Raw genomic sequence first — 57,392 nt, 5'->3', positions numbered from 1 at the left:
TTTTTCTATGTAAAATAAAAAAGCAGCGTATTCGCTACTTACACAAATCGCTAAATGAATCTTACTTAAAAATATTTCTCATTTATTTGTTACAAACTCCCTTCTGAATTGTATATACCCATGTAAAAACTAAATATAAAGGAGTAGAAACATGAAACTAAAAATCAAGAGACCAAACGGATCTAAATCAGATTTTTACATTTCTCCAGAGTTTATTAGCGCTATTGGAATGTTAGTCACATCTCTTCAACTAGCAGGAATCATTTGATTCTTGCTTTTTCTATTCATTATGTTCGTTTGTTTTGTAAAATATTAAATCAAATTGAAACTGTATTCTTCGAATTAATAAGTACTAATTAAAAAACATAATAAAAAAGAGTGCTATGAAGATATGCACTCTTTTTAAAGACTTTACCAATCCCGACGATCATCATGGTCATGATCACGGTCATGATTGCGTCTGCGACGACACTCATCACAATCACAGTCGCGTCTACAATGACAGTCGTTAAAATCGTTTCTTCTGCGTCTACGACCGCATCCGCAAAATACTAAATCATCCCAAAATCTATTACAATCTCGAGAATGTCCAAAATTATTATTCCATCCCATAGATATGATTTCCTCCTCTAAAAATAGATTTCATCATATTCTATGAATAAAAGGTGAAAATGGCTTGTTTACTAGTCTATGTTTTTTGTTTTAGACTAATAATATTTCAATTTGCCATTCCCCTCACCCCTTATCTTTCCTTAACAACAAACAAGACGCCATCCAGATCACGGTAGCACCTACGGTAATTGATATACACATGTTTGTTCTATCTACATAGTAAAATAAAACACCCATAATGGACACATCATAAGATTAGTAACCCTATTTTCTGTCCGTTGATTATTATGTTTATAGACCTAAATTGTGCACATCTATATTCAGTAAGCGCATACCCTATTACATGAATACTACTTTAGGAGTGATTATATTATGAATCCTTTCCCGATGAGGATTGTTGTAGCTCCAGCTGCTACTTGGCAACATTTACTTCAATATCCTTCATACGGTCAATATGGTATGCAACCTGGGTACATTCCCTTTCCCCCTACAATTCCGCCTTCTCCCGTAATATACCAATATCATTATCCTTTCCCAGCATTGTATTTCCAAGAGTTTCACGGTACATTTAACATCTAATCTAAATAGAAAAATATCCGTTATCTGTATCATTGTATGAGTTAATTCACGTTATACCTAAAACAGTATTTAAATACATTTAATGTGTAATTTATATATAACAAAGAAAAAAACATCTATTTAGATACTTTTACTTTATTTTCATTAAAAAGTTTGCTATATTTTCCATAATTTATTCTTTCCGCCATGTTAATGCAAAATCCCTCTTTCTTTACTCTTGACACAAATCATTATATTACATTTGTGTATAGAGATATAAAAACATAACCTTTAAAGACCAATTTCTAAAAGGGGACTATTTATACTTCTTATTAAACCTAACATCCAAATACTAAACTTAATAAGAAACATACAAGCCACGACACTCACGCACCGTGGCTGAATATATACAATTGGTCTTTTCATCCTTATTGCGGATTCTTACCGCCCTTGCCCGTTCTTCGGTAACGTTTTGATAAAGGGGCTATGATCATTAATTATGAGCGCATAGATACGCTATCCCCACACTATTCTTTTTTCAAAGAACTGTATAGGTATAGCGTAATATTTATTCCATTTTGAGAAATCCCCGGAAACGTCCCCTTTTTCATCCCCCTTTTTATCGAAAAAAAAGACCTGCATTTATGCAGATCAAATATAAATTAGTGAATTTACCTAGATAAAATTACTGACGAGATTTCATATCACTTATTCTTTGGGAGACGGGAATCTTGCAGCTTCAAAATGCGTACTATTTTCTACAGTAGAAATAACTCCAGCTACGCTACTTTGTGCAAAAACCTCGACTACATCCCCTGCATTCAATTGAATTATTGATGAAACAGCTACAACATTAGCAAAGTTTATTGGACCAAAAAAATCATTATCTATTGCAATTGCCGGATTTCCATTAACTCGAATTTCTACCCGCGCTCTATAGTTTGCGTTTAGATTATTGGGAATGAACGCAATTGTTCCAATAACAGAGTAAACACCTCTTGTCTTTGGTATAAAAATGGATGTTGCAGGGTTATATTCATTTGCTAAATCAAATTGTTCATTTTGGAATAAAACTTTAACAAATGTATTTGCTGGCACATTCTGATTAACTGTGCTCACAGCTCTAAAAGCAGACGCTCTTACAAGGTTGTATTGATTATCATCAGAACAACAATTCACTTTTACATTAACCCAAGGTTTTTCCTCATGTTTTTTATCACATTTGTCATAACTCTTACTGCTTTTATGACAATCATGATATTTCTTTTTGTAATCCTTACAATAATCATCGTAGTAATAAGACATACTAGTTTCCCCCTTTTAAATTTATTACTACATACTATGTAAGATAGATTAGATAAGTTTGGACGAACTGTTACTATTTTTAATAGAATAAAAAAAGCAGAGCAACCTCATCTTAACCTATCTATATCAACACCACAAAATGCTAGAATTCCATTTCTGTTGCTTCAAAAGCAAGTTTTATATAATCCCTAAAGCCGTGGCTATCAACTGAATAGCACTTTTTTTCTTTTCATAAAACGGATCACGCTTTATCATTAATTCATTGTACACAAACGAATCTTTAACCTTCCGATTCCCCAAGTACTTCATTTCAATTATCTTGCGTTCATCTTCATCAAGAGCATATTTTAATGTCCGTTCAATTTGTTTAAAGCGTATCTCATGATTCTTATCGTCACCTTTCATTTTAGGAAAAAGAACTATACCTCCCGCTTGAGCCTGTTCTTCTTGATTCTTCATCCGGACGCACAACGCTTTGTAGTTTTTCAGTTCCCTCACCACAAGTCTTCGCATCTCCTTTTCATCGATGTCTTCAAAAAATGACAATTGATTCATACGATACGCTTCCCCTCCGTTCGATCTACTCTATTGAACTTTTACTTCATTTCCTTTTTACATCCTTCTAGAAAATCGATAGCCTCTTGAACCTGTTCTTTTGTTAAAAGTAATTCCATCACATTACCTTCTGTGTTATAAACACGAATCGTTCTTTCCTTAAACTCCATCCCTAACATTCCGTCGTCACCTAAAAGCTTTACGTTACCTTCCATTCCTTTAACCTCGTTTTCTATTCAAAGGATTATTTTATTGCGTTTTCAATCAAACTTCATTTTAAAATTCTCAGTTTCAGATGAACCACTAGACGCATACACCATATACTAATTTATATACGTTCTAGGAAAGCAGGTGTATACTATGCCTTCTGTCGTTGGAAATCTTGTCGTTCAAAACAGTAATGGTGCTTTTAATTTAGGGGATTTTTATAACGTATCTCCAAAAGAGAATACAAAATCTTATAATGGTTCAGGGGCATCAAATGTTTCTTTTGTTGTTAATACCTTTAACGGTGTTAGTGCAACGAATACATTTGATTCTGATGTTGCTGATCAAGATCAAGTTGTATCAAGTTAAAATTATTTTTTCCCTCTCCCCCTTGAATAAAACTCGATATTCCGTCAATACTGTGCATAGGCGATAGTCAAAACTCATATTAATGAACCTCTATCAGCAGTAGTTCCCTGACCCGAGCAGTTAGCTTTTGCTAGCTGTTTTTTTTATTAGAACGAATAAAATTCGATATTCAAACAATACTAATCACAATACAACTTGCTTCTTACCCAGGTTGCACTTCACATCATAGAGCAGTTATTATAAATAACTGTTCTTTTTTATTTTTTTACTTAAACTTGAAGTTTCTGTCCATACTATACATAACTCACGAAAAATTTATACTCCTTAAATTCGTGGATGTAATGTTCTTATGGCAGTTAACTTGTGCTAGCTGCCATTTATATGGGCTCTATTAAGTAATTCAACTTTTCATTTCACCGAATAAAATCCGATATTCCGGTAACACTAAGAACAAACTGCTTTCCCCAAAGTAGTTCCTTTTAGCAGTGCTTGTGAGAGCGGTTAGCTTTTGCTAACTGCTTTTTTATGTTAGTGACGAATCAAATAGTAATGTTGTATTTTTACTTGAATGAAAATCACAAGCTGCTTCAAAATATTTTTTACCACCATGTTTTAGAGCCGATGTTATATATTTACCAAAAGCTATATTCTTTTTAACTTCTTCCGCTCTTCCCTCTGCCATAACACCTGCAATCGTATTACCTGCAACTTCAGTTTGATAAATTTCATACACCTTTTCCTCGCTTTCTGCTGCAACCATAGCCCAATATTCATGCTTATTAAACTCGAAGTATTTCATATTCATTCCTCCTCGAATAAATTTCTAAACCTTGTCCATACTATAAATGCACTTGAGTTCTGAACTTCCTTCTTAATGCTTTTCTGGAGAGCAGTTAGCTTTTGCTAGCTGCTCTTTTGTTTTTTTATCACTTTTTCAATTTAAAGCTCATATATTATTTTGAAGCAAAAAATCACTGCTTCTCAAATGAAAAAAGGTATTCTTTTTACATTCATTTAACTAACTTAATTAGCTCCTCTCTGAAGAGCACTGTTCAAAGGTGCTCTTTTTATTCATCCGAATAATCCTCACAATTCTATACATACTACCTGTAAGCAGCTTTTTTAACAGTGATTGCAGCTTGGAACCTTTCGGCAGTTAGCTTTTGCTAGCTGCTCTTTGTCTGTAAAAAGCACTCAATTAACTGAACACGCAAATAATATTCTGAGTTCCTTTCTATATAAAATAGTCGTTACAAAATGAATCTCGTCACGAGAGCACTTTATTAAGTGCTCTTTTTTGATTTTTGAATACTTATCAATTGAAATTTTTGTTTAATTTATAAAATAAAACTGCTTGTCCACTTCACCCCATTCACCATCGTATATCATCCAACCACTTTGATCGTATAATTCTTCTTGCATTTTCCTGTCACTTCGTTTCTCACTTTCGATACATTCTTTAATTCCCCTTAATAATCCTTACGCTTTTATATAATTGCTTTCCGATTTCATAATTTATTTTTTGCTAACTTCACCTCCTACGACGAGCAATCATAGGAGGTGAAGTTATGAATAAAGAAAATATTATTTTACATGGAACTACTGTTGAAGCAAGTTTAATTATTTCAACACTCCTACCTATTTTTCTTCATTCACTTTACCAACAGAAGCAACAGGAGCAACAGGTTCAACGGTATTGATTTAGGAAGTGGACTCCCTTATATATATTAAAAGCTTTTTGGAGTGAACCCATGTTCCTTATATATTATGGAATGGGTTTATATTTGTGACATAAGGGCTTATTTTTTTATTTATTTTAATTTTCAAGGGCCTTTTTCTTATACTTGTGTGTTAACCAATTCATAAGTTGTAGTGTGTAAGTGGGTGAATGAATGATAAGGATGGTGTAAAAATGAGTGAATTTAAAAAGAAATTTCATATTCCATGTGAGTGTTTCCTCCCCCCTGTACCCCCACCTCAAGTTGGACCAACAGGGCCTACTGGACCGACTGGGCCTACTGGACCGACTGGGCCTACTGGACCTACTGGACCTACTGGGCCTACTGGGCCTACTGCTGTAGGATGTTGTCCATGTACTAATGTTCTTGACAATCCAGGTTTTGACGAACCACCATTAGTGGGCGATCCAGTTCCAGGTTGGAATCAAATTGGGGATGTTACAGAAGTAGGTCCTCCAAACGCTCATAGTGGTCGCGTTCTTTCAAATGGGACACTTAGTCTCTTAGCTGCTTCAATTGGACCAGGCGGTAGTATTAATCAATTGGTTGATGTTGGCGAAGGTTGTTGTTTTACGCTTTCTTTTGCTGCGGATGTAAGGGATAATGCTCTTCTTATAGCTTCTGTATCTTTCCCAGAACTTGGGCAGGGATGTCCTCCTCTCGCTGCAGATCTTGGACCATTAAATATTCCACATATTATACCTGTTATGAATCAACCGCAATCTCTTTTCCAACATTATATTCTTGTTGTGTGTATACCTCCTGGTGTGACTACAGCATGTGTTGCTTTCCAAAATATTGCTACAGGTGGGGAAGGCGCAACAGCTTTTGTTGATAATGTTGTATTTCAACCTACTGGTGGACCTTGTACTTCATGTTCACAAAATTTTTAATATATTGATGTATTTGAAGCTTTTCGTTTACTGGCCCAATCCAATAACTATTAAAGAGGGCCTTCTGGCTCTCTTTTCATATCAGAAATCACCATAATCCTGTCCCTCAACCATGACCCGGCTCACTATATATATTCATTAATAAACATTGGTTACTCTTCATTTCATTCAAATAACGCTTTTGTTTAATTTAATACGTGTTCTTTTCGATGCAGTATTCTATTACAATTAATTTTTATGTTATAATTATCTACAGCATATATATTAATAGGCACAACAAATCTCATACATATAGGAGGACCTTAATGATCCTAACTCAAGAAAAGAACATAAAATTAATTATGCATTTTCTTACCCTATTATCTTTTTTTATTCTTATTTTCTTTAGCGTCACAATTTTTTATATACCATTGATTTTTTATTTCATATGCAAATCACAAGACATTCGAAAAAATATCCTTGAAGCTGTTTTTTACCAACTATTCATTTGGATGATTACAATGATTTGGAATCTATTCATAATAAGAATCTTAATGTTATCTTTGTCTAATTTAGACTTAACTTCAAATAACGCTTTGATTATTTTCGGGATAGCTCCTTTATATCTAATACTGTTTCTTTTGTTAATTTTCGGACCTATAAAAGGAATTTTATATGTGCTACAGGCAAAAGACTTTCATTATCCTATTATTTCTAAATGGATTAAAAAATAAAAATACATGTAGAAGAATTCAGAGTTTTACTGAATTCTTTTTTTATGGACCTTTCAAAGTCTTTTACATATTCCTCCGTTCCTTCTTTTTAATAAAATTCAAAATTGGTACTACTTTGCCACCCCCTGCGCTTTCCCGAAAGCTGTGGCTCTTCGATTGATTCGTTTTAGAATTCGACTAATTTGAGTCTGAGTAACCCCTACACGTTCACCAATACTTTCTTGTGACATATGATTTGAATACATATCCCAGATCATTAACTCTCTATCTGGTAGTGTATTTATAAAAGAACGCATTACTATCTTTTCATCAATTTCTTCCGTTTTACGTGTTGAGCTTTCATCTACAAGCATTTGCTCTAGGGTTAAATCAGTATCTCCACTTCCTGATGAAAATGTTACGTCATGTAAAGAACTTGGAATTTGCTGATATCGCAAAGCTTCTTCTACATCCTCAACAGTTACGCCTAATAACTGACTAATGACCTCTGGTTTTTCTTCCGCTAATTTTTCTCTAATAATTCTGCCTTTTAAGTAGAATATTTCTCGCGTCACTTTAACTTTTTGATTATTTATAATCGCTCTAGTAGTTTCCCCATGCATTTTAGGAATCGCTAAAGTGGAGAACTTGCACCCATATGCAGGATCAAAGTCTTTTCTTGCCTTAAGTAATCCGATCATGCCGCATTGAATTAGATCCTCTATTTCTAAACCTGTATTACTTTTAATAGACTCCAAATTTGATCCGTACTTTTCCCATACAAACTTATAAACTAGCTTTTTATATTTTTTAAAAAACTCATCATCCGTCAAGGTTTTCACATCAACTATTTCAGGCATTCGCTCCACCCCTTTTAATTTCTCTCATATCTGTCGGACCTTTCCAAATACCCGCTCGTTTCCAATGTTTCTTCTTTTTCCCGACATATGAGGGGCTAAGATCATACATAATACCAATATCTTTATCCGATATACCTTGTATATTTAAATTCCTGACAACTTCAGGCGTTAAACCACTCGACTTTTCCATTCTTGGTCCGCCGTTCTTTTTAGGCTGTGTATCAAAATATCTACCCAACTGGCGTAATTCATCACCAGTCGGGCATGCCTTACATTCATTGATACTGAAACATTCGTCTGATGTACGATTGTAATAACAGCGTCTGCATTTCTGTTCAATAATGTCACCAATCTGGAATGTAAGCTCTTTTCTTTCTTCCTTTGTCAGTTTCATACCATCCACCTATAAAACTGCTTTCAGCGCTATACCAAGTGCCTGTGATCTACCTTGTAGCTCAAGACGGTGTTCACGTTCTTTTGCAGCCGTTTCTTCTGCAGCACGTATGTTGATATGCATTTTTTGAAGGTCATGATGTAATTCATGATTCTTTTCCGTAATCGCATTAAATTCATTTAGTAATGTGTTGTAATCCTCATCACGAGATTGTAGCTGATCTTGCATTAGTTTGAGTGCATCTTCCGCTTCCAGTCGAGCTTTTGTTTCTGTGATGAAATCTTGTGCTAGTTTTTCTTTTAAACCTTTTAATCCCTCATACATTTCCGATACTTCACTTAACTCTTTTCGAAGTGTATCTTTTTCACCAAGAATGTCATTTAATCGCTCTTTCCAAGAAACATCTAGCGTTTCTGCTTTCTCAATATGTTCAGCCACTATAGAATTTAATTTTGGTAGTTCAGATTTCGTTTTCTCAACGTTTTGAGGTTGCAGTAATGGTTTTGTATTCTGTGGATTCTTTGATGCGCCTACGCGTTTGATAGACGGTTGTTTTTCTTCTCTTCTTTTTGAAATATGGTGGTACAAAGTTTTTTCATTTACACCTAAGTGTTCAGAAAGTCTTCCCCAAGTCCATTTTTTCACATCTGCAGCACGTAACTTTTCAGCAGTCGTACATAATTGATCCCAATTTCTTTGTTCAGCCATATGTTCCGTTCTCCCCTCGAGTAGGCTCTCACCTAAGCTTTTTAGATTTTTACCGATTTCACAATTTTCAGCGCACCATGAAGTTTTATGGTTTTTGCAAGTGTTACTATATTTGGGAACCTTCGTACAGCCTTTACACTGATCATCTTGTATATTTAAAATCCTAAGTCGGATCTGCCGTTTCTCTTTTTTGTTCAATCCATCACCCCATATGAGATTGAAAGGCAGGTAGTACAACGAAATTGCCATACTACCAACCTGTATTTATTAGTCTTCTAATTTTTCATTGAAAGGCTTATCCTCATCAGTGACTTCATTTCCTTCAGAAGATTTTGATTCTTCAACTTGCACTTGCTCTTCTTCTGGTACAACCGTTTCTTCTGTCTCTGTTTCTTCCTTCGGTTTCTCTTCTGCTTTTGGCAGCTCTGCAACATCAGGCTGCTTCTCTTTCCATTCGTGCCATTTGATTGCTAACGGAGCAACACGTTTGCGGTATTCATCTATTACTTCGATAATTTGCCCGGATGACATATTCAGTTCGCTTGCAAGTTTCAAGTAAGACTCACCTTCCTGACGGCGCTTCACAATGTCAGGCATCTTATTAGGCATTCCGTCAAAGCTTGGTGCTAAACCACTAATGATAAACGCATCAACAATTTCACGATCCGTCTGCTCTTTTTCTTCACGCGTTTGAACCTTTTCTTCTGGAATATCAAAGTCTGCCTCTAATTGCTCATGCGATGCTTTCACTTCTTGTACGATGCCTTTATCATCTACTTCGTATTCCGTTAACGGTTTATTTGTCTTCACGTTTAATTTCACATTGTAATTCACCACAAGAGATTCGATTGAAACATCCACTTTGATATCAATCATTTCAGATAGTGCTTCCATACTTCCATTTAACGAATCATCCGTTACTTCCAAAACGATTTCCTTTTTACCACCTGGCTTAAGATTTACTTTCTTTAAGGTTGGTTTGAATTCGATATATGACATATGATCCGCTCCCTTTATCTCGCTTTTTTAAGTTTTTTCTCTTCACGTTTTAACTTGTCGTACTCATCCAATGCGATAAATCCGCCATACTTGATAACATGCTTTAAAAGAATGAGTTGTAAGTGTGGATATTTATATTCGAACACCTTCTTTTTCACCGCGAATGTTTCCGTCACCATACCCTTTATGTCTACGACTTCCACATCACCATTTGGCAAATAGACCATGAAGTCTGCACTATATGTAATTGCCTTAAATTTCTTACCGTTCTTTGTAAATGCCGGTTGCAATGTAAATCTCGGCTGTAATTCAAAGCTCGTAATTTCACCTGCAGCTTTGCGAACTTTTAAACCCGTGTAATAATCCGCTTCTGCTTTACTATCGAATACATGGCTATCAAGTTTAACTTTCTTGTTATTGTACTTACTCAATAGTTTTCATCCTGACGTTGATGATTTACTTTGTTCTTTTCCAAGTATGATTGTTCTATGTCTTCATGAGTAAAGCCGAGGTGTTTTGTTCCTAATTCCATAAACAAGTTAAAAATTGTTTCCACATCATCCGCTAATTGCAATTTACTACTTGGATAATTGTGTGCTGTATCCCACATATCTCCTACGTAATAAAATAGCTTGTTAAATGTTCCAACGATTGTTTTTTCTGTTTCATCCTCGCACCGAAACTCTATTTTCACATCTAACTGATTGCTGATACTTAAAATAAAATGCAGTCCATCCACAAACTCTGTCAGAATGGTTTCTCTTTCACTTGGGCCTTTATTACTCCAATGTTTAAAACAACCTGTTTCGTTTGCTAATTCAGCAATTTCAACCTGTAGCGCTAAGATTAAATTACTAACTAAGTTTTGACCTTCCAAACCATGTTGTTTAATAATCCGATTATCAAGTATCTTTTGTAATCCACGTAATTTTGCGATGTTCATTATCGTTTTTCCCCTTTCGCTTCACTAATTAACTGAGTGATTTCATATACAGCATTTTGTGCACATTCCATGTTTCTTCACCCCTTGAATATTTTTCAAAAATCAATACATACTATTTTCAAGCCGCTTAATCCACGGCTGGTACTTCCTTCTTTTACAGTAAGAGGCAGATTGGTTCATCACTTTTCTAATTCTTACTGTATATTTTTAAAAATATCGAAAATAATACCAACAAGCTGTTTGAACTAGCAGCTTCACTCTTCTCGCAATGGGAATGCAATTTATCACAATTAGCTAACTCATTCGACTAACTGGCAGACAACCGAAAATGTTGTCTGCTTTTTGTATGGAATTTTTCATTTTACATATACTACTTTTGAGCCTGTTGCCAATGCAAGCCATTTGGTGTTTTGAATTCCGACTAAGCTTTTTGTTGCATAGATTATTACATCTTTGACAACACTGTTTTAAAGCGCGTTTTCTGGTTATTCGTAGTTCTAATCCAGAATAATTTTTCTCCTATAAAGGACGGCAGGTACGACTGCTCGTCCTTTTTTACTTATACCGCATACTCTCCTTTTTGGGAGTTTTGCACCACTTTCCCCTCATCATCGTAGTAAGCAATTTCCCAAAAAGGATGACAGTTGTGCTTCTCAATTTCTCCATCGAACAAAACGAACAAATGAGTTTTCCAGTTTCCGACGATCGTACCCCACATGCCAGCTATATTTACTCGCATACCCATGTAAGCGAAATGCAGGTTGCGATAATTCTGCATTTTCTTGAAAGCTTTCTCTGCGCTGTACATGCGCTTGATATCAAAAACGCCTTCATTCTCGCACTTTACAAACTTCATAAATTCAACCATTGGCATTGTTAGAAATCTTGTTCTGAACTTCTGCCAGTACAGGAATCTTGCTTTTCCTTCCGTTTCCGCTACTACAAATTTTTCATTTGGCCAATGTTCGAAAATAGTTGTGAGTTTGAATTTGTAAAGGACCACCATTCTTCCACCTCTCCCTTAATTCGCAATCAACTTACGGAACAATTCTTCGTTTCTTGTGTCTAGTGCATGATCGATAAGTTGTGCTTTGGCGAGTTTTTCTAAATCATTAACTACCTGTGCTAGTTCCAATCTTTCAGTAAAAGGTATATCTGTTTCATCAGATACTTCACCTTCTAATACCTCAATGAATAACGGATATCTGGATTTATCAGCGAAGTTTAATTCAATAAAAATTGTTTCTTTTTGATTAAAACGGATCTGATCAAAAGCTTTGTCTGGATCATCAGAAACTAAATTGTTTTTATAAAATTTAAATGGTACTGTTTTTGTGCATTGCGTAGACATAAACAATGAAATTGGTTTATCGAATTTAACTCGTTCTACAAAATGAACCCTTTTTAATGCCCCTTCATTTTTCAGTAAATATTCCAAAATCCAAAGGCACTCTCTCCATTTCATTTTGTAATGCTCTTTGAACCATTCAATAAACTCACGCTTTTTCTCAACCGACACGATGCTCATGCAGTAACCCCCTTTTCCATCCTTCAAATTTTTCTATCCAAGCATTCCAATTTTCTTTTTGCGTTGCTGCTTATTTGTCCCATTATTGATCCACTCCTTTTTTCTCCGTTTGTTTTTGTTTCCCATCTAAAATTTCAACCGTATTAGTTAAAGCTGATGGTAAAGGGATTCCGATACGACCTGCATTTTCTAAAAGTGAAAGTAATTCATTCCCAATGAAGAAGAAAATCGTCGCTTCACGAATTGCACTGTTTGTTCCCATAACTGCATCAGCTTGTGTGGCTGCTGCGACCAAAAGAAAAAGCACCACCTTTTTGGCGATGCCTTTAAAACCAACTTTACTTTTTAGCTCTCCATTAATTCCTGCTGCGAATACACCGGTAATATAGTCAATTGCTGCCATAATAACAAGAACTTTCAACGTTGTATCCCGTCCTCCCAAAAAGTATCCGCAGAAGCCACCGAATAAAACTATAAATGCTTTCAGTAATACATCCATACGATCCATCTTTTCACTCCTTATTTATAATAAAAAAAGAGAGACGCTTGTCCCTCTCTTAATAAGTACTTTTATTTTTATATTTTAAATCATCCCTTTTAATATTAAACCCAAAACTGACATAGTGATTGCGCTAATAATAATTCGCAAAATCCAAGTTGTATTCATGCTAATCTTTTCTAATTGCTTATTAATTGTTGCTATGTCTTTCTCATTAATTGTTGTGCGGGTTTCTAAATTACGAATATCTCGCATGATTTCTTTTTGTTCTGCTTTTAAACTATCAATTTTCACATAAACATCTTCCAATACGTTCACATCCTTTTATCATCTTAATAAAGCAATCTTTACATGATATGAGACAACCTTATTCATGGTGAATTTATCGCAGGAAATCCCATACAAAATCCGTATTTTGTGCAAAATAAAAACAGCTTACGGCTGCTCTGATTTCTCATTTATTAATTTTCGAACTAACTCTTCTAACGTTGCTATCTTGTTGTTTATTAATGTAATCTCTTATAAATAAATTATGAATCGCCTTTAAATAAGGCGATTTTTTATTTTTTAAAATCAATAACAATCACATAAAAACGTTACTATTAATCGGAAACAATAAATTTCTTAACTTGATGGTAATGGATCATTATGTTCCTTTGACGAATTACGCTTCTTTTTATGCCGTTTCTTCACTTACTCATATCTTCTATTTTATGTAACTAAGCCAAATACTTTATCACGGTCTGGACTACGCTGTCTCGCCATCTACATTTCACCTGTCACCTCACGTTCAAGTTTTTATATTTTCATGAGTTCACTACTTATGCTGATTGCTAAATAAATTTTATTTAAAAATATTTCTCGTTTATTTGTTACGAACTTCCTTTTGGTTTGTATATAGCAATGTAAGATAAAAAAGAGCTAAGGGAGTCGGGACATGAACCTTAAAATCAAAACACCAAACGGATTTAAATCAGATTTTTACATTTCACCAGAATTTATTAGCACTATCGGATTATCCATCTTATATCTCCACCTAGCAGGAATCATTTGATTCTTACTTTTCTTTTTCGTTCGTTTGTTTTGTTAAACGCTAAATCCAATTGAGACTGCGCCTTTCAAATTATTAAGTATTAAAAATCTTAATAAAAAAGAGTGCTATAAAGATATGCACTCTTTTAAAAGGCTTTACCAATCTCGACGATCATCACGATCACGGTCATGATTACGTCTGCGACGACACTCATCACAATCGCAGTCACGTCTACAATGACAGTCGTTAAAATCGTTTCTTCTGCGTCTACGACCGCATCCGCAAAATACTAAATCATCCCAAAATCTATTGCAATCTCGAGAATGTCCAAAATTATTGTTGCATCCCATAGATATGATTCCCTCCTCTAAAAATAGAATTCATCATATTCTATGAATAAAAGTTGAAAACAGCTTGTTTACTAGCCTATGTTTTTTGTTTTACACTAATAATATTCCAATTTGCAAGTCTGCCTCGCCCCTTATCTTTCCTTAACAACAAACAAGACACCAACCAGATCATGGCAGCGTCTACGATAATTGATATTGGTCTTATCATTCGGCATCATTCCTATTTCTTAAATAAAACAGAATCAACGATTGTTAAAACTACCCAAGCTATTCCGAGAAACACTGCAATTATTGGCGTCAACCAGAAGTAGTGATACCATTTTGTGTAACTACTCATCTTCCACCATTCATGGAGTGGATTAAGCCCTATCATTTATAACAACCCTCCCCCATTTTGTTCAATAAAAAGAGAGCACCTGCGCCAGTAGATGCTCTTAATGTGATAAAGAGTTTCTTATGAGTATTGAAATAAGGTAGATACAAGCGAGTGAGCCTGTCCTACACTCTTCAATATATGTAAAGGGGCAAACGAAAAAGAGCAATCCCCTATATATAATTAAAGCACCTGTATATCAAACGTTTATATCACCAATCAACCCAGCAAATATACCAGGCTCAATAAGAAACACAAAAGCCACGACACTCACACATCGTGGCTGACTATATAAATTCAATTGGTCTTTTCGTCCTTCTTGCGGATTCTTACCGCCCTTGCCCGTTCTCCGGTAACGTTTTGATAAAGGGGCTACGCTATCCCCACACTATTCTTCTTTCAAAGAACTGTATAGATATAGAGTAATATTGATTCTGTTTTGAGAAATCCCCGGAAACGTTCCCTTTTTATCGAAAAAAAGCCCTGCATTTATGCAGGTCAAATATAAATTAGTGACTTTACTTAGATAAGATTACTGATGGATTTCATATCACTTATTCTGTTGGAGACGGAAATCTTGCAGCTTCAAAATGCGTACTATTTTCTACAGTAGAGATAACTCCAGCTACGCTACTTTGTGCAAAAACCTCGACTACATCCCCAGCATTCAATTGAATTATTGATGAAACGGCAACAACATTAGCAAAGTTTATTGGACCAAAAAAATCATTATCTATTGCAATTGCTGGATTTCCATTAACTCGAATTTCTACCCGCGCTCTATAGTTTACGTTTAGATTATTGGGAATGAACGCAATTGTTCCAATAACAGAATAAACACCCCTTGTCTTTGGTATAAAAATGGATGTTGCAGGGTTATATTCATTTGCTAAATCAAATTGTTCATTTTGGAATAAGACTTTTACAAAAGTATTTGCTGGCACAATCTGATTAACTGTGCTCACAGCTCTAAAAGCAGACGCTCTTACAAGATTGTATTGGTTATCATCAGAACAACAATTCACTTTTACATTAACCCAAGGCTTTTCATCATGTTTTTTATCACATTTGTCATAACTCTTACTACTTTTATGACAATCATGATATTTCTTTTTGTTATCCTTACAATGATCATAGTAGGAATAAGACATACTAGTTTCCCCCTTTTAAATTTATTACTACATACTATGTAAGATAGATTTAAAAGGTTTGGACGAGCTATTATTATTTTTAATAGAATGAAAAAAACCTACCAATTGGCAGGGCAGGGAAATAATATAACATGTAAAGCAGAACAACCTCATCTTAACCAATCTATACAACATTACAAAATACTAGAATCCCATTTCCGATACCTCAAAACTAAGTTTATATAATCCCCACAGCTGTAGCTATCAACTGAATATCACTTTTTTCTTTATGATAAAACGGATCACGCTTTATCATAAATTCGTTGTACACAAACGAATCTTTAACCTTTCGATTCCCTATTATCCTACGTTCCTCTTCATCAAGAGATGTTACAACGTCCGTTCAATTTGTTTAACACGTATCTCATGATTCTTTTCGTCACCTTTCATTTTAGGAAAAAGAACGATGCCCCCCGCTCGAGCCTGTTCTTCTTGATTTTTCATCCGGACGCACAATGCTTTGTAGTTTTTCAGCTCCTTCACCACAAGTCTATGCATCTCCTTTTCATCGATGTCTTTAAAAAATGACAATTGATTCATACGATACGGTTCCCCTCCGTTCGATCTACTCACTTATAAACGAATTATTTTGTTTAAATTTATACAGCATCTATTAAACACATAATAATTATAATTTTTTACTAGTATACAAGCCGTATCTTTTAAAAGAAGCACAACATAGAATAAAATACAGGACAAGACTTTCAAAAAACTTGTCTGAGTTTATTCTCAAAAAAGAGGTGAACATAAATGCCTATCGTTAAGCCCTTTATAGCTGGAAGACGATTTGTAAGTACAGCAGCAACAGGGACTGTCGCTGGAGCAGATTTAACTTTTGCTAACACAGACTTCACTGATGACACTGGTGCTGTAACAACATTCCCTGCTTCTTATGCTTTTTTAACACTTTATATTAATGGCGTTATTCAAACAGGGGATACTATTACTGGTGTGACTACTACAGCTGCTACTATTGTAGGAGGAGCTGTCCTAGATGGAGGAACTCCTATCGCAATCGAATTTACAATAACGTAAATTTAGTTATCTTTTTAGAGGTTTCATTAAAAGAAACCTCTAATTTTAAAAAATGAAGTTAATTTTAGTAGCAACTACATAATGCGGTGCATATACTATTATAGGATGATTGGTATTTATACTCACTCTTGAAAAGAGCACTTATATGGTGCTCTTTTTTAGTTTTAAACTAATACAAAATGAAATTTTTACCACATAGCTAATTGTTAAATATTTTACGCTTATACATTATAATGGAATAGTTATTGTATATTGGCATTAAGAGGAGCGTCTTGATTAAGCGCTTCTCTTTTTTTATAAAATAGCGTTTTTGTTCAAAATGATGACCTTATCTATTCGGACACATTTACAAAAAAACTCATGATATGGTTAATTAGTCGATTACCTCATTACTTGACGATTACCCTTAGAAACCCCGCAAACAATCGGGGTTTCTTTTATTAAAATAACTATTTTGTTGCATTTCCCAAGGGTTGAATTCCGAATCCTCTTTCTTTATTAAACTCCTTCATCTTTATAAAATTCTTGTAAACTCCCATATGAGATTATAGTCATTTTCTCACTCGCCATTGGTAAAGCTGCACTAACGCTAATAGAAATACTTATAGGTAATGCAATTTGCATTTGTTTCACCTTTTGGCTACATTTCACACAGAACTTGTCATTTGTTCCATCTTCCATGTCAATCCACTTATGTTTGCATTTCATTCTGTCCCTCTCGCCTTTAGATAATTTTCTGCGAATCGTAATTTCTGACCAATATACGAATCATTTTCTTCTCCACCACTTGCCAACCAATCTCTTACATGATTATGAATATCTTGAAGAACTACTAAAGGTAATTGTGAAGAAAGCTTATTTATTTGCTCTAAATATGTCATTTCTTTCTCTCTCCTGAATAAAACTCAAAATTCCGTCAATACTTTAGACACATGGTTATCTTTCTCCGATTTTCTTATAAAAGCAGTTAGCTTTTGCTAGCTGCTCTTTTATTTGTGACCAAGTGAAATCTTTACTAAAAATAATGAACTTTCAAAGCTACTGAATTGTAAATATAAATACACTACTATATATCTATAAAGGGGCGTTTTTATATAAATCCATATCAAAGAATATCTTTTATAATGATTATTTTAGTACCACTCCTTTTCTTAACTGTCACCCTAGTAACTGGTCGATAGGGGTTCTTCTTTTGGAGCCCACTGCCTAGTTTTATAAGTGGGATAATAGCTTTCAACTCTATAAAAAAACACGACAGTAGAAAAAAACTTTACAAAGTGTGCCTTTACAAGGCGCTCTTTTTTACATGTACTTACCAAATAGTATTTTTATTGAATTTTCATTGACTTTACGTTGACCTTTTGTTGACTTTTTCTTCACATTTAAAAGAAACGAACATACGATATTGTATGTAGTCTCTCCGCTCATAGGGATCTACCTTTCTTATCGAAGAGCATGCTTATATGTGTGCTCTTTTTACTTACAATGAAATAACAATTTTATTTAATATCCATTTCCTCTTGCATAAGAACTACAGTTTTAAACATTACTTGCTCAAAATCTTTTTCATCCATGTATGGCTTTACAATCTCTAGAATCGCAATAACCCATTCAAATTTGTTCACATTCTCACTTATATAACTACATATAAATATTAAGTTTCTCATTTAATTAACCTAGTGTTATAATGCAAGAGATTGATAATCATATTTATCTATTAAAGAAGGGTTCTCAAATTTCAGCACCTTGACGCATACCGTTAGGGGCTGAACTACTTTGTTGCGATAAGAATGATGTAATATTTATCATTTACAATAAAACTAAAAAAGAACACCTTAAGTCGGTGCCCTTCTTGCAAATATCAACCTTTATGTAATTGAACATACAGATAAAACTAATCCCCCAAATGTAATTGCACCTAGTAATCCTAATACAAATCCAGTTATGCAAATACAATCAGCAAGACAAATGGAAGACTGCGATAATGGAACAAATGACCTACTTGTACTCGATCCATATTGTTTTATTTTCTCATAATTCATATCTAACATTAATTGTAGACATGCTATACCTTCCTCAATAGAATGAAGAGATTCTTTTTCTAATCGATCCAATAATTTACTATTAAAAGTAATTGGAAGAGGATACCGTTTATCTAATTTCATATGTTGATAAATTAATTGTAAACGAGATAATATATTATTTTTCTTTTTTTCACATGTTACTGTGTGTTTCATTTTATTAAATTCATTTAATAACAGTGTCAATTCATCTCTGTTTCCGTATAAATCCCTTGCTATTTTTCTCTTTAGTTTGTACGAATGGATAATAGATTTAAGTTCAATCATTTTAATACACTTCCTAATAGAATTTTACTTACCTCAATATTTTAAAAATAAACAGTACTTTTAAATCTTATTTAAAATACACTCAAGTATCTTCATTTACTATCGATTAACATTACATTAATCTTACATAGTTGTAATAATTGCTTTCGCTACCCACTAACTAGAAGCAACAGATTCCTTATTTGATGGTAAAAATATAAAAAAGCAATGATTAGGTTTTAAGTCTAGTCATTGCTTTATATATCTTATCTTGATTTACAACTAAAAATCTAAATATCATTCTTTCACTTGAATGCTACATGTGTTTTTATTAAATTCTTTAATAAAAATTATATAATACTTCACTATTGGATTCCTTTTTTCTCTTATCAATATTCATATGTTACAATAGTACCAGTTGTATCAGTAGTACCATTAAAACCACTAAAACAATTAGAACAACTACCACAGCCGCCACAACCTCCACAACCTCCACAACCAAAACAACCGAAGCAACCAATACAACGGAATCCACCACAACGAAATCCACCACAGCGACCTGCACAACCTCCACAACGACCACAACCGCCACAGCGACGAGCAGCATCTTCAATATAGTAATATGGATATTGGTTTTGTTGGTCCCAATACACAATATTTCCAGATTGGTAATCATTAAGGCTTAACGCTTGTAGTTCTTGTTGAAACTTATTCATTTTCATTACCTCCGTTTATAAACTTCAACTTTTCCAATGCTTTCTTATATTTCTGTTCGTTAAATCTAAGTAGAAATAGCGCTATAAACTAAGTTCAATACGTACCCCTACAAAATATGACCTATCACTAGATAATGCACCTTGTTCATATACCTATTTTTAGGTTATTTTTTCCATAGGCTCATTTTTATAAATTGAAAAAAGACGCACTTAGATTGATGCGTCTTTTTGCGATACTTCTTTTGTGAAATCATATACATAAGTATTATCCATACCCCTACTCATTATCCAATGACATCTTCTACTTCTGTATTCACTGGCCACTTTTCTAAAGTATAAGCCATTTCCCAAAATGAATATTCATATTGACTACTAATAATAAAATGCTGTTTCATTCGCTTCCGGTCAGACTTTGTCACTTTTTCAGCGATAGTATCTAACCGTGTAATTTGCTCTTCAACTAATGTACGGAACCAATCAGATCCATAAGCAGAAATCCATTCGTTATAAATTGGCTCTTCTGGCTGACATTCTTTTAAACGCTCCCCAATTTCATAATACAACCAATAGCAAGGTAAAATTGCTGCAATGATATCGCCTAAATGTCCTTCATACGCAGCACGATACATATGTGAAGTATAAGCGTATGCAGTTGGAGCAGGGATAAAATTATCTTTCTCTTCTTGTGTTATCCCTAGTTTCTTCGCAAAGTTCTCATGTAAAGATAATTCCGCCTCGTATGTATTTTGAGCATGGTGTGCCATACGAGCTGTCGTTTCTAATTCCAGTGCTTTTGCAGCTCCTAAAGTTTGTACTCTAGCGAAGTGACTCAAATAATATGAATCTTGAAGTACGTAATAGCGAAAACTAGCTAAATCTAACGTTCCTTCACCAAGTTGTTTTACAAAAGGGTGATGAAAACTAGCTTCCCAAATTGAATCTACTTCTTGACGTAATGATTGTGAAAATGTCATTTAAATCCCTCCAATAAAGTATAAAATTTAAGTATTTACCCACAGTTATTAAATCTGTAAAATAAAAAAACTTTCTTTACAAACGTAAAGAAAGTGAAATTGACAGTATTTATTCATAAAATAGTAATGTCTTCCCACTTCCCTACGCTAGTATTAACCAGATCAGGTACTAAGAGTCTCAAATTCTCATTTGATCTCAGCCTATAATAGGCCCCCCTAGTGGATAAATATTTAATTTTCGTATTGTATTCATCATAACATACTTCATGTTACTGTCAAAAGTATTCATGATAGCGCTTCTTAAAATCCTTCTTCTTTTCTTGCTTTTAATGAAGTTTCAATAATCATATCTAATAGTTTACTATAATGAATACCAGCTGCATCTGCACTTTTCGGTAGTAAACTTGCTTGTGTCATCCCTGGTAATGTATTAACCTCCATTACATATGGAATTCCGTCCTTTACCATCATATCCACCCTTGCATAAACGCTGCATTTCAATGCTTTATAACAAGCCAGTGACGCTTTGTTTACACGTTCCTTCAATTCTCCTGGAAGTTCGATAACTTCTTCAATTGTACTAACATCATCATATTTTGCATTGTAATCAAAGAACTCAGCTGCATGTCGGATTGAAATAATAGGTAACTGTTTTCCATCAAAAATTGAACATGTAATCTCATCACCTTTTATATACTTCTCTATTACTACTTCAGAATCCCATTCAAACACAGTTTCCAGCATTGAAATTAATTCATCTTTATCATATACAATCTTTACCCCAACACTTGATCCACCAGAGTTTGGTTTTACCACTAACGGAAATCCTAACTTCTCTAATTCATCAAGATTTAGATCCGCCATTTTTGTAAGTTCAATCCAATCGGGTGTTTCTATACCTTCATAGCGTAAAATCTTTTTCGAAATATTTTTGTCCATACATATACCGCTAGATAACATATTGCTCCCGCTATATGGAATACCTAAACTTTCAAGCGTGCCTTGAACCGTCCCATCTTCTCCATATTTTCCGTGTAATGCAAGCAGCGCAAAATCAATGTCTTTCGCTTTTTCGATTAAATCCATTTTTTCATTTAACGTAATTGGTACGATTTCATATTTATTTTTATCTAAATTTGCAATCATTTCATTTCCAGTCATAATTGATACTTGTTTTTCAGAGGATACTCCCCCCATAATAACGCCAATTCTCATTTCCTCAACTCCAAATTTCAGTTTTTATTGTATCACCGATTATTTTGATTCCACGAACTATTTCTTCTTCTTTCAGACGTGAAAATCCTAATCGAAAAGTAGTCGCTCCTCCTCCATCAGAATAAAAAACATCTCCTGGAGAAAATGTAACCCCTTGCTCATAACACTTTTGTAAAAGTGTGCGGGCATGAATTTTTTCTTCTAACTCTATAAATAAATGAAGTCCACCATCACCGGTCATTCTTTGAAACGGAATGTACTCGTTACACGCCCCAACAGCTAATTCATATTTCTTCTTATAAACTGATCTTGCCTTTTTTAAATATTTTTCAAAATATCCTTCATGTAAATATTGAAATAGAACAGCTTGATCTAACGTAGATGTGTGAATCGTTCTTGCTCTTTTTACACTTTCTAAATGATGAATCAGTTCTTTATCGGCGATGATCCAGCCTACACGTAAACCAGGGAAAAGTACCTTTGAAAAGCTACTAATATAAATTACATTATTACCAGCGCCAGCAAAAGTTAATAATGGTGCTAAGTGTGAACCTGAATAACGTAGCTCTTCATTAAATCCATCTTCTATAATAGGAACCTTATATTTGGAGAATAATCTCATCAGTTCCGTTCTTTTCTCCGAACTCGTAACAATACCGGTTGGATTATGATAGGAAGGAATTAAATATGCGAAATCAAACTCTTTTTCACGCAAACTTTTTTCTACTTCGTTCGTATCGATGCCATCTTCATTCATATTAATTCCGTGAACTTCAAGTCCATGTAAACGGAAAAGCTTCAATGCAGCATGGTGAGTTGGATTCTCACAAATAACCCGCCCTGATTTCTTCGATAACGAGGATAGCACGATGTCTAATCCTTCTGTAAATCCATTTGTAATTAAAATATCTTTGTTCGAAATATCTACACCTTTCATTTCCATATAATGAAGTAGATAATTCATTAAAGGTCTATAACCTTTTGCGTATCCGTAGTTTAATACGACATCCCCTTCAATGGACATACGAGTAAGAAAAGCTCTTTTGAAATTTTCCACATCAAATAGCTTTTCGTCCGGAGCAATGCTATTAAAAACAATCATTCCTTTTTCCCAGCGAACACCATGTTTCATTAAATCTAATTCATCCGCTAATAAGGTAACTGTATTAAGTTTATGTTTCCAATCTATTTCAACAGACGAAGTGTTCGATATATCAACCTTCGCTACAAAATTCCCTTTCCCTTTAACTGCATAAATGAGTCCTTCTTGCTCTAAATCCGCATAAGCAGCGAGTACAGTATTTCTGCTCACACTTAGTAATTCACTTAGTTCCCTAGTTGAAGGGATTTTTTGATCCCCGAGCAAATGACCTTTCATAATCATCTTTTTCAAATAATCTTTCAATTGAATATAAACGGGACGATCTTTCACAACTTTAAAATCTTTAAACAATTCCTTACCCCCTGCAATCATTTTTGCATATTTATTTCATTCTCAAAAGGTCCACTACATATGTATTTTTTATAAAGGGCGGTACGGTCTTATAAAGTGGAACTTTAATCAATGGGGCTGATTATCACCCACTGATTATTATCCCTTAGTAACAGGCATTTTACTGCCTATTACTAAGGGATAAATCTTTGCGGTATAAGTTAATTACATCTTTTAAAGCTGCTGCTGCGGCTCCACGTGGATTGGAAGCACCACCAATTGTAGTAACTTGCCCCATCGTATCTGTAAAGAACGTAATTCCTTTTTCTGTTCCATTTACTTTTGCTAGTGGATGATCTTTATCTATTTCGTACGGTTCCACATGAAGAGCCACTTTACCATCCTTATCCTTATATGCTGAAGCTATTAATTTAATATATTTATTTTGTTCTTTAGCATTTCGAATTTGTTGTTTTGTAACATGTTCAATACCCTTTATATGTATATCAGTAAGCGTATTTTCTGTTCCCATTAAACTGTTTGTCAAAAGTAACAATTTACACGCACTATCAGAACCACTTACATCTAATATTGGGTTCGTTTCAGCAATTCCTTTACTTTGCGCTTCTTTCAGTGCTTCTTCAAACGTAATATCTTCCTCATTCATTTTCGAAAGGATATAATTTGTAGTCCCGTTTAATATTCCTTCTATTTTTTCAATATGGCAACCAGCTAAACTAAATTGACCAATATCAAGTGTCGGTAATGCCGCCGCAGTTGCACCACTATATCGAATTCGTACATTTGCGATTTTTGCTGCTTCATTTATTTCTCTCCAGTTTGTAACGAGTGCGCCTTTTGAAATTGCTACAATATCCATATGGTTCTCAATCGCTTGTTTTATATATTGTTTTCCTGGATTTCCATCTTTAAGGTTTGTAACTGTTGATTCTACTAATACAGTTCCACTTATGCTAGTTGTTGCTCGTTCCTCTGGATGATGTTCAATGTATTCTTCAATTGCAGCGCTACCGCCACCATACATTAATAAGTGATGAATAGATAATCCATCCTCATTATGTATTGCAACATTTCTACCTAATACAGCGCTTACCACTAAATCTATTCCATATGATTCATTTATATATAAATATTTTTCATTTAATAATTTTATAAACTCTCTTCCTACTGTCCCATATCCAGATAATACAACTTGAACTTTCATAATATCCCCCCATATTTTTCTACCATATCCCTCTTTCAATATAATATAAAGCGCCCTCGAATTCCATCGAGAGCGCTTTATTATTACCTATTTCGGTAATCTTGATAATTTTTCTGCAATTGTTCTATAAAACTCTTGAATGCTAGAAAAACCTAACGTATCTGAAACACTAAGTCCTACCATATCGAGATGGTCCCAATTTACTTTTGTTTCAATATGATTCCATTTCCCAATCTGTAAATGCTCATTACTATTTACAATAGCATTAGATGAGGGCGCGACCATAGAATTTGTATTTACTACACCGTCATTTTGCCACCAAGAAGTATCAATTAATGGTCGATTTTCTTCATATCTTGCATAGGAACCTAAGAAAAACGCATTACCCATTAACACCTTATTCATCGTTATATGAGGTAGATGTAAACCTGTTATAGGTGCCGCTTGTGATGCATGACCACTATATGATAAGTAATACACATCTGATTGCGTTTTTACCCAATTATTAAGCTCCTTTGCACCATCTGTACTTAAATCCCATTGACTTATATCTTTTGTATCTTCCCAAAGTGAACTATTTACAATACGATCAGTATATTGGAAAAAAGACTCTCCAGTATTCTTTTTTATACCCCATTGATCCAATTTAAAATCATATAACGATAAATTATTATTCCCTCCAAAACTTGCAGCTGTAATGAGTAAATCTTTAACGAACGGTAGTAGAAGACTACCATCCGCAAGTGTCGTGCCATTGTGAGGAGTTGCTAATGTTGTCACACTATGAACATATGATTTCTTGCCCTCAAATAGTGGTGATATATTCGTGTTCGGATGATTTTTCACATGATTTTTTTCTTCAAAACTACCTTCTTTTAATAGCTGTACTAATGTTCTAATTGTTTGTCCGCCCATGCTATGCCCAACTAAATGAACTTTATTTGTTTCACTCCAATTCGGTGCAAAACCACTATAAGTTCTACCAAAACGATTATGTCCATGTTTCTCAGCATGTGCGGCACCGTAGTCTACTGTACCTCCATTAATTTGCGCATATAATTCACATGCACGATCCCAGTTACTAGAAACTGGTCCAACAGCAGCAGTATGTACTGTATAGCCACTTCTTTTTAAATCTTCTTGTATATCATGAACACCACCCCAATATTTAACCCCTAACATTTCCTCTCTACCCCACCCAGCAAATCCATTCACTAATATGATAGGATAATCATTTTGTTGTTTCTCTTCAGCGTAAGTTATTTTTGCTGCGAATAAAAACACAGTCCCTATTGCGAATAAACATATTTTTAAAAATAATTTCCCCATGCTTCCTCCCCCTAATAAAACGTTTACATTTCCCTATTAAAAATGAGTTCTTAACTTAAACATAATGTAAAGTATTTTATATACATTGTATATAGAGAAAACATACACAAATGTTGATAAATATTAATTCAAGTGAGGAATTACTTTTTACAATATAACTTGTAAATCTAATTATTTAAATTTATAATTAAATATAGGTTCCTTATATTAAATAGCTTTAATAATTATAAGAAAACTAATTTTATTACTTAAGGAGGAGGAAAAGGCATGCAAATCGGATTAAATATTCATACGTTATCTCAACCTACTAAAATAACTCCATCTAATCTTGAGCATAATACTATCTCTTCTACTAAACTTGAAGATAAAAAATCAAATGATCCCATCAAATTTGATATTCGTTCATCTGAAAAAGAAATGAAACAACCTGAGCATAAATTTAACGAATTAGATTTATGGAAGATGTTAAAAGATAAAGGTGTTCCTTTATGGATCATACTTGAAATGCTACAAAGGTCTCGTAAGGAAAAAGAATCTCAAAATAATTCAGTTCAAAATTCAAATGCGATTGAAGAACCGAGCGAGACGCGATTAAATGAAGTAATGTAAACTATGTTATCTAAATGGTCTAAAATTAAAAAGAGTTCAGGGCTGATAAAATTCCTATCAACCTTGAACTCTTTTTTATGATTTTTCTCCAATCGTGACAAATTGAACTGATACTTCTTCCTCAAAATCTTTAATTAACTTTCTTACTTTTACATATTCATTAGTCAATGTATTATCTGTCGACATTTTAGGTTTTTCGTCACCTAAAGATTCTTTCAGATGAAGAAGTTGCATTTTTGTTTCATTTGCCTGTATTTCTTTATATACACTATTGCTCGCCACAATTACATACCATAGTGTTCCATAATTTCGATTATTACCAAGCCAAGCATCACTATCATATGTAACTGGTATCACTTTTCCTTCTATTTCAATACTTTTTATATTCTTTTCTTCTTCATTTATAAATAATAGTGAACTTTCTTTTGGAAAACTCGGTAACGTATCTAAAGGTTTAGAATGAGATGAATGATCTCTTTTACGAAAAATTTTTGCTTTAATCATCGCTTTTGCAGTAGATTCATTTAATATCAAAACCCTTTTTTGGTCAAATCTACCTGTTTTCACCGAAAAAACTTCATGTTCTTTCGTATTTTCCTTATAACGATTCATAATTGTTGAAGTATGATTCTCATCTCCAATGATTAATACGCCGTTAGCTGGAAATCTGTTTTCATTTTTAGAGCATGCACTTAAACTTATTAAAATTAATATACTTAATATGAAAATAGAGAGTGGTTTTTTCATCACAGTTCCTTTCATAACTCAAATTGTTTTTTTACATGCTTTTCTACAATCTTACTTGCTGATATTCTCTACTGTTCCATAGTTTTATAAAGCTTTTGTAAGTAACGCCAACGAGTTATAAAGAAATATAAAACTTGTATACATATAAATGAAATTAAAATTATGATAGAGCTATTCATAATAGAAAAATCGACTAATTGTTGTAATGCCATATAAGCGACCACAGTATGAATCACTGCAACTATAATCGGTAAGAAGAACATTAATACTAATTGTCTTGTTACAACTTTTTTCAACTCTCGTTTACTTAATCCCATTTTCGAAATCATCTTATATTGCTGCTGATCGCGGTCCAAATCAGTATATAACCGGAAATAAATAAAACTAGCAGCGAAAGTAAAGAAGACGATTCCAACTAAAACACTTGCCATAAGTAATAGCCCATTCGTTTGTTTTGCACTTAACAACTCTATAGTTAGTGCTCTAAATTCAAAATGTATGTCTCTAGGATCTTGATCGAATATGTCACTTAATTGGTTTGAAATCTCTTTCGTTTTTATCCAATCATCTACAACAAATCCATAAGTTCGATATTGAATAATATTTTCAAAATCTAGATTACTATTAAGCGGAATTTCATCATACACATGATCTTGAATCGCAATATTAATCCCTTCCGTATCGTGTGGCAAAACTAAATTATCTACAGTTTTTTTCACATGAAATGTCTTTGTCCAATCGCCTTGAATGACTTCAATATTCTTTTTATAATCACCATTTTTAAACTCTTGTTTTTGTGATACGACTCCAGGGATTAATAACATTTCATCTTCTTTTTCAATCGTTTCTTGTTGGTACCCGAGTGCTCTCGCAAGTTCGTTATATTCACTTAACTTCATTACATTTACATTACTTTCTGTATAAATATCTGAAGTGGAAGCCATTCGATATGGAATATTAGAATCAGCAAGATGTTTTTTTATAATCGAGAGATGTTTATCCGTTATTTTATTTTTATCAGGAGCTGTATACAGAAATGTATACGGGTTTGTCATCCTTACCAAATCTTTGTTTCCAAGAGCTGCTGTCGTGCCAATTGCTGTAAAAGCAACTGCTGAAATAATAGATACTATAAAAAACATTGTTGCATTATCTTTCATACGGTATATTAATTCTGAAAATGTTAATATATTGGTTCTCTTTAAAAAGAAAGATTCACTCCTTTTCACAAGATGCAATATATAAACGCTACACTGTGTATATAAAAAGTACGTTCCAATAATTACTAGGAGAACACCCATTCCGAGCGTAATAAAACTATAACTTGGGATAAAGCGAAATACTAAAATATAGCCATATCCTATACTAAATAAAGAAAAAATTGATAATAAAATTGACGATTTCGGTTCAGGCTTTGGCTTTTCCCCTGCTTGAATAAGTTCCACAAGTTCTGTTACTTTTATCATTTTAAAAGTAACTAGCGAAACAATTAAAAATAAGAATAGAAACGTGATGCCAGTTAATAATACCGCCTTTACTGGCATATAAAAAGGTAAGCCGTTACTAATCATTAATACACTGGCACTTATTAATAAAACTAGTTTAGAAAATATAAGTCCAATAAGAACCCCTATACAAATTGAACCAAGTCCAATTAACATATTTTCAATTAACAATAACTTCTTAAGCTGTCTCATTGACATACCTTGCATCATTAAAATGCCAAATTCTTTCTTACGCGTTTTTAAAAACGAACTCACTGAATATAGAATGAAGAAGAATGAAAAGACAAAAATCAAACCTTGAGAAACTTCAAATCCCAATGTACCAAATGTACTTATTGTTTTACTTGTCGATTTCAACTCCCCCTGTAAATCAGGATGGAATAATAAAAGAGCATACGTAAAGAAAATCATTATAGAAAATGCACTACTTAAAAAATGGGCAGCATATGTACGCTTATTACGAAAAATATTATTAAATGCGAATTGACGAAAAGTCATGCCTTTTCCCTCCTAACAAAGAAAGGACATCCATAATCTTTTGATAAAATGCTTGCCTGCTTTCACCACGATAAATTTCGTTATATAGTTGACCATCTTTAATAAAAATTACTCGGCTGCAAAAACTCGCTGCATACGGATCATGAGTCACTAACATCATCGTAGCTTTTTCTTCCTTATTTAGAGTATCTAACATCTCCATTACATCATTTGAAGATTTAGAATCTAAATTCCCTGTTGGTTCGTCTGCAAGTAATAATTGCGGCTTATGAACAATTGCACGAGCAATTGCTGTTCTTTGAGCTTGGCCTCCTGATATTTCAAACGTTCTTTTATTCAATATATCTGTAATATTTAATTTCTCTGCGATTTCTTGTACGCATTTGTTCATTTCTTGCACAGAAACGCCATCTAATGTCATCGGCAATACGATATTTTCCTTCACTGTAAGCGTGCTAAGTAAATTAAATGATTGGAAAACAAATCCTAATTGTTTCCTACGGAATAAAGCTAAATCTTCTGATGATAAGTGGAAAGGATTTGTACCATTTATTACTATTTCTCCCGATGTCGGAGAGTCGATAGTAGATACCATATTTAATAACGTTGTTTTCCCGCTACCGGATGGCCCCATAATCCCTATAAATTCACCTTTTTGAATTGATAAATCAATATCTACTAATGCTTTAAAAGGTATTTTCCCTTTATATACTTTACTAATATTTTTCGCATGTAAAATTTCCATTTCTATTCTCCCTTCATTTGCACTTCTCACAATAGAGTGTAAATGAATTCTCTTATAGCTCATATTGATTCATCTTTCATTTATCTTACACGCTTGTAAGATTTCTAAAAAAACTGCTAATAATACTATATACAAATTAAAATTAACACATAACTATCTTATAATAATTGTATAGTGATAGGAAATACAATTGTATATCAAACCTTTATTATAAAAATGAGAAAAGACCGATTGCTTTATCGGTCTTTTCCTTCCCAAAATTATATTTTTAACTAACGCTTTTAATTGAAATGTTTTTGCGTCACCATTTTAATTCTTTTTCACTTTATAATACCCTCTACAAAAAATTGATTGCTTCGGTTTGATCGCAATTAACAAAGAATTGTATATGTCTGAAGCAGAAATTATTGCGTTTATCCAACATACAAATAATAAGATTGACTTAAAATTGCCTGATACAAAAGATGATATAATGCCAGGAATGACCGATAGTACAATAATAGGTAAACTCATAAAGATCCAAAAACGCGTTTTGGATAGAATTGCATTTGTATTTAACCAAAAAAATATTCCGCTGCAAGTTAAGCTAATATCCCCCATTTTATTTATAACAATAACGTGTAGATATTCATGAATGATGAAGACTAAAATACCTAAAATGATAAGATAAAATATATTAATATGAGTGAAACTTGCTCCAAAATAATACGGTATTAGAAAAATAATGATTTGAAGTACATATACAAACTTCATATAATATTTTCGGTGCCAATCATTTTGTATAAAAGGAGTCCATTCTGACAAATCCATACTTATTTGTGGTAAGTCACGAAACCAAAGTATAATAAGCTTTCTCCTCCCTCGTTTAAACTATTTCATACTTTTAAAAAATGTAATCCACTAACACTTAACCGTTAATTTTAGATACAAACTCCTTGTTCCCTTTATGCTTTTATTAAAGCTTAAGGTAATTCATTTACAGAATTATTAGAGTGAAAATTTAGTGTTTTCACAAATAAACACTTTCGACAAAATATTCCAAATCCCTTTTCAAATATGTTGTTTATAAAATGGTTCTTGCATGTACAACTTAATACATCTGTTTTCGGTGAAAAGCACACAATGCAAAAAAGCTTAGAACTTTAGCTCTAAGCTTTTTAATGATTTCATTACATTTTCGCTCCTTTTAAAGAGCGCTATTTTTTATCCATTCGGATTTACTCAATACATAATGATTATAAATTTGATTTTCTATCATCTGTTGACCCAAATAAGTAAATCTACATTTTTCAATGACCTTATTTGATGGTGCGTTGTTTATTAATGCAATTGCGTTAAGGACATCCACATTTGTATTTTTAAACAAATAGTCAATCAGTCCTTTAGTTGCTTTCGTTGCATATCCATTATTATGATATTCACTTGAAACAGCATACATAATTTCTCTATTCGGTGCAGGAAGCTCATCTTTCATACTTGTGCAGCACCATCCAACAAATTCATTTGTCGTTTTCTTAAATATTCCTAGTCTTAATATGTGATCATCTATGTTAGTCGTAGTTCTCACTGCATTAAGAAATGCTTTATTTTCTGGTATTTCATAATTTGTAACCCAATTAACTCGTTGTTCTTTCGTTGATTTCCAGTCCGGTAAAAACTTTTCTATGTCCGGTTGATTTGCTATTTTATAAATACTTTCTGCATCTTTGACCGTAAACTCTTGTAGGTATATATCACCACAATCTATTTTAAATAGCTTAGTCAAACCCTCTTCTCCCATGTCTAATCCCCCTTACTTACGTTAAAGCGCCTTAATCTGCTTCGTAAGTTCCATAAACCGTTCATCTAGTTCTTTATATTCTTTGTCTTTAGGAGTTAAAAAGCTTAATTTCCCTAATACTTCTTGTCTTTCTGTTTCTAACGTTAAACGTAGCTCTTCAATTTCATCTCTTGTTTTCGTAGGTTCTTCGAGCTGCTTTTGTATCGTATTGTTTACAAACACAAGTTTTGCCGTAGTTGTTTTCTCCAAAAAATATCGATCGTGAGAAACGATAACAAGTGTTCCATTATACTCAGCTAATGTGTTTTCAAGCTGTTCACGTGATGGCAGATCAAGGTGATTCGTCGGTTCATCTAAAATAAGTACATCTTTTTCATCTAAAATATAAGCCATAAGCTTACATTTTACTCGTTCCCCCATACTCATATACTCAATCGGCTCTTTCCATTGAGAAGCTTGAAAACCTAAATGTTTCATTAAATTTTGAACTTTCCCTCTTTCTTCAAATGACTCTTTATAAAATAAATCTTCTGGTGTTTTATCAAGTGGTAAATCAAATACTTCTTGTGTTAAATAACCAATGTTTGCTGATGGTGAAATCCATACTTCTCCTTCAGCAGTTTCTGTTCCCATAATCATCTTTAGTAACGTTGTTTTCCCACTACCATTCGGTCCAATAATCGCAACCTTCTCACCGTGCTGAATTGTAAAATTAACGTTTTCAAATAATGTTCGTTTATTAAATTCTTTCCGCAATTGTTTTACTTCTAAGAAACGTTTTCCTACTTTTTTACTCGCTTGAATAGAAAATTCAACTGAATAATCTTCTTTCACACGTTCTACTTTCGTTTTCTCTAGCTCTTTTTCAAGACGTTTTCGTTTCGATTTAACTTGCGCGTCCATTCGCTTCGCCTTTACACGATAAAATTCTTTAACACCTTCTTGTTTTGTAGACTGCGCATGTGCCTTTTGTGACCATGAACTTAATTCTTTTATATGTGTTTCTACTTGTTCTATTTTCTTTTGTTGTTTTTCATATTCACGCTGTTGCGTCATTCTTTTATGTTCACGTGCTTTCATATAACTCGTATAATTCCCGCTATGATCAATTAATTTCTTATCCTCAATTGACCATATTCTAGTCGCAACAACATCTAAAAAATATCGATCATGTGATACGACGATAACTGTACCTTTCATATTTTTTATTTGTTTAATAAGAAATTCCGTACTCATCTCATCTAGATGATTTGTCGGTTCGTCTAATATTAAGACATTAGGATTTTGGGCAAACCCTTTTGCTAATCGAACTTTTAGCTTTTCACCACCACTTAAAGTAAGGAAATCATTCGTTGGCACGCCCCATTTCGCAAGTAGTTCTGCTTCTTTTGCAATCATATCCTTGCTAACGAAAGATTCTTTTTCTTGTTCAACATATGCAGTTGTCATATTCATTTGAAGCCATTCAACTGTACCTTTTGACGGTTCAATCTTCCCATTTATTAATTGAAGTAATGTTGATTTACCAGCCCCGTTTTTACCAATTAATCCGATAACATCCCCTTGTTTTACTGTCACATTCATTTTCTCTAACAAAGTATTTTCCTTTATTTCAACATAAACATCATTTAATTTTAATAGTTCTTTCATAATACCGATCCCTTTCATTAAGGGAGAATAAAAAAATCCTCCCAAATAAATTTGGCAGGATTAGTCGTTAAAATATTTATACCCAAATAAGCTATTACACAACATAAATAGCAATACCGTTGTATGGAAATTGGGCAGACTAATCCTATTTTTTAGAAATTGAAATTTATTGAATTTCAACATTTAAAAATAAGATTAGTTAATCATCGTCCACCCATCATTCCTTTCCGTCGTTAGTAACCATATTGTACCATGATAGTACTGTATGAGTAAATGCAATTATATGTGCTATTATAAAGTTTGCTTTCTTCAAGGGCTATTTATCATTTCTTAAATTCATTTTGAACAAACAGCATTTATTGTACTACTTGCTTTATATTTCCCCAAAAAGTAAAACCCTAAGTACCCCCTCTTATATAATTTTTATATAAATTTATGATTAATTATATGTTATTCGTTATCCAATAATATCTTATTGTTTTTCGATAAATTTTTATTGATTACTCTCCTATAATAAGATATTATATGTTTACAGAAAATATTAATATAAGGATTGAATTTATGGACAAAACATTAAAAATTACAAAATCAAATATTATTTTAAGGATCGTTCTCATCCCGATTATAGTAGGAGTAATTGTTGGTATACTAACTAAATTGGGGCAAGGTATACTTCCAGGAAATTGGAATTCATTAGTTAACCTAGGAAGCGTTTGGTTAGTTCCATCCTTTTTCGTGGCTAGCTTGAGTTATTCTAAACGTACAGCTATACTTTCTGGCATCCTTGCGCTACTCGGCATGATATTAGGCTACTATGGTTATGCAATAGTTATTAAAAATGTAGCTCACTCTATTTATTTTATATCTGTATGGATTGTATGTGCATGTATAGGAGGAACTATCTTTGGAATTGCAGGTTTTCTATGGAAAGATACTACAAATCCACTTCATAAATTCGGAAGCGCGCTTATTAGTGGAGTTTTTGTAACAGATGGACTTCACATTCTTTTACATTTTGAAGACTATAGTCACATGTTACCTGTTGGATATACCGAAGTGATAGTCGGGATTATCTTGATTCTTGTATTAGAACGCTCTAATGCTAATCGAATTTCTTCTTTCTTAATGATGGTTCCTATCACTATTTTAGGATTAATTGGATATAAATTATTAAGTTTGTTTGCTTAATATCATGGAAAAACAAAAGACTCATTCTATTATAATCCATAATACATATCACGAATTCAAACATTATACTTATTAATGTTGATACACTTATTCATAGGATGGATTCATGAAGCTGTCTCTTTCAAAGAGATGGCTTTTTTCTTACAAAAACTATTCATCAGCTTTATATTAAATCCTTCTAATTTAACAATCGTATTTATTAGTGTGTCATTATACATACTAATATGATCTTTTACCATTTCATATACTCGATATAAAGTGAAACCTTAATAGATAGTTAATCCCCCACCTAACTTCTTTGCTTTCGCTGAATTTTGAAGTGGGGTCTTACTGCCCATTAAAGCGGGATAAAATAAGGCTAAAAAACTTATCTTCAAAGTTCTTTAGCCTAAATCACTTATTTACACATTAAAAAATATAATTCGTACAACCGTACCTTTACCAACTTCTGAATGGATTTCTACACTATGTCCTAATTGTTTTGTAATTTCATATACAAGATATAGCCCCATTCCAGTTGACTCTTTAAAATCTCTACCATTTTCCCCTGTAAAGAAAGGTTTAAATACTCTAGGTAAATCTTGCTTCGGTATCCCTACGCCATTATCGGCAATTTCAAGTATAACGTTATTATCTTCCTTACAAGCTTTCACTTTAATCTTTTCTCTACTACCTGAAGAATATTTAATTGCATTCGATAGTATTTGTCCAATTAAAAATTGTAACCATTTCGCATCACTTTCTACAATAATGTCTTTATCGATTTTAAGCTCTGGATACACAAAATTTCGGATAAAGAAGCGTTTATGTTCATGAACAGAATCATTCACTATTTTATGTAGTTGTACTCTTTCTACATAAAAATCTTGCGTAAATGCTTCTAAACGTGCGACATATAGAGCCATCTCTAATCCCTTTTTTAGCCTATCTGTTTCCTCATTAATACTTTCAAACCGCGGATCGACTTCATCTTGTGTAATTAATTCTATTACAGATAAAGGTGTTTTCATTTGATGTATCCACTGGTTCATAAAGGTTAAATGATCATTATTTTTTCTCTCTTGTATTTGCAGCTGATTTTGATAATGTCGATATTGCACCTCAAGTAAGTCCTGAAGTGCAGTAGATAAAACTGCAAAATCTGATTTTTGAACAGAATCATCCAAAGAATGCATCGGATTTGCTAATCTTTCATAGAACGTACGATGAGTAAAGTAACGAAATACTAAATAACCTACCATAAAAAAGACGCCTAAAAACATTGCATATAATGCCGTTGCAATATGTTTATGCCCGTCAAACCAATATACAAGAAATATGACTAGTAGCTGAATTATTGTAAAACAAATGAGCGGTATATGATCACGAATAAATAATTTTATCATTTCTCTATACCATTATCCCAAGTAATATGTAATCTATAACCGACACTACGAATCGTTTCAATTGCATCTTCAATCTGTAATGTTTTTAACTTTTTACGCACACGAGTTGTATTTACACTCAATGTATTATCATCAACATAAGATTCACTATCCCATAATTTATTTAATAACACTTCTCTACCCACAACACGCGGATAATTTTTCATTAACATTTCTAATAAAATAGCTTCATTTCTCGTTATATCAATTTCTTGATTCTTAAGCTTCAATACAAGCCTTTCGGGATATAAACAAAGACCTTGTTGCTCAACCATCCGTTCTTCTACTTTTGGTGCATAATCTCCGTAAGCACGTCTTAAATGACTACGAATTTTAGCCATTACAACTTCGTAATGGAATGGCTTTGAAATGAAATCATCGCCACCGTTTTCTAGCGCCATAACTTGATCCATTGTGCCTTCACGAGCCGAAATAAATAATATCGGACATGTAGAAACTCCTCGAATTTGACGACACCAATAGTACCCATCAAAACTTGGTAAATTAATATCTAATAAAACTAACTCTGGTTGTTCTTCTAAAAAAATGTTTAATACATTTTGAAAATCCGATACAATAATTCCTTCATACCCGTATTTCGCGACATGTGTTGATAATAGTTCTGCAATTTTCATATCGTCTTCTACAATCATAATTTTAACCATGTGTTTACTCCTTTTTCGATCCACAATCTTATATTCAATTATATAAAATAAATACTACCTTTTTTTATATAATCCGTAAATCAAAAAAGGATACTTTTATACAAAAGCATCCTTCTGTTATTATTCTTATTTAATATGAAATTCACTCAAAGTAAACCCCAGTTTCTCCACATAATTCATACCTAATTCCATCCGAGCAGTCTTCAGCGGATCCACAACTTGGCATACTTTTAAATCACCGGCAGCTGATAATAAAAGTGTTGCATCAGCTTTAGACATTTCTAATTCTTCATGTAAAAATGTCACCATATTACGTACAGCGCGATTCGCTGCATCATCTAACAATTTCTCTGAAGCAATCGTCATAAGTTTTTCTTTTTGGATCGCCATTGGTAGTGGCCATTTCTTTCCTTTTATAATCTGAACAGTTACCGTCACCTCACCAGCAACCTCTACTCCACTAACACCAATTTCACCATCCCCCATCGCTGCGTGTAAATCGCCTAATGCTAATAGAGCACCAGGAACATTTACAGGTAATAATAATGTTGTCCCTTCTTTTATTTCTTTACAATCCATATTCCCGCCGTGATCATGCGGTGTGCCACATGAAATGCTCTCTTCTTTCGGCGCAGTACCAATTACACCAATCATTGGATTAATCGGGATTTGCAGTTCATTTGAAAATAAAACATGTTCATTATGTATCGGGACAATTTTCACGGTATTTTCATTTAGCTCTTCACCCATTACACCAAGATTCGTACCTGTAGTTAAAACACCTTGCTCTGCAATTTTTATCTTTTCAATCTTAACAACTAATATATCACCAGGTTCTGCACCAATGATATATACAGGTCCAGTCGCTGGATTAATTCGGTTCCAATCTAATTCTTGAAACGCAACATCTTCAGAATCAATTTGATTTTCAAAGCAATCATATGTTTCAAATACAAGACGACTCCCAATTTCTACTTCCATACATGGTTTGTTTTCTGGTGACATTGCGTAAATAATATGGTCTTTATGAATTCGATACATTTTATCTCTCCCCTTTTATATTAGTCTACAATTACTAATTAGCTTTTTTCACAAAAGCTCCTTTGAAAAATTAATAAATTTACATATAGAAAAGCACCTAGCTTATTTTCATACATACACTCTTTACTATAACAGGTAAAGAAAGGTGGTAGCACTATGCCCCTTATTCCATATAACGAAAGCGATGTTGATTTACTAGCTCGTTTAATTCGTGCTGAAGCTGAAGGAGAAGGTCGACAAGGTGAACAACTTGTTGGTTGCGTAGTAGTAAATCGTGTATTTTGTGATTGCTTAGATTTTAAACAACTTCGAACTGTACGTGATGCAGTATATCAAAGCCCTGGCGGATTTGAAGCAGTGCAATACGGATATTTTTATCAACGCGCGCGTGATTCAGAAAAAGACATCGCAAGAAAAGTTTTACAAGGTGAATGGCGCTGGCCAGCACGTTGGGCTCTTTGGTATTTCCGTCCAGTTGGTGTTTGTCCACCTGAATGGTATAACCAGCCATTTGTCGGGCAATTTAAAAGCCATTGTTTTTATGAACCACGTGGTGATGAATGTCCGAAAATGTATTCACGGTAGCAAAATATGAAACGCAAGTACTTAGCTTAGATCTCTGAGTACTTGCGTTTCCTTTATTTTTTAGAAATCTAATAATGTGATGAATTTTTCAATGCCTACTACATGTATTAATAACGGTATACGTGGGCCGCTAGACTGATTTATAATGAGCCTATATATAATAATAAATAATTGTTTTTGATTTTCTTTCATTATTTTTTTATTTTCATGATGACAAATCGAATACAATTGTTCCATTAAGTTAGAGTAATCTTTGTTAGAACGAAGAAGTATGGTGCAAGCTTCTACTAGCCACTCTTTCTGCTTTTCATCTAATGTGTTGTAAAACTCTATATTTCTCTCTTGATTTACAGCAATTAATTTTTCAGTTTGAAAGTTTCTAACCCAATACTCTGCACGTTTGCTTATCGCTATCATATCCTCTAATGCATAATTCCTATCTATTTTTTCTAATATACCTTGTAAAATAGATGAATCAAAATTTAATAGCGGTAACGTTCCTGCTACTTGATTAAATTTCGGATATTCTTTAATTCTGCTATCAACTCTAGAAAGTTTAATTGCATCAAATAAATCTTCATTTTTGAGCGTTTTATTCTCATAACTTTCTTTCAATCGTTCATATTCTGTATAATTGCGAATCACATCTTCATCAAGACCGATATGAAAAGCTGCGTTTGGTCTATATTTAGCAAACATAAAAAGAATCACTTCTGGTAAATATACTTTTAACAAATCATTAGGTGTAATACTATTCCCTGAAGAACTTGACATTTTTTCATGATTCCCTTTAATTCTAATGAAATCATAAGCAACATAATGAGGAGCTTCACGATTAAATATTTTCATTGCAATTTCCTTTGATACATTATAACTACCCGTTTCCGAAGAATGATCTCTTCCGCCCGGTTCAAAAATAACATCCTCTATCATCCATCTCATCGGCCAATCGATTTTCCAATTCAGTTTCATTTTATTTGTATTTAATACCGATAATTCAGTTTGATTTCCGCATTCACATTTATATCGTACTGTTTTTAATACTTCATCAAAATGTGTAATCGTTGTTGCATCTTTCCCGCATTTCTCACAATATAATGTGACTGGATAAAAGCTCTCTCGCTCTTCTTCACTACACTCTCCTATTTTAAAACTCATTAAAATATCATATATTTCTTTTCTTTTATATAAAGCCTCTAATATGTTTTTGTTATATCTTCCACTTCTATATTCAGCATGTTGATATATGAATTCCACTTCAACCCCAAATACTTGAAGCGATTTCTCAAACTCTTTTTCAAAATGCTCTGCATAGGAGTTATGACAGCCATATGGATCTGGAATATCACAGTATGGCATACCAATATATTTTGCAAAAGATGGATCAATATTTTTAGGAACTTTTCTAAACCTATCATAATCATCCCATGAAAATATAAAACGAGTCTTTTTCCCTAAATCTTGAAGTGCTCTTACAACGAAATAAGTCGTTATTATTTCGCGAAAGTTCCCGATATGAATAGAACCAGATGGACTTATTCCAGATGCGCAAACAAAAGTTTCTTTATTTGGATGTTTTCTTATTAATTCATGTGCTACTTCATACGCCCAATACATATATTACTCACCTCAATTGATTTTTTATTTTCACACTTTCAGTTTTATGCAATAAAAAAACTCCCACCCCCAAGATTATTCATCTTGAGGACGAGAGTTATTAGCTTCGCGGTACCACCTCAGTTTGTTAATATGTCGCCATATTAACCTCTTCAGGTACGGCAAAATATGCGTATACCCTATCTCTATAACGGGAGAATCCGTCGCACCATCCCTAAACAAATTAGTTCCTTGCGCAGCTCCAAGCCTTTTTTCGTCAAGCTGTATACCGCTCTTTCTCAGCTACCAGAGCTCTCTGTACGTATTCTTTCTTAACTACTCTTCTCTTCCATGCCATTTTAAATATTAGTTTTTTCATATGATAATTTATAACACCTTTATTGTCAAACTTTTTCGAATAAAAACTCTATCTAAATAAATGCTTTATCGCTTCTAATTGAATTTTGTGGCTACACTCATCGCAACAATATGTTCCTTTCGGTTTCTCTTTAAATCGGTTATATTTTTCACTACCTTCGTAAACACGAAATACATTTTTGCAAGAAAAGCAAACAATTTCATAAAACATCATATGCATTTTCCTCTCCATGTTTATACATTTTTTTAATCACTTAAGAAAATCAGTTTTCTATAGTACAAATCTTAATATCCTCTGACTAAAAGGTTTACCTTCATTCTTATCGAATTATATAAATATCTTATAAGTTGAGGTGAACATCTTGATCAGTAATATAGAATTGGTTTTAGATGCTAAAGCAAGTTTAGCTGAAGGACCATGTTGGAATGAAAATATTGGAGCTGAAACTATATGAACCGTATCGATTACATAAGAAACGAAGAAAGGAAATATCATGACCTTTGCTATGAACAATACAAACTATTTGAAACTGGTTCTTGGCTTTATAAACCGGTTAAAACAGTTCTGGACTTGATGGATTACTTTGAAGGACAAACTAACTTACAAGTACTTGACCTCGGCTCTGGCGTTGGTAGAAATAGTATTCCAATTGCACAAAAAATAAAAAATGCTAGCGGCACTGTTACATGTGTGGACTTACTTGATTCCGCTTTAACAAAATTACAAACTTACAGCAAAGAACATGATGTATTTGAAGTCATAAAAACAGAACAAGCAGCTATTGAAAACTACTATATTGCCCCTAACACTTATAATTATATCGTTGCAGTATCAAGTTTAGAGCATGTTCAATCAGAAGAAGATTTTAAAAAAGTGCTCCATTCTATGAAAAAAGGTACAAAGATTGGTGGTATCAATTGTTTCATTATTAACTCGAACATACAAGAAATTGACTTACATACGAATGAAGAATTAGTTGCTTTAATTGAAATTAATCTTCCCACTGAAGATATGCTACATCTATTAAAAAGCATTTATAAAGAATGGCAAGAAATAGAAATTGAAATAAAAGAATTAGCTTATAATATAGTCCGAAACGAAAGACACATTCAATTAAAAACAAATGCTATAACATTTGTTTTTCAGAAATAAAACTATAAAAGGTAAGGTTTTTTCCTCATATATTCATAGAAACACCCTTACCTTTCAATTGTAAATCCTTGGAAAATTGCTTCGTTATTAGTTTTAACTTCATTTAAAACATTATTTTTATTAGAAATACTATTTAGCTATTAATTGAATTCATTCATTTATTAATAATTGCTTGTCGAGCTTTTTCTTTATCATCAAAATGAATAGTTGAATCTTTTAAAATTTGATACGTTTCATGCCCCTTCCCTGCAATCAAAACAATATCATTAGTAGATGCCATGTGTATTGCATGATTTATAGCTAGTTCACGATCTACTTCTATTTTATAATTCAAATTATTATTCTGTGAAAATCCTTTTTCAATATCTTTAATTATTGCCTTCGGGTCTTCCGAACGTGGATTGTCAGAAGTAATAAAAACAAAATCGCTATAACTTCCAGCAATTCCACCCATTATAGATCGTTTTTTTGCGTCTCTATCTCCACCGCAACCGAAAACAGTAATGATTTTACCTTTTGAAAACTCGCTAATTGTAGAGAGGACATTTTCTAACGCATCCGGTGTATGAGCGTAGTCCACTATTACAAGGAAATCTTGGTTTTCGTCTATAATTTCCATTCTACCTTCAATGCTCTTTAAGTTACATAAGCTGTCACTAATGTTTGTAAGCGGAATACCTTCAACCAATGCAGCTGTTATTGCTGCTAATGCATTATAGACATTAAAGCGGCCTACTAGATTTAGATTGATTTCTATTTCTCCATTAAAGGAAGAAACTAAAAACTGAATTCCTTTTGAACTTAAAGTTATGCTCTTCGCTTGAACATCTGCTCCATTATGTATCCCATATGTGATCACTTCAGCAGAAGTAACTTTTTTAAAGTATTCTACCGATGGATCATCTGCATTCAAAATAGCAATTTTTTGATCTATAGTAGAAAAATCATTTCCTAATCTTGAAAAAAGAAGACCTTTTACGTGCTTATATTCCTGAAATGTTCCGTGATAATCCAAATGATCTTGCGTTAAATTTGTGAAAACAGCAGTTTTAAAGTTACATCCTTTAACTCTCTCCATATGTAACCCTTGTGAAGTAACTTCCATAACACAATAATCTACATTTTGATTTTTCATCATTTGCAAATTCCGTTGAAGCGTTGGAGGTTCTTGTGTATTAATATCAGTAGGATACCATTTCGAACCAACTTTCACTCCGTTATTCCCCATAAGCCCTGTTTGAAATCCATAATCAGTTAAAATTTTTTCAAGTAAATAGGAAGTGGTTGTTTTACCATTTGTTCCTGTAATTCCAATTAGCTTCATTTTATTAGACGGGTAACCATAGAAATGTGACGCAATAACTGCCATAGCGTATCGTGCATCATTAACAATTATTTTAGGTATTTCAATATTTACATCTCTTTCTACAATTAACGCCACAGCGCCATTTTTTACTGCATCTTCAACAAATTGATGCCGATCTTCAAGAAAACCATCAATACCTGATACACATATAAATAGATTTCCACTAGTTATTTTTCTAGAATCCATTTCTAAGCCCGTAATTTCTACATCCATATCCCCAACGATTTCTTTAATCAAAAATAAATTCGCCAGTTCTTTAAGTTTCAAATCCCCGTCCCCCTTTATACATCCTCCTATTAATTTTACCATTTTATTCAAAGTTTATGGTTTTAAATTCCATATTAGTTGAACGCAATATAATCATCTTTAATAAACAAAAAAATAAAAGAGCACTTGTTTCCGCAAGTACTCTTTTTGGGGATTTTGAGATACCCTATTAAAGAAAGTTAAGGTTACTTAAAATTAATAGGTAATTATATTATATGCTTGTCCTTTTTATTTGTGCATAATCAATATATAAACATCTTTAGTAATTGTTAATAACTTTTATCCCGCTTTAATGGGCAGTAAGACCCCCACCTCAAAATTCAGCGAAAGCAAAGAAGTTAGGTGGGGGATCAACTGCCCATAAAAGTCCGATTGGTTCAACTAATAATCAGTGGGGGATGGAGAACCCCCCCACTGATTAAAGTTTCACTTTATTTATAGTTCTTTCTTGCATTTTATCATTAAGAAATTGATTGAAGGTTTATTTGTCATGTTCTTGTTTGGTTCATCAATTTCCGAAACTTGTACTAATCCATATTTATTAAAATCTTGTTTTATAGATTCAGAATCATAGAAGAACATGTTTACGCCTTCCATTATCTCATAATAGTCTTGCTCCAACTGTTTTCCTTTTCCATACATTGGAGCTTTTTTTGAAACTGTTGTAAAAACCATATATCTGCCTGGTTTTAACTGATTATAACAATCTTTAATAAATTTCTCTCTTTCCTGCTCATTCAACAAATGAAGAAGTGCATGACTAAATATCCCATCATATAGTTTATTATCAAAAGGCATTTTGTTTACCGAACCGTGATACATACTAACATCTTCTAGTCCGTTTTCTCTTGCTAAATCGATCGCTGTTTTCGAAATTTCAATGCCTGTTACATTTATACCATTTTCGATAAATACCTTTGCGTTTCTCCCATATCCAATACCCGGAACTAATATGTCTTTAACATTGTTTTCCACAAAAAAATCTTTTGTCAAAATTGCAGATTCTGTAGGTTCAAACCCCCACATCGTTTGCTTCTCAATAAAGCTTGATTCCCAAAATTCCATTATATTTCTATCTCCTTATTCTTATCTCATGTTTAATATCAGATGAAAGCCATATTCATTTTAAAGCTGCTTTTTTCACCACAGTCACTATAGCTCCATTGAATATAGCATAATAATAAGCCTATATCTATTTTAAAGATTGGTGTAAAACTCACTCTTTTTTATCAACCCATATGTTTTTGTAGAAAAATAAAAAAGCCAATACTTTTGTTGTGGTATTAGCTTTTCTCAGGAGAAATTATCTTTTTGTATTGTGCTGATCTAATATTTTTTCTAACATTTCTAAAGTTATCGGTTGAGCTTTCTCTATTAATTGATAACCAATACGTCCATTCGGCTCAGCTGTAACTTGCTGCAAACTCTTTAAATCATGAATTCCTTTTTCTCTTAATTGCATATAAAGTTGTTGTTCAGACATTTTTGCCTTCATCAAGTTCGCTTTAATAATCTCTCCGTTTTCAACAATTACAAAGCTACTGCCATTTAGGAATTGTTCCGCCTTCCTTGATTTCAGTTCAAAGAAATGAATGATAAGAAGTACGCTTGCAAATATTACAGCTGCAAATATAGATGGGACTACTTTCCTACTTAATACAGGCTCTACAATAATACGTGCTATTGATACTACTATAATGATTTCAGCTCTCGTCATTTGGCTAACAGATTTACTACCCGTCATTTTTAATGCAAGAATCCCAGTAAAAATTAAAATAATACTTTCAAAAATAATATGCATAATAGCCCAATCCTTTAATGGTAAATGTTATTAGCATTCCCATTTTATATAGCATTCTAAATGAACTTTAATTAAACTTTTTTGTGAAAATTAAAAGTTACATATATAAAAAATGGATCTATTTAGATCAATCTTTTTTCAATAAGGATTTGATAATCCATCTTCTATTGTCAAAAAAAACAAAAGCACCCAAATGGATGCGTATAGATTAAACTTATTCATTATTACTTTCTCCACTTTCATCATCAACTGATTTCAAGTCTAACATGCTGCCTATATCGGGCGGTAAAGCTAACTCTATACCAGCTACTGGTTGATTATCTTCATTAAACCATTGTTTCTTAAATTTAATCAATTCTTCATTTTTCTTATTTTCATCCATATTACCCCGCCTTTTATGTACATGATATTAAATACTTTACTTAATATGTACATTAAGAAAGATAATATACTTTTTATACATAATGAAAAAGCAAAACCCCTGCCTGGTTTACATACCCGATGTACCTATAAAAAAATTCTCGTACATGTTACTCCGCGCTCTGTTATCATATTAGTGTCGAAACATATGTAGGCTATGTGACAAGTATCTGTTCGTTTTGTTCATTATTCATATGAGACAAATACTTTTAAAGGAGTAATTATTCCTTGACTTAATTCCTTAAAACATTGAATGCGTCCTGTCTATAAATGTTAAAAATGAAGAGTTATCTAACGAAGAGCTTCTAAGCTTATTTTGTGTACGGTACCACTATGAAAGAATCCCAAAGTTACTACGAGAATACATCATGAGCGATGTTGTCATTGATTTAGATACGGACTATATTTATATTCCTAATAGATAACAGTAAACTAGTTGAAATGAATAGAAATTACGATTCAGCTAAGTGTTTAATAAAATAAGTGAATGCCCAAATTAATGTCGCAAATTGAGTGACAAAATACATTGTCCATTCAAAACCAGTCAATTTCCTCTCTCGTTTCACTTTCTTTAAGTATCTGTAAAATATAAATGTACTTAAAAACATAAGTAACAATGATAATTGCTGTAAATCATCCACTATACGTACCCCCATAGACTCCATCAACCTCCTATTCAAAGTAAATACTATACCTTAAGGATATCACCTATTGGTAGTTTATTTCCATTTAAAACAATTATGTCCTAAACAAAATGAGCACTCAACAATTGAGTGCTCTAAAAAGTATTAACGTAACAATTTTCTTCTAGTTTTTATAACTCAGTTCTATCACTTCCAATATAAGATTACTATCATATTTCCTTTTATAGAGATAACGTCAGGAAAATACGAATTTTCAACGTTAAGGAATTTTCATTACTCCATAACCATTTTTAAGTTATATTCAAAAACCATGCTTTGACATTGTCTAGAGCATGGTAATTATTTAAACAAATATAAATCTGCTAAGTTAATTTTTTAGCTCATCTATTTATTGAATTCATTAACTGGAAGAAGTATTCAGGTTTATGAGTCTTATTTAGGTTATACCATGCATGTAATGTATCTGGTGCAAATACATCTAATTTTTTCAGTACTTCCATCGCAAATTCCAGAGGAGCTATTCCTGATGCAGTAACTAAATTCGCATCAGATACCGCAGATCCCAACTCATAGAACTTTTCTCCTTTATAGTTAGGACATACCATTTTAGTGTATTCTAAATTATTACTTGTATGCTTTCTAGTATCTAAGTATCCCATATTGGCAAGGGCCTCAGTTGCACCACAAATTGCAGCAACAATAGTGCCAAACTTTAAAGCTTGGCCAATTCTTTCCAAGATAGGCTGATGAATTTCTTCACTCCAAGTAGTCCCTCCTGGTAAAATTAAAAGATCTTTACTCTCAAAAGTACATTCATCAAGGGAAATATCTGGTTTTATGCTCAGTCCCCCCATAGTAGTAATCATTTCTTTATTAGCTCCTACTGTAATTACTTTTAAAGGTACTAAATCTTTTTTAAAATATCTTCCTGAGTTTAGTTCGGTAATTAAATATCCATATTCCCAGTCCGACATTGTATTAAATACATATAGAAAAACTTTTTTTGTTTGCATCCCATATCACTCCAATCACAATTGATATGGATATTATAATATAACTTCCCTGACAGTTAACGTCAGGGAAGTTATATTACTTCATGAAATTTTATTAATTCCGACAGTACTTCAATAAGTCTTTTCTTAAGACTTATTGGCTCAATAACTTTAATAGATTTATTGTACGGTAAAAGTAAATAAGGTACATATGTATGTATCATATCTTTTTCAAGAAGAAAAACTGCTTGATTTGAAGTCCGCTCTTGTAAATAATGTCCTAAAAACCAATGTTGGCAAATATCAGCCAATACACTTTTATCCCCACTAATAACCAAAGAAATAATTCCTTCTTTATCTTCTATAGTTGGAAGAAGATTTTTTATAAAAAAGTCACGTGCTGAAAAATTTTCTGGCCGGTTAAACTTATTTTCGGTTAGCATTAAACTTTCAATTCGATCTACTCTAAAACTACGGATATCATTCCTAAGATGACAAAATCCAATCACATACCACTTATTATTCCAATAGATAATTCTGTACGGATCGACCAATCTATAATTTAATTGCTTTTTGCCACTTTTATAGTAAAGGATTTTTATTGAGTACCCGTCAGTTACGGCCTGCTCCAATTCCTTCAAAAAATGTTCCATAGAGAGTGAACTAAATCGACTGATTACTTCTAGACTACTTAAATGTTGGTTTATCTTTGCTTCCTGCTCTTGATTTGAGTATTTACTTAGTTTTGAAATGGCCCTATTTAATGCTTTACCTCCATAATATCCGGCTTCTTCTGCAAAAACAGCAGCGTGAAATAGTGAAGTTTGCTCTTCAAAATCAAAAAAAAGAGGAGCCTCAATAAAATTGTTCAATAAAGTGTATCCACCGTTATGTCCTGGTTCTGAAATTATAGGTACACCACTTGTTGAAATTGTATCAATATAACGATACACAGTCCTTATATTCATCTCTAACTTTTCTGAAATTTGTTTCGCAGTAATTTTTTTACCTGAGCGAAGCATCCATAGAATCGCTAACATATTATCAATTTTAGGCATGTAATTCCACCTCTCTATGGAATTTATCCCCTATTATATATTTCTGATTTTTAGTATAACTCATCAACTGTTCCTTTCCGATAGCTTTCTATATAATGAGGCCATAAACACATTTGTAATTTCACAAATTTGATTTACAGTCATATCTACCTCTTTATAAAGCTTTACTGCATAATTCATTCCTGCATGATTTTTATGGTACTTCTTTAACCGACCTTTAAACTTTCCTTCTTTCTTAGCCAGTTCAATCCCTTCACGCTGCCGCATACGGATAAGATCACGTTCTAATTGGTTTACACCCGCCATAACCGTAATTAAGAATTGGCTGTAGGGATTATCTTCTGATAAATCTAGCCATGTATCTTTGAAGGATTTTAATTATCATCTTTATTATAATATTTAGTAACAACAATAGCTTCAATTATTATAGCGATACACACAAACAAGAGAATTATTTTGCGCCTCACAACAAACCTCCTTTTTCATTTTTTTCTTTTTTAAATTGAAAGGTTATACGTTCCACTTGTTTGATTTCCTCAATTACTTTACGAATTCCTACTTCAATCCTATCTTCCTTTACATTCGATACGTTTAACTTTAATAGTCTTTCTTTCGGAAAACCTCTCATATAATTTTTATCAATAGTATCAATACTTATTTGCATTTCATTTAATCTTTGGAAAAACATTTCGGAAATACTCGTTTTTTGTAATTCTAAACAAGTATGGATTCCAATTGTATTATGCTTTTTATATATGAATAAAAGCGGGTTTTCACTATGAGTTCTTTCTAATGTTTCTGCTAGTTTTTTAGATCTATCGTGATAGGAAGATTTAATTTTATTTTTATGACGTTCAAACATGCCACTCTTTATATAAATTTCTAAAGCAGCTTGAGATATCATTGGGCTATCAATATCTAAAATCTTTTTATATTTATGGAAATCATTTGCAATGGATGGCGGAATGACCGCAACTCCAACCCGTAAACCTGGAAAAATAATCTTCGAATAACTTTTTAAATATATTACATGATTACAATTATCCAAGTTATATAACGGATCTGCTTTTGAATCCATTTCTAAATCTGCTAAATAATCATCTTCCACTATAAATACATTATATTTCTTAGCCAGTAGCACGATTTTTTCTTTCTCATCTTTAGAGTAAGAAGTTCCAAGCGGATGATGATATCTTGGTATTGTATAAAAGAATTTTATTTTACCTGTTCGAAAAATGCGTTCCAATTCATTTAAGTCAATACCTTCATTCGTACGTTTAATACCGATTACAGGAATTTTGTTTATTTCTAGATATTCAATATATAGATGATATGTTGGTTGTTCAATTAATATCGTTTCACTTTCATTTGGAAATGGTATAGAAGTTAATATTGCTAGCGCCTGCTGTACACCTGACGTTATAAAAATATTCTCTTCTTTAGTGAAGACTTGATAGTTTGCCAGTTGTTTTTGAATAACCGGAATTAAAGATGGTAAACCTTTCGGCGTCCCATATACAAACAAGTCATTTTTATATGTATCAATGGCTTTATTAATACAACGTTGAAAATCTAAATATGGAAAAACATCTGGATCTGGTGCTGAGGAAGCAAAATCAATTATCTCGTCATTTTCTACCAAACTCCCTGATTTTCGAACAACGTAGTATCCACTTTGAGGGATGGAATAAATAATATGACGCTTTTCTAATTCATGTAGTGCCCGTATTACTGTCGCCTTATTGCATTCATATTGCGTAACAAGCGATCGTATAGACGGTAATTTCTTTCCTTCTTTTATCACTCCATGTTGAATCATGTTTTCTATATCGTTAAAAATATGTAAATACTTATACATTATTTCACTCCCTTATGCAAGGACTTAAAAAGTTTCCTCATTCTTAAGCAAACAGAAATACATTCCATCTATTACTTTAAATTTTAACATTATTTCACATTTCCTTCTTTTAACAAGGAAATTACAATTAATAAATAGAATATCTCCATGAATAAATAAAAAGTGAGGGATATGTCATGCAGCGCTTAAATACAATTGATATTAGTAACGTTCTAGAATTAGAAAAGACTCTTTCTACTTTATTAAATGAAGAGATTTCTTCAAAACTAGAGCTTGAAAACTGGTTAAAAAAACAATCTACAGTCATTTGGGAAATTGAAGAACAATTAAGATCGCACTATATCGCCTTTCAATGTAATACAGATAATAAAAAAATAAAAGATACTTTTGAATATGATCAACAATATGTACGACCTCTTTTGAAACGTTATCAAAATTCATTTGATAATAAATATTTAGAGTCTCCTTTTCGAATGGAACTTGATTCAAAAACGTATAGCTTACTAGATAAAAAAATAAAGAATGCGCAGACTTTATTTTTTGAAAAGAACATTGATTTAGAAGTAAGAGAAGACAAACTAGTAACCGAATACTTCGAAATTACCGGTGGTTTAACCGCGCTATGGGACGGTGAAGAAAAAACAATTACTGAACTACAGTCTTACTTACAAGATCCGGATCGTCATATACGAAAAAAAGCAAAAACGCTCATTTCTGAAACATTTTTATCTGTTGAAGATACATTACAAAATATATTAAATGAATTAATCGCAATCCGTCATCAAAAGGCGCAAAACATTCAATTACATAATTATCGTGATTATATGTTTAAAAAACATGAACGTTTTGATTATACAGCAGAAGATTGCTATGAGCTTGCTGAATCTATTCGTAAATACGTAGTACCACTTATCGATAAAATATTTAATGAGAAAAAATCTGAACTTCAAGTGGATAGTCTTCGTCCATGGGATCTAAAAGCAACCGCACCAAATCAAAAAGCATTAAAACCAATCGAAGACGCGAGTGATTTAATCGAAAAAAGTTCTCATGTTTTACACAAACTAGACCCTGAATTTGCAACATTACTGGACCGTATGCATAAAAATAATTGCTTAGATTTAGAAAGTCGTAAAGGAAAAGGACCTGGAGGATTTTGCGAACACTTACCTGCTTCGCAACTATCTTTTATCTTCATGAATCTCAATCATACACATTATGACGTTACTACTTTCCTCCATGAAATGGGCCATAGTATTCATAATGAATGTATGAAGCAACTAGAGCTACAAAAATATTTAGAAATCCCTTCCGAATCAGCTGAGCTTGCTAGCATGACAATGGAATTATTTTCGATGGAGTATTGGGATACATTTTATAAGAATACAGAAGAATTTATAAAAGCAAAATTAGATTTCTTTAAAGATATTGTTAAGTACTTACCACAAATGCTTATCGTTGATCAATTTCAACATTGGATGTATGAAAATCCTAATCATACTGCTAAAGAAAGAAATGAAAAGTATTTAGAATTACATAAAACATACCAATCGAACGTCGTAAATATTGAAGGGTATGAAAATTGGATTGCAACTAGCTGGTTACCTGTACTACACATATTTGAATTACCATTCTATTACATCGAATACGCTATCGCACAACTTGGTGCACTACAAATGTATAAACAATATAAAGAAAACCCTAAACAAGCAATAGAAAATTATAAAAAAGCTTTATCATTAGGTAGCTCTAAATCTTTACCGGAAATATATGAAGCGGCTGGCATTCGTTTTGATTTTTCTGGCGAAACAATTAAAGAACTAATGTTATTTGTAGAGGGCGAATTAGAGTCACTTAAACAATTATAAGAAGGAAGCTGTTCCTATATTTTAGGTTCAGCTTTCTTCTTTATTTTATTTATTAATTCTATGTACTGAGAATCACCATATCCGATTGTTGGAAAAATTTGAAACAACTTTATTAATAATTCATGATTTGATAAACCTTGATTTTTAGAGATGAATTTCATTACGATATTATCTTCTTTTAGCATTTCTAAATATAAGTCTATAGCCTGATACATTACAGGTGGTACTTTATAGGATGTTTTTTTATGGTTTACTAATACTTCATTGTATATAGAAGAATAATTCCCCAATTCAAGTTCAATTTGATTTACTTTAAATTCATCTTCTCTGAAGTTATTTAAGTATACTTTCCCTTCATAGCAAGACTGTTCAAGGTATGAAAGTAAAGTAAGTAGATTCATTTGGCAAAACATATCTTCACCGAACCATAAAACAATACATTTATACTTTTTTGTAAAAAGATTTTCTAACGGATCTATAACCTTTTTTGTATAACTTTCTACTGAACTGTTGTGTCCTTCTGCTCTTATATTAATAAACTCTTCATTAAAAACTCGTGTAGTAGCCGTGTTTACACACATTGCTTCGTTAAATGGAGCGTAATCAGACTCACCCATTAGCTTTTCAGCTTTAAATTCTTCATACATCATTTGACCATTTAATATGTTTAATACATCTTTATCAAACAACTCATTATTATTGCTACGTAACTGCTCAACCTCAAATTTTCTAGAAATATTCATTTTAAACTCCCCTTCTTTATTTATATTGAGTTTAACAAATGATTGAATAGGCATGTTGTTAAGTTGATATTCTCTTGGATTCATTCCAAAAACATTTTTGAAAGCTCTACTATAAGCCTCTTGCGAAGAATAATCATAATCTAATGCAATATCTATTATCTTTCTATCATTCTTCAAATCCTCCGTAGATAAATACAGTCTTCTTAAAAGAATATAGCGCCTAATACTAATGCCTGTTACTTGGTGAAATCTAAAAGAACAGTAATACGGAGAATAACCCATATAACGCGATAATTCATTTAATGAAAATCCTTCTTTTAAATTGCTCTCAATCCAATCAATCATCTTCTGTATATGTTCATTCATTTCCTTCACTCCTTATTTATAATAATAAAAGAGGTTCGTTTCTTTCTTTTGATATTTCTTGTGTTTTATAACATGAGCCATTCTCTAAGATTTTCAAAATTTATATGTAAGTATTAATTTTATTTTTTTAGCTATCTTATTTTTTGATACATTCTATTAACTTTTCAATTTAGCGTTAATTAGTATGATGGATACACCTTACCACTTTTTAAAAGTCAATTTACATCATATTTTATTTTAAAGGATTTCAACTATTAAACACGAATTTTGTAAATTAAGATTCTTTTAGTTCTCTAGTTAAAAAATATAAGTTTGGAAAGGACGCTACAATGAACGAGCTAGAAAAAGAAATACTCCAATTAATAAATGAACGATATCCATTAAATTTTATTAACATTAAACCTATAACGAATGAAATGTATCAATGTCTTACAAAACTAGGTTCATACTTCATTAGAATTACAAACTACAAAAAATATGAAGAACAATTAGAAGAAGTTGCATATACGAACTTTTTATATGAAAATGGTTTAGCAGTTCCTCCAATAATACCTTCTCTTAATGAGAATTTAGTAGAAAAGTTAACATTAGACAAGGAGATTTTTGCTGTATTATATAAAGCTGCGCCTGGCATACATTTACCAAGGTACGAATGGAATTCTAATATATTTAGAAAGCTTGGTAAACAAATTGGAAAATTACATCGTATTTCTAAGAGCTTTGAAAAGACTAAACCGGTTAAACATATAAACGATTGGTATGAAAATGAAGAGTATAATTTTCTTAAGTATATCCCTAAAGAAGAAACTACTATAAGAGAAATTGCATCTGACGTTTTAACTTCTATAAAAAAGCTACAAAAATCCACTTCAAATTACGGCTTAATTCACGGTGATTTATGGTTAGAAAACATTTTAGTTGAAAACAATTCAAACTTAACAATGATTGATTTTCAAGACTGTGAAAAACATTTTTACATATTTGATTTAGCCGTTCCTATTTATAGTGCGATAGAATATTCATTTGCTGGAAATGGGAATATAGCAGACTATGAACATTCTATTACAAAAGCACTATTTGCCGGGTATCAAGAGGAAAATGAACTACCAAAAGAGATGATAGACAGGTTTCCATTGTTTATAAAATTAAAGGAGATTTTTGAATATAGCTTAATGCATATGTATTGGGATAAAGAAGAATTAACTGAGGACCAAGTACGAATAATGAACCTTTATAGGATGAAAATCGAAAATAAATATACCTATATCAATGTTTAAAAATGCTGTTGTTTAACTACAAGGGAACTTTAGTTAAACAACAGCATTTATTAATTGGCTACTAAACAACCTTGTTTTATTACTTATACATACTTAGTCAATAATCTGTTTACATACACTTCATTTTGCGGAGATACTTTCTCAGAAAATCTAGCTGCAATCATAATAGGGGCCCATTGAAAGATCTCATCTCTTGTTAGATCGGTATTACTGCAATATATTTGTAAATACATTTCTGCTAATTCTATATGAGACTGCGCATACAATAAATATGTACGAAACACATCTGCACGAATATCACCTGAACAAGCATCTACCCAGTCTATAATATTTACATTCTTTTCACTCAAAATTAGATTAAATGGATGGAAATCGCCATGGCATAATCTAGGTTCAAATTTGATTGAATGTAACGTATTCAATATATTTCCCTTTTCTTTTTCATCCAATTTATAAACAGATTTAATTTGTCGCTCTAATCTTTCTCTCATTGATTCTATTTCATCTGTGTTCACACGAATAGCATGAATCTTTTTTTGTTCATTCACACAAATATTTATGTAATGTTCTGACTCATTTAGATTATTAAACAGGAGATCACCTATACTGTCACCTTTTACGTATTCCATAATAATTGCCTGTCTATTTTGTATCTTTGTCACTTCAAATACGTTTGGAACTGATAGTCCGCATGAATACGCATATTTTTGTTTTTTTGCTTCATTTATAGACTCTGTATCTGGAAGATATTCTTTAAATAATTTTACAACCTTACTATCATAGAGATAGATTGCCGCTGTATTCCCTTTAGCTATCGGATTTCCTAAATTCAATTCATTTCTCTCCTTATTGTAAATTAAGCTGACACCTTATACTCCTATATAAATTCAGTGTAATTATGCGGAAACCCTTCTCTAACAAAATATAAAAAACTTACCACTTTCTATCCTTAAATAGAAAGTGGTAAGTTTAATTTACTAGGAATATCGGAAGGAAAATGTGGTGTATGCACAATTGAAAATGCATATCCTTGCTCAATAAATGATACTTCATTATGTTTACATTGAAATGGTACACTATTTCTCTTAAAATTAATTTGAATTTTCTGTAAAAATGCAAGATCTGGTGTTCCGAAAGAAACGTGTACTTTCGGTGGTAAAGCTTTCATCGCAATCGGAATCCAAGGCCGCTGCCACCAAGTAGCAACGATGTATGCAGTGCCACCTATAACAAAGTTGAAAATATCCCCATCTTCCATCGTTTTCATATTAAGATTTGATTTTAGCCACTCTGTAAATACAGGTACACTTTTAACGGGAAGTCCGATTTCCCTTACATATAAAATGTTTAAAGGGGAATGCGGTACTAATACATCTTCTTTAACATAACTATGTGCGATAATTTCGAGTAGATTTCCATCTCCGTCTTTAAAGTATACATTGAATAGATCATTCCCTTCACCAATTACATTTCCATTTTGCCATTTCACAATGAGTAATCCAGAATACTTTAGCCATCTTGCTGTTTCATGAAATTTTGAATATGGAATCTCAAAAGCGAAATGTGCAGGAGCGATTGGTTCATATACTTCTTGAAAACTAATGGTTGTATAGGGTGTTACTTCAAATTGAATAAATGATGCCGTTTCTTTTTTTATTGGAAAAGATAATATATCCTTATAAACTTGTTTTGCCCCCTCTATGGAAACCGTTTGTAGTTTTATATCTGATATATGTGTAATCACGTTACATTCCCCCTGTTTCTTATTATCTATTCGTATTGTATTACACTTATAAACAGATAGAATCAAACGGAAGGATGGATTTTTTAAATAAAAACTACAACTTTAGTATGACTATTTTAGCTTCTTTCATTGTTAATATAGTATTGTTTCCATACAAAAAAGCTACCTTTCCTTAAACGAAAAGCAACTTTTACAATAGAACATATTATGATTTTACAGCAATAATCATAAACCTTTTTGAATTCGTACCGATCCCTTTTTCAAAACTATTTGCATCAATGAACTTTTGTAAAATAGTAAAATCCTCTTCCTCTTCTCCAAATCTAGGAATAATAGGTGTATGTTTTAACAAGAAAATAAGATCTTCAGGCGAACTGTAATAATCAATAATATTATATTCACGTACTTGCACGAGTTCAAATCCTGCACTACTAAGTTCACCCATATACTTTTCTTTTAAAGTTCCATCTCTTTCACCAAAGCATTGTCCTCTTCCAAATGCCTCTTTCAAGTTCAATTTATCATGTTCACTAACTTGTTGTGTTAAAAACAAAGCACCTTTTTTCATTACTTTTGCTAATTCGGATGCTATAAACGGTGCGTGACAACTAGAAGCAATATCAAAATACGCATGTGGAAACATTAAAACTTCAGAATCTATTTGAAGAAACTTAACATTTTGTACATTTGATTTTCTCAAATTGGAATGTGCTTTTTCAATCATTCCGTCAGAATTATCTATTCCAACTAACAATTTAGCCGAAGATGCTATGTTAAGTACATTTTCTCCTCCACCTGTACCAACATCTAGTAAAATATGTGATGGCTTGCATCTTTCTTTTACCTCTCTATAAAAGTCCCATGAATCTCATACAGTTTCACATTTTATTTTACTAAAATCCCATCCATTTAATCTTCCTACTTTATCATAAAAGTTTTTGTACTCTAATTCGTTCATTTTTTGTTTTCCCCTTTAGTAATATGTAATCACAAACTTATTAGTTAATTATATATTACAAAATATAAAATTTCAGAAAAACATTCCAAACACCACATTTAGTTTACATAACGTTTTTATAATCTATTACTATTTGTACATTCTAAATGCCTCCTTTCCCACTACCACACAAACTACTCAAAACAGCGCTTACTGATTTTCCATGTTTAGATAAGCTATATTCCACTTTAGGTGCTATTTCTTGAGGAATTTCCCGGTTATTAATTGATCTCGTTCCAATCCCACTTAAGTTCCTTGAGATATATCTAGGATTAAAAAGCCCCTTATAAATGTGGATTTATAATCCTAATTTAGAAACTGCTGAAGTAATACAGGGTCCTCTTTTAAAAGTTCTGCTAAAAACAAA

General features: G+C 32.6%; 64 protein-coding genes, 3 pseudogenes, 1 riboswitch and 1 other annotated feature (1 of these 69 only partly in view). Of the genes and pseudogenes, 12 read left to right on the top strand and 55 right to left on the bottom strand.

Going from position 1 to position 57,392, the window contains the following annotated elements:
- Positions 1-411 precede the first annotated feature (411 nt).
- Entirely contained in the window at positions 412-612 is a 201-nt protein-coding gene (locus tag ACU8YW_RS12775; protein ID WP_086403471.1) for a hypothetical protein, read from the bottom strand.
- 372 nt (positions 613-984) lie between these two features.
- Between ACU8YW_RS12775 and ACU8YW_RS12770 the strand changes: the two genes are divergently transcribed.
- Positions 985-1,191, top strand: a complete 207-nt coding sequence (locus ACU8YW_RS12770; RefSeq protein WP_086403470.1) for a hypothetical protein — start codon at positions 985-987, stop codon at positions 1,189-1,191.
- 687 nt (positions 1,192-1,878) lie between these two features.
- Here ACU8YW_RS12770 and ACU8YW_RS12765 read toward each other — a convergent pair.
- The 3 genes from ACU8YW_RS12765 to ACU8YW_RS12755 all read right to left on the bottom strand — a co-directional run bounded on the left by ACU8YW_RS12765 (position 1,879) and on the right by ACU8YW_RS12755 (position 3,245).
- The gene (locus ACU8YW_RS12765) at positions 1,879-2,475 is read right to left on the bottom strand and encodes a complement C1q domain-containing protein (protein ID WP_446894084.1); all 597 of its coding nucleotides are present in this window, start codon (positions 2,473-2,475) and stop codon (positions 1,879-1,881) included.
- 177 nt (positions 2,476-2,652) lie between these two features.
- The gene (locus ACU8YW_RS12760) at positions 2,653-3,030 is read right to left on the bottom strand and encodes an ArpU family phage packaging/lysis transcriptional regulator (protein WP_446894083.1); all 378 of its coding nucleotides are present in this window, start codon (positions 3,028-3,030) and stop codon (positions 2,653-2,655) included.
- 41 nt (positions 3,031-3,071) lie between these two features.
- Positions 3,072-3,245, bottom strand: coding sequence for a hypothetical protein (locus ACU8YW_RS12755; RefSeq protein WP_446894082.1), 174 nt, complete (start codon positions 3,243-3,245; stop codon positions 3,072-3,074).
- Between the two features lie 145 nt (positions 3,246-3,390).
- Between ACU8YW_RS12755 and gerPF the strand changes: the two genes are divergently transcribed.
- A complete protein-coding gene (gene gerPF / locus ACU8YW_RS12750; RefSeq protein WP_061884034.1) occupies positions 3,391-3,606 on the top strand; it encodes a spore germination protein GerPF in 216 nt (71 codons plus the stop codon).
- A gap of 523 nt (positions 3,607-4,129) precedes the next feature.
- On the opposite strand, the gene ACU8YW_RS12745 is transcribed toward gerPF, so the two are convergent.
- On the bottom strand, positions 4,130-4,405 hold the full coding sequence (locus ACU8YW_RS12745; protein WP_446894081.1) for a YosH family protein: 276 nt from the start codon (positions 4,403-4,405) through the stop codon (positions 4,130-4,132).
- 769 nt (positions 4,406-5,174) lie between these two features.
- Here ACU8YW_RS12745 and ACU8YW_RS12740 point away from each other — a divergent pair.
- The 3 genes from ACU8YW_RS12740 (at position 5,175) to ACU8YW_RS12730 (ending at position 6,951) form a co-directional block, all read left to right on the top strand.
- The gene (locus ACU8YW_RS12740) at positions 5,175-5,306 is read left to right on the top strand and encodes a hypothetical protein (protein WP_446894080.1); all 132 of its coding nucleotides are present in this window, start codon (positions 5,175-5,177) and stop codon (positions 5,304-5,306) included.
- Between the two features lie 212 nt (positions 5,307-5,518).
- The gene (locus tag ACU8YW_RS12735; RefSeq protein ID WP_446894079.1) at positions 5,519-6,238 is read left to right on the top strand and encodes a collagen-like protein; all 720 of its coding nucleotides are present in this window, start codon (positions 5,519-5,521) and stop codon (positions 6,236-6,238) included.
- A 305-nt stretch (positions 6,239-6,543) separates the two neighbouring features.
- Complete coding sequence (locus ACU8YW_RS12730) at positions 6,544-6,951, top strand: magnetosome magnetite crystal formation protein family (protein WP_446894078.1); 408 nt, start codon at positions 6,544-6,546, stop codon at positions 6,949-6,951.
- 110 nt (positions 6,952-7,061) lie between these two features.
- Here ACU8YW_RS12730 and ACU8YW_RS12725 read toward each other — a convergent pair whose 3' ends face one another.
- The 14 genes from ACU8YW_RS12725 to ACU8YW_RS12655 all read right to left on the bottom strand — a co-directional run bounded on the left by ACU8YW_RS12725 (position 7,062) and on the right by ACU8YW_RS12655 (position 16,347).
- Positions 7,062-7,790, bottom strand: coding sequence for a sigma-70 family RNA polymerase sigma factor (locus tag ACU8YW_RS12725; RefSeq protein WP_446894077.1), 729 nt, complete (start codon positions 7,788-7,790; stop codon positions 7,062-7,064).
- On the bottom strand, positions 7,783-8,184 hold the full coding sequence (locus ACU8YW_RS12720; protein WP_446894076.1) for a hypothetical protein: 402 nt from the start codon (positions 8,182-8,184) through the stop codon (positions 7,783-7,785). The genes ACU8YW_RS12725 and ACU8YW_RS12720 overlap by 8 nt, the downstream gene beginning before the upstream one ends.
- Positions 8,185-8,193: 9 nt before the next feature.
- Positions 8,194-8,892 carry a hypothetical protein gene (locus tag ACU8YW_RS12715; protein WP_446894110.1) on the bottom strand — a complete coding sequence of 233 codons (699 nt, stop codon included), beginning with the start codon at positions 8,890-8,892 and terminating at the stop codon, positions 8,194-8,196.
- A 267-nt stretch (positions 8,893-9,159) separates the two neighbouring features.
- Positions 9,160-9,891 (bottom strand): 2-methylcitrate dehydratase, encoded by a 732-nt coding sequence (locus ACU8YW_RS12705; protein WP_446894075.1) that lies wholly within the window; start codon positions 9,889-9,891, stop codon positions 9,160-9,162.
- 14 nt (positions 9,892-9,905) lie between these two features.
- The gene (locus ACU8YW_RS12700) at positions 9,906-10,322 is read right to left on the bottom strand and encodes a DUF1064 domain-containing protein (RefSeq protein WP_446894074.1); all 417 of its coding nucleotides are present in this window, start codon (positions 10,320-10,322) and stop codon (positions 9,906-9,908) included.
- On the bottom strand, positions 10,319-10,834 hold the full coding sequence (locus tag ACU8YW_RS12695; RefSeq protein WP_097908713.1) for a dUTP diphosphatase: 516 nt from the start codon (positions 10,832-10,834) through the stop codon (positions 10,319-10,321). The genes ACU8YW_RS12700 and ACU8YW_RS12695 overlap by 4 nt, the downstream gene beginning before the upstream one ends.
- Positions 10,835-11,393: 559 nt before the next feature.
- Positions 11,394-11,840 (bottom strand): MFS transporter, encoded by a 447-nt coding sequence (locus ACU8YW_RS12690; protein ID WP_257131281.1) that lies wholly within the window; start codon positions 11,838-11,840, stop codon positions 11,394-11,396.
- Positions 11,841-11,855: 15 nt separating this feature from the next.
- Positions 11,856-12,362 carry a YpiB family protein gene (locus tag ACU8YW_RS12685; RefSeq protein WP_088063570.1) on the bottom strand — a complete coding sequence of 169 codons (507 nt, stop codon included), beginning with the start codon at positions 12,360-12,362 and terminating at the stop codon, positions 11,856-11,858.
- 82 nt (positions 12,363-12,444) lie between these two features.
- Positions 12,445-12,870 (bottom strand): phage holin family protein, encoded by a 426-nt coding sequence (locus ACU8YW_RS12680; RefSeq protein WP_088063569.1) that lies wholly within the window; start codon positions 12,868-12,870, stop codon positions 12,445-12,447.
- Between the two features lie 75 nt (positions 12,871-12,945).
- A complete protein-coding gene (locus ACU8YW_RS12675; protein WP_000390479.1) occupies positions 12,946-13,170 on the bottom strand; it encodes a hypothetical protein in 225 nt (74 codons plus the stop codon).
- An 879-nt stretch (positions 13,171-14,049) separates the two neighbouring features.
- Positions 14,050-14,244, bottom strand: coding sequence for a hypothetical protein (locus ACU8YW_RS12670; RefSeq protein ID WP_080000129.1), 195 nt, complete (start codon positions 14,242-14,244; stop codon positions 14,050-14,052).
- A 220-nt stretch (positions 14,245-14,464) separates the two neighbouring features.
- On the bottom strand, positions 14,465-14,617 hold the full coding sequence (locus tag ACU8YW_RS12665; protein WP_157639288.1) for a hypothetical protein: 153 nt from the start codon (positions 14,615-14,617) through the stop codon (positions 14,465-14,467).
- Between the two features lie 554 nt (positions 14,618-15,171).
- Positions 15,172-15,768 carry a hypothetical protein gene (locus tag ACU8YW_RS12660; RefSeq protein ID WP_000122592.1) on the bottom strand — a complete coding sequence of 199 codons (597 nt, stop codon included), beginning with the start codon at positions 15,766-15,768 and terminating at the stop codon, positions 15,172-15,174.
- 369 nt (positions 15,769-16,137) lie between these two features.
- Positions 16,138-16,347: a hypothetical protein gene (locus ACU8YW_RS12655; protein ID WP_142291749.1), complete on the bottom strand. Its 210-nt coding sequence runs from the start codon at positions 16,345-16,347 to the stop codon at positions 16,138-16,140.
- A 210-nt stretch (positions 16,348-16,557) separates the two neighbouring features.
- Here ACU8YW_RS12655 and ACU8YW_RS12650 point away from each other — a divergent pair, with 210 nt between their 5' ends.
- Entirely contained in the window at positions 16,558-16,842 is a 285-nt protein-coding gene (locus ACU8YW_RS12650) for a DUF4183 domain-containing protein (protein ID WP_001123250.1), read from the top strand.
- A gap of 498 nt (positions 16,843-17,340) precedes the next feature.
- Here ACU8YW_RS12650 and ACU8YW_RS12645 read toward each other — a convergent pair whose 3' ends face one another.
- From ACU8YW_RS12645 to ACU8YW_RS12600, 10 genes are all read right to left on the bottom strand, one after another.
- Entirely contained in the window at positions 17,341-17,550 is a 210-nt protein-coding gene (locus ACU8YW_RS12645) for a hypothetical protein (RefSeq protein WP_223270653.1), read from the bottom strand.
- Positions 17,547-17,723, bottom strand: coding sequence for a DUF6877 family protein (locus tag ACU8YW_RS12640; RefSeq protein ID WP_170958655.1), 177 nt, complete (start codon positions 17,721-17,723; stop codon positions 17,547-17,549). Before ACU8YW_RS12640 ends, ACU8YW_RS12645 begins: the two co-directional genes overlap by 4 nt.
- A 618-nt stretch (positions 17,724-18,341) precedes the next feature.
- Positions 18,342-18,467, bottom strand: a complete 126-nt coding sequence (locus ACU8YW_RS12635) for a hypothetical protein (RefSeq protein ID WP_255258668.1) — start codon at positions 18,465-18,467, stop codon at positions 18,342-18,344.
- Positions 18,468-18,710: 243 nt separating this feature from the next.
- A complete protein-coding gene (locus ACU8YW_RS12630; protein WP_176549881.1) occupies positions 18,711-19,190 on the bottom strand; it encodes a homoserine dehydrogenase in 480 nt (159 codons plus the stop codon).
- Positions 19,191-19,558: 368 nt separating this feature from the next.
- Positions 19,559-19,891 (bottom strand): heterocycloanthracin/sonorensin family bacteriocin, encoded by a 333-nt coding sequence (locus tag ACU8YW_RS12625; RefSeq protein ID WP_088063568.1) that lies wholly within the window; start codon positions 19,889-19,891, stop codon positions 19,559-19,561.
- A gap of 278 nt (positions 19,892-20,169) precedes the next feature.
- Entirely contained in the window at positions 20,170-20,859 is a 690-nt protein-coding gene (gene tenA, locus ACU8YW_RS12620) for a thiaminase II (protein WP_088063567.1), read from the bottom strand.
- Positions 20,860-20,981: 122 nt separating this feature from the next.
- Positions 20,982-21,087: riboswitch (TPP riboswitch) on the bottom strand.
- A gap of 72 nt (positions 21,088-21,159) precedes the next feature.
- Positions 21,160-22,074 (bottom strand): D-alanine--D-alanine ligase, encoded by a 915-nt coding sequence (gene ddlB, locus ACU8YW_RS12615; RefSeq protein ID WP_088063566.1) that lies wholly within the window; start codon positions 22,072-22,074, stop codon positions 21,160-21,162.
- Positions 22,075-22,078: 4 nt separating this feature from the next.
- Positions 22,079-23,527: a MocR-like pyridoxine biosynthesis transcription factor PdxR gene (pdxR, locus tag ACU8YW_RS12610; RefSeq protein WP_046959518.1), complete on the bottom strand. Its 1,449-nt coding sequence runs from the start codon at positions 23,525-23,527 to the stop codon at positions 22,079-22,081.
- 160 nt (positions 23,528-23,687) lie between these two features.
- Positions 23,688-24,731 (bottom strand): homoserine dehydrogenase, encoded by a 1,044-nt coding sequence (locus tag ACU8YW_RS12605; RefSeq protein WP_088063565.1) that lies wholly within the window; start codon positions 24,729-24,731, stop codon positions 23,688-23,690.
- 87 nt (positions 24,732-24,818) lie between these two features.
- Complete coding sequence (locus ACU8YW_RS12600; RefSeq protein WP_426934565.1) at positions 24,819-26,060, bottom strand: esterase/lipase family protein; 1,242 nt, start codon at positions 26,058-26,060, stop codon at positions 24,819-24,821.
- A gap of 267 nt (positions 26,061-26,327) precedes the next feature.
- Here ACU8YW_RS12600 and ACU8YW_RS12595 point away from each other — a divergent pair, with 267 nt between their 5' ends.
- Positions 26,328-26,669, top strand: coding sequence for a DUF3914 domain-containing protein (locus ACU8YW_RS12595; protein ID WP_048560973.1), 342 nt, complete (start codon positions 26,328-26,330; stop codon positions 26,667-26,669).
- A gap of 75 nt (positions 26,670-26,744) precedes the next feature.
- Here the strand turns inward: ACU8YW_RS12595 and ACU8YW_RS12590 are convergent, their stop codons facing one another.
- The 6 genes from ACU8YW_RS12590 to abc-f all read right to left on the bottom strand — a co-directional run bounded on the left by ACU8YW_RS12590 (position 26,745) and on the right by abc-f (position 33,594).
- Positions 26,745-27,416 (bottom strand): lipoprotein BA_5634 family protein, encoded by a 672-nt coding sequence (locus tag ACU8YW_RS12590; protein ID WP_142291748.1) that lies wholly within the window; start codon positions 27,414-27,416, stop codon positions 26,745-26,747.
- Positions 27,417-27,484: 68 nt separating this feature from the next.
- Positions 27,485-29,419, bottom strand: a complete 1,935-nt coding sequence (locus ACU8YW_RS12585) for an ABC transporter permease (protein WP_048547088.1) — start codon at positions 29,417-29,419, stop codon at positions 27,485-27,487.
- Entirely contained in the window at positions 29,394-30,164 is a 771-nt protein-coding gene (locus ACU8YW_RS12580; RefSeq protein ID WP_262720142.1) for an ABC transporter ATP-binding protein, read from the bottom strand. The genes ACU8YW_RS12585 and ACU8YW_RS12580 overlap by 26 nt, the downstream gene beginning before the upstream one ends.
- 309 nt (positions 30,165-30,473) lie before the next feature.
- Positions 30,474-30,974 carry a DUF3267 domain-containing protein gene (locus ACU8YW_RS12575; protein ID WP_088063560.1) on the bottom strand — a complete coding sequence of 167 codons (501 nt, stop codon included), beginning with the start codon at positions 30,972-30,974 and terminating at the stop codon, positions 30,474-30,476.
- Between the two features lie 376 nt (positions 30,975-31,350).
- Positions 31,351-31,944: a GNAT family N-acetyltransferase gene (locus ACU8YW_RS12570; RefSeq protein WP_088063559.1), complete on the bottom strand. Its 594-nt coding sequence runs from the start codon at positions 31,942-31,944 to the stop codon at positions 31,351-31,353.
- Positions 31,945-31,965: 21 nt separating this feature from the next.
- Positions 31,966-33,594, bottom strand: coding sequence for a ribosomal protection-like ABC-F family protein (gene abc-f / locus ACU8YW_RS12565; RefSeq protein ID WP_088063924.1), 1,629 nt, complete (start codon positions 33,592-33,594; stop codon positions 31,966-31,968).
- 561 nt (positions 33,595-34,155) lie between these two features.
- Between abc-f and ACU8YW_RS12560 the strand changes: the two genes are divergently transcribed.
- On the top strand, positions 34,156-34,782 hold the full coding sequence (locus tag ACU8YW_RS12560) for a DUF6518 family protein (RefSeq protein ID WP_088063558.1): 627 nt from the start codon (positions 34,156-34,158) through the stop codon (positions 34,780-34,782).
- A gap of 401 nt (positions 34,783-35,183) precedes the next feature.
- On the opposite strand, the gene ACU8YW_RS12555 is transcribed toward ACU8YW_RS12560, so the two are convergent.
- From ACU8YW_RS12555 to ACU8YW_RS12545, 3 genes are all read right to left on the bottom strand, one after another.
- Positions 35,184-36,167, bottom strand: coding sequence for a sensor histidine kinase (locus ACU8YW_RS12555; RefSeq protein ID WP_088122203.1), 984 nt, complete (start codon positions 36,165-36,167; stop codon positions 35,184-35,186).
- Positions 36,164-36,871 carry a response regulator transcription factor gene (locus ACU8YW_RS12550; protein WP_088063556.1) on the bottom strand — a complete coding sequence of 236 codons (708 nt, stop codon included), beginning with the start codon at positions 36,869-36,871 and terminating at the stop codon, positions 36,164-36,166. Before ACU8YW_RS12550 ends, ACU8YW_RS12555 begins: the two co-directional genes overlap by 4 nt.
- A 126-nt stretch (positions 36,872-36,997) precedes the next feature.
- The gene (locus ACU8YW_RS12545; RefSeq protein ID WP_088063555.1) at positions 36,998-37,912 is read right to left on the bottom strand and encodes an acetamidase/formamidase family protein; all 915 of its coding nucleotides are present in this window, start codon (positions 37,910-37,912) and stop codon (positions 36,998-37,000) included.
- 156 nt (positions 37,913-38,068) lie between these two features.
- Here ACU8YW_RS12545 and ACU8YW_RS12540 point away from each other — a divergent pair, with 156 nt between their 5' ends.
- A complete protein-coding gene (locus ACU8YW_RS12540; protein ID WP_088063554.1) occupies positions 38,069-38,497 on the top strand; it encodes a cell wall hydrolase in 429 nt (142 codons plus the stop codon).
- Between the two features lie 60 nt (positions 38,498-38,557).
- Here the strand turns inward: ACU8YW_RS12540 and lysS are convergent, their stop codons facing one another.
- Together lysS and ACU8YW_RS12530 are read right to left on the bottom strand one after the other, a co-directional pair.
- Positions 38,558-40,114 carry a lysine--tRNA ligase gene (gene lysS, locus ACU8YW_RS12535; RefSeq protein WP_088610537.1) on the bottom strand — a complete coding sequence of 519 codons (1,557 nt, stop codon included), beginning with the start codon at positions 40,112-40,114 and terminating at the stop codon, positions 38,558-38,560.
- A gap of 83 nt (positions 40,115-40,197) precedes the next feature.
- Positions 40,198-40,454: a binding site (T-box leader), on the bottom strand.
- A gap of 66 nt (positions 40,455-40,520) precedes the next feature.
- Complete coding sequence (locus ACU8YW_RS12530) at positions 40,521-40,691, bottom strand: DUF2197 domain-containing protein (RefSeq protein ID WP_426934566.1); 171 nt, start codon at positions 40,689-40,691, stop codon at positions 40,521-40,523.
- 231 nt (positions 40,692-40,922) lie between these two features.
- Here ACU8YW_RS12530 and ACU8YW_RS12525 point away from each other — a divergent pair, with 231 nt between their 5' ends.
- A complete protein-coding gene (locus ACU8YW_RS12525; protein ID WP_088610538.1) occupies positions 40,923-41,624 on the top strand; it encodes a class I SAM-dependent methyltransferase in 702 nt (233 codons plus the stop codon).
- A 154-nt stretch (positions 41,625-41,778) separates the two neighbouring features.
- Here ACU8YW_RS12525 and ACU8YW_RS12520 read toward each other — a convergent pair whose 3' ends face one another.
- From ACU8YW_RS12520 to ACU8YW_RS12480, 9 genes and pseudogenes are all read right to left on the bottom strand, one after another.
- Positions 41,779-43,257 (bottom strand): UDP-N-acetylmuramoyl-L-alanyl-D-glutamate--2,6-diaminopimelate ligase, encoded by a 1,479-nt coding sequence (locus tag ACU8YW_RS12520; protein WP_088610539.1) that lies wholly within the window; start codon positions 43,255-43,257, stop codon positions 41,779-41,781.
- 435 nt (positions 43,258-43,692) lie between these two features.
- The gene (locus tag ACU8YW_RS12515) at positions 43,693-44,322 is read right to left on the bottom strand and encodes a class I SAM-dependent methyltransferase (protein WP_088610241.1); all 630 of its coding nucleotides are present in this window, start codon (positions 44,320-44,322) and stop codon (positions 43,693-43,695) included.
- A 238-nt stretch (positions 44,323-44,560) separates the two neighbouring features.
- Positions 44,561-45,058, bottom strand: coding sequence for a DUF421 domain-containing protein (locus ACU8YW_RS12510; RefSeq protein ID WP_060488475.1), 498 nt, complete (start codon positions 45,056-45,058; stop codon positions 44,561-44,563).
- Between the two features lie 214 nt (positions 45,059-45,272).
- The gene (locus ACU8YW_RS12505; protein WP_087985878.1) at positions 45,273-45,440 is read right to left on the bottom strand and encodes a hypothetical protein; all 168 of its coding nucleotides are present in this window, start codon (positions 45,438-45,440) and stop codon (positions 45,273-45,275) included.
- 490 nt (positions 45,441-45,930) lie between these two features.
- On the bottom strand, positions 45,931-46,134 hold the full coding sequence (locus ACU8YW_RS12500) for a hypothetical protein (protein WP_000538966.1): 204 nt from the start codon (positions 46,132-46,134) through the stop codon (positions 45,931-45,933).
- A gap of 368 nt (positions 46,135-46,502) precedes the next feature.
- Positions 46,503-47,135 carry a type 1 glutamine amidotransferase family protein gene (locus tag ACU8YW_RS12495; protein WP_098133533.1) on the bottom strand — a complete coding sequence of 211 codons (633 nt, stop codon included), beginning with the start codon at positions 47,133-47,135 and terminating at the stop codon, positions 46,503-46,505.
- Between the two features lie 71 nt (positions 47,136-47,206).
- A complete protein-coding gene (locus tag ACU8YW_RS12490) occupies positions 47,207-48,172 on the bottom strand; it encodes a helix-turn-helix transcriptional regulator (protein WP_098133532.1) in 966 nt (321 codons plus the stop codon).
- A 63-nt stretch (positions 48,173-48,235) separates the two neighbouring features.
- A pseudogene (locus tag ACU8YW_RS12485) lies at positions 48,236-48,550 on the bottom strand (helix-turn-helix domain-containing protein); the annotation flags it as partial.
- An 85-nt stretch (positions 48,551-48,635) separates the two neighbouring features.
- Positions 48,636-50,030 carry an aminotransferase-like domain-containing protein gene (locus ACU8YW_RS12480; RefSeq protein ID WP_088610244.1) on the bottom strand — a complete coding sequence of 465 codons (1,395 nt, stop codon included), beginning with the start codon at positions 50,028-50,030 and terminating at the stop codon, positions 48,636-48,638.
- Positions 50,031-50,206: 176 nt separating this feature from the next.
- Here ACU8YW_RS12480 and ACU8YW_RS12475 point away from each other — a divergent pair, with 176 nt between their 5' ends.
- On the top strand, positions 50,207-51,898 hold the full coding sequence (locus ACU8YW_RS12475) for a M3 family oligoendopeptidase (RefSeq protein WP_426934567.1): 1,692 nt from the start codon (positions 50,207-50,209) through the stop codon (positions 51,896-51,898).
- A 14-nt stretch (positions 51,899-51,912) separates the two neighbouring features.
- Here ACU8YW_RS12475 and ACU8YW_RS12470 read toward each other — a convergent pair whose 3' ends face one another.
- The gene (locus ACU8YW_RS12470) at positions 51,913-53,007 is read right to left on the bottom strand and encodes a helix-turn-helix domain-containing protein (RefSeq protein WP_142291747.1); all 1,095 of its coding nucleotides are present in this window, start codon (positions 53,005-53,007) and stop codon (positions 51,913-51,915) included.
- A gap of 329 nt (positions 53,008-53,336) precedes the next feature.
- Between ACU8YW_RS12470 and ACU8YW_RS12465 the strand changes: the two genes are divergently transcribed.
- Complete coding sequence (locus ACU8YW_RS12465; protein ID WP_088063540.1) at positions 53,337-54,284, top strand: phosphotransferase enzyme family protein; 948 nt, start codon at positions 53,337-53,339, stop codon at positions 54,282-54,284.
- An 83-nt stretch (positions 54,285-54,367) separates the two neighbouring features.
- On the opposite strand, the gene ACU8YW_RS12460 is transcribed toward ACU8YW_RS12465, so the two are convergent.
- The 5 genes and pseudogenes from ACU8YW_RS12460 to ACU8YW_RS12440 form a co-directional block, all read right to left on the bottom strand.
- A complete protein-coding gene (locus ACU8YW_RS12460; RefSeq protein ID WP_088063539.1) occupies positions 54,368-55,117 on the bottom strand; it encodes an aminoglycoside phosphotransferase family protein in 750 nt (249 codons plus the stop codon).
- Between the two features lie 116 nt (positions 55,118-55,233).
- A complete protein-coding gene (locus ACU8YW_RS12455) occupies positions 55,234-56,028 on the bottom strand; it encodes a VOC family protein (RefSeq protein ID WP_088063538.1) in 795 nt (264 codons plus the stop codon).
- Between the two features lie 205 nt (positions 56,029-56,233).
- Positions 56,234-56,986 (bottom strand): annotated as a pseudogene (locus ACU8YW_RS12450) (class I SAM-dependent methyltransferase).
- A 116-nt stretch (positions 56,987-57,102) separates the two neighbouring features.
- Positions 57,103-57,265 (bottom strand): annotated as a pseudogene (locus ACU8YW_RS12445) (winged helix-turn-helix transcriptional regulator); the annotation flags it as partial.
- A gap of 66 nt (positions 57,266-57,331) precedes the next feature.
- Positions 57,332-57,392: the 3' end of an NUDIX hydrolase gene (locus ACU8YW_RS12440; RefSeq protein ID WP_088063536.1), read on the bottom strand. The gene runs 515 nt beyond the window's last position; the window shows 61 of its 576 coding nt (coding positions 516-576); its start codon lies off the right edge, out of view — the gene reads right to left on this strand; it ends in the stop codon at positions 57,332-57,334.

The organism is Bacillus pretiosus, assembly GCF_052947655.1.
The sequence above is the reverse complement of the archived record's forward strand: the minus strand, read 5'-3'. Positions and strand labels throughout refer to the sequence as shown.

Excerpts from the sequence above, each read along its gene's own strand:
- ACU8YW_RS12590 (WP_142291748.1), bottom strand. The coding sequence starts at position 27,416 with ATGAAAAAACCACTCTCTATTTTCATATTAAGTATATTAATTTTAATA.
- ACU8YW_RS12605 (WP_088063565.1), bottom strand. The coding sequence starts at position 24,731 with ATGAAAGTTCAAGTTGTATTATCTGGATATGGGACAGTAGGAAGAGAG.
- ACU8YW_RS12735 (WP_446894079.1), top strand. The coding sequence starts at position 5,519 with ATGAGTGAATTTAAAAAGAAATTTCATATTCCATGTGAGTGTTTCCTC.
- ACU8YW_RS12645 (WP_223270653.1), bottom strand. The coding sequence starts at position 17,550 with ATGAAATGCAAACATAAGTGGATTGACATGGAAGATGGAACAAATGAC.
- ACU8YW_RS12515 (WP_088610241.1), bottom strand. The coding sequence starts at position 44,322 with ATGGAATTTTGGGAATCAAGCTTTATTGAGAAGCAAACGATGTGGGGG.
- ACU8YW_RS12740 (WP_446894080.1), top strand. The coding sequence starts at position 5,175 with ATGAATAAAGAAAATATTATTTTACATGGAACTACTGTTGAAGCAAGT.
- ACU8YW_RS12660 (WP_000122592.1), bottom strand. The coding sequence starts at position 15,768 with ATGTCTTATTCCTACTATGATCATTGTAAGGATAACAAAAAGAAATAT.
- ACU8YW_RS12655 (WP_142291749.1), bottom strand. The coding sequence starts at position 16,347 with ATGAATCAATTGTCATTTTTTAAAGACATCGATGAAAAGGAGATGCAT.
- ACU8YW_RS12690 (WP_257131281.1), bottom strand. The coding sequence starts at position 11,840 with ATGGTGGTCCTTTACAAATTCAAACTCACAACTATTTTCGAACATTGG.
- ACU8YW_RS12505 (WP_087985878.1), bottom strand. The coding sequence starts at position 45,440 with ATGGATGAAAATAAGAAAAATGAAGAATTGATTAAATTTAAGAAACAA.
- ACU8YW_RS12760 (WP_446894083.1), bottom strand. The coding sequence starts at position 3,030 with ATGAATCAATTGTCATTTTTTGAAGACATCGATGAAAAGGAGATGCGA.
- ACU8YW_RS12775 (WP_086403471.1), bottom strand. The coding sequence starts at position 612 with ATGGGATGGAATAATAATTTTGGACATTCTCGAGATTGTAATAGATTT.
- ACU8YW_RS12560 (WP_088063558.1), top strand. The coding sequence starts at position 34,156 with ATGGACAAAACATTAAAAATTACAAAATCAAATATTATTTTAAGGATC.
- ACU8YW_RS12715 (WP_446894110.1), bottom strand. The coding sequence starts at position 8,892 with ATGGCTGAACAAAGAAATTGGGATCAATTATGTACGACTGCTGAAAAG.
- ACU8YW_RS12495 (WP_098133533.1), bottom strand. The coding sequence starts at position 47,135 with ATGCAAACAAAAAAAGTTTTTCTATATGTATTTAATACAATGTCGGAC.
- ACU8YW_RS12665 (WP_157639288.1), bottom strand. The coding sequence starts at position 14,617 with ATGATAGGGCTTAATCCACTCCATGAATGGTGGAAGATGAGTAGTTAC.
- ACU8YW_RS12475 (WP_426934567.1), top strand. The coding sequence starts at position 50,207 with ATGCAGCGCTTAAATACAATTGATATTAGTAACGTTCTAGAATTAGAA.
- ACU8YW_RS12540 (WP_088063554.1), top strand. The coding sequence starts at position 38,069 with ATGCCCCTTATTCCATATAACGAAAGCGATGTTGATTTACTAGCTCGT.
- ACU8YW_RS12770 (WP_086403470.1), top strand. The coding sequence starts at position 985 with ATGAATCCTTTCCCGATGAGGATTGTTGTAGCTCCAGCTGCTACTTGG.
- ACU8YW_RS12465 (WP_088063540.1), top strand. The coding sequence starts at position 53,337 with ATGAACGAGCTAGAAAAAGAAATACTCCAATTAATAAATGAACGATAT.
- ACU8YW_RS12585 (WP_048547088.1), bottom strand. The coding sequence starts at position 29,419 with ATGACTTTTCGTCAATTCGCATTTAATAATATTTTTCGTAATAAGCGT.
- ACU8YW_RS12765 (WP_446894084.1), bottom strand. The coding sequence starts at position 2,475 with ATGTCTTATTACTACGATGATTATTGTAAGGATTACAAAAAGAAATAT.
- lysS (WP_088610537.1), bottom strand. The coding sequence starts at position 40,114 with ATGTATTGGGCGTATGAAGTAGCACATGAATTAATAAGAAAACATCCA.
- ACU8YW_RS12500 (WP_000538966.1), bottom strand. The coding sequence starts at position 46,134 with ATGGGGGTACGTATAGTGGATGATTTACAGCAATTATCATTGTTACTT.
- ACU8YW_RS12755 (WP_446894082.1), bottom strand. The coding sequence starts at position 3,245 with ATGGAAGGTAACGTAAAGCTTTTAGGTGACGACGGAATGTTAGGGATG.
- ACU8YW_RS12545 (WP_088063555.1), bottom strand. The coding sequence starts at position 37,912 with ATGTATCGAATTCATAAAGACCATATTATTTACGCAATGTCACCAGAA.
- ACU8YW_RS12650 (WP_001123250.1), top strand. The coding sequence starts at position 16,558 with ATGCCTATCGTTAAGCCCTTTATAGCTGGAAGACGATTTGTAAGTACA.
- ddlB (WP_088063566.1), bottom strand. The coding sequence starts at position 22,074 with ATGAGAATTGGCGTTATTATGGGGGGAGTATCCTCTGAAAAACAAGTA.
- ACU8YW_RS12745 (WP_446894081.1), bottom strand. The coding sequence starts at position 4,405 with ATGAAATACTTCGAGTTTAATAAGCATGAATATTGGGCTATGGTTGCA.
- ACU8YW_RS12600 (WP_426934565.1), bottom strand. The coding sequence starts at position 26,060 with ATGGGGAAATTATTTTTAAAAATATGTTTATTCGCAATAGGGACTGTG.
- ACU8YW_RS12480 (WP_088610244.1), bottom strand. The coding sequence starts at position 50,030 with ATGTATAAGTATTTACATATTTTTAACGATATAGAAAACATGATTCAA.
- ACU8YW_RS12730 (WP_446894078.1), top strand. The coding sequence starts at position 6,544 with ATGATCCTAACTCAAGAAAAGAACATAAAATTAATTATGCATTTTCTT.
- ACU8YW_RS12490 (WP_098133532.1), bottom strand. The coding sequence starts at position 48,172 with ATGCCTAAAATTGATAATATGTTAGCGATTCTATGGATGCTTCGCTCA.
- ACU8YW_RS12680 (WP_088063569.1), bottom strand. The coding sequence starts at position 12,870 with ATGGATCGTATGGATGTATTACTGAAAGCATTTATAGTTTTATTCGGT.
- ACU8YW_RS12470 (WP_142291747.1), bottom strand. The coding sequence starts at position 53,007 with ATGAATGAACATATACAGAAGATGATTGATTGGATTGAGAGCAATTTA.
- ACU8YW_RS12575 (WP_088063560.1), bottom strand. The coding sequence starts at position 30,974 with ATGGATTTGTCAGAATGGACTCCTTTTATACAAAATGATTGGCACCGA.
- ACU8YW_RS12550 (WP_088063556.1), bottom strand. The coding sequence starts at position 36,871 with ATGGTTAAAATTATGATTGTAGAAGACGATATGAAAATTGCAGAACTA.
- abc-f (WP_088063924.1), bottom strand. The coding sequence starts at position 33,594 with ATGAAAGAACTATTAAAATTAAATGATGTTTATGTTGAAATAAAGGAA.
- ACU8YW_RS12640 (WP_170958655.1), bottom strand. The coding sequence starts at position 17,723 with ATGACATATTTAGAGCAAATAAATAAGCTTTCTTCACAATTACCTTTA.
- ACU8YW_RS12625 (WP_088063568.1), bottom strand. The coding sequence starts at position 19,891 with ATGAAAATGAATAAGTTTCAACAAGAACTACAAGCGTTAAGCCTTAAT.
- ACU8YW_RS12510 (WP_060488475.1), bottom strand. The coding sequence starts at position 45,058 with ATGCATATTATTTTTGAAAGTATTATTTTAATTTTTACTGGGATTCTT.
- tenA (WP_088063567.1), bottom strand. The coding sequence starts at position 20,859 with ATGACATTTTCACAATCATTACGTCAAGAAGTAGATTCAATTTGGGAA.
- ACU8YW_RS12595 (WP_048560973.1), top strand. The coding sequence starts at position 26,328 with ATGCAAATCGGATTAAATATTCATACGTTATCTCAACCTACTAAAATA.
- ACU8YW_RS12670 (WP_080000129.1), bottom strand. The coding sequence starts at position 14,244 with ATGGGATGCAACAATAATTTTGGACATTCTCGAGATTGCAATAGATTT.
- ACU8YW_RS12570 (WP_088063559.1), bottom strand. The coding sequence starts at position 31,944 with ATGGGAGAAGAGGGTTTGACTAAGCTATTTAAAATAGATTGTGGTGAT.
- ACU8YW_RS12525 (WP_088610538.1), top strand. The coding sequence starts at position 40,923 with ATGAACCGTATCGATTACATAAGAAACGAAGAAAGGAAATATCATGAC.
- ACU8YW_RS12720 (WP_446894076.1), bottom strand. The coding sequence starts at position 8,184 with ATGAAACTGACAAAGGAAGAAAGAAAAGAGCTTACATTCCAGATTGGT.
- ACU8YW_RS12725 (WP_446894077.1), bottom strand. The coding sequence starts at position 7,790 with ATGCCTGAAATAGTTGATGTGAAAACCTTGACGGATGATGAGTTTTTT.
- ACU8YW_RS12695 (WP_097908713.1), bottom strand. The coding sequence starts at position 10,834 with ATGAACATCGCAAAATTACGTGGATTACAAAAGATACTTGATAATCGG.
- ACU8YW_RS12530 (WP_426934566.1), bottom strand. The coding sequence starts at position 40,691 with ATGCATATGATGTTTTATGAAATTGTTTGCTTTTCTTGCAAAAATGTA.
- ACU8YW_RS12685 (WP_088063570.1), bottom strand. The coding sequence starts at position 12,362 with ATGAGCATCGTGTCGGTTGAGAAAAAGCGTGAGTTTATTGAATGGTTC.
- ACU8YW_RS12580 (WP_262720142.1), bottom strand. The coding sequence starts at position 30,164 with ATGGAAATTTTACATGCGAAAAATATTAGTAAAGTATATAAAGGGAAA.
- ACU8YW_RS12705 (WP_446894075.1), bottom strand. The coding sequence starts at position 9,891 with ATGTCATATATCGAATTCAAACCAACCTTAAAGAAAGTAAATCTTAAG.
- ACU8YW_RS12630 (WP_176549881.1), bottom strand. The coding sequence starts at position 19,190 with ATGATTGAACTTAAATCTATTATCCATTCGTACAAACTAAAGAGAAAA.
- gerPF (WP_061884034.1), top strand. The coding sequence starts at position 3,391 with ATGCCTTCTGTCGTTGGAAATCTTGTCGTTCAAAACAGTAATGGTGCT.
- ACU8YW_RS12555 (WP_088122203.1), bottom strand. The coding sequence starts at position 36,167 with ATGATAAAATTATTTATTCGTGATCATATACCGCTCATTTGTTTTACA.